This is a genomic window from Variovorax sp. HJSM1_2 (assembly GCF_049316285.1).
In the GTDB taxonomy this organism is placed as follows: Bacteria; Pseudomonadota; Gammaproteobacteria; order Burkholderiales; family Burkholderiaceae_C; genus Rhodoferax_B.
In genome coordinates, this window is the sequence record NZ_JBMOXA010000010.1 from 1 (window position 1) to 57,374 (window position 57,374).

Below are 57,374 nucleotides of genomic sequence, written 5' to 3' on the forward strand. Positions count from 1 at the left end.
ACCAGATGCTGCCCCCGCTGACCACCGTGCGCACCCCGCGCGCCGCCATCGGCGCTGCGGCCGCGACGATGCTGCTGGCCTTGATGCGCGACGAAATGGTGGCGCAGCCGGCGGTTGATTTGGGCTTTGAGTTGGTGCTGCGGCAGAGCTGCTAGGGGCCGGGCACAGGCGCAGAGCACCAGCTTTCCTACGGTAGAATCTGCGCGTTCAGCGGGTGTAGTTCAATGGTAGAACGGCAGCTTCCCAAGCTTCATACGAGGGTTCGATTCCCTTCACCCGCTCCAGCATTTTGTGAGATCCAGGCGTCCAGGCTCGATAAAATCCGAGCCAAACAGCCAAGGCCGGTCCCAGCCCGCCGGCCCACCCCACCATGTCATTGCTCCACCACCAACTCGAGTTGCTGGCCCCCGCACGTGATGCCGAGATTGGCATCGAGGCCATCAACCACGGCGCCGATGCCGTCTACATCGGCGGCCCCGGCTTTGGCGCACGCGCGTCGGCCGGCAACAGCATCCAGGACATTGAACGCCTGTGCCGCCACGCGCACCGCTTCAACAGCAAGATCTTCATAACGCTCAACACCATACTGCGTGACGACGAACTCGAGCCCGCACGGTGCATGGCCTGGGACGTGTACAACGCCGGCGCCGATGTGTTGATCGTGCAGGACATGGGGCTGCTCGACATCGACTTGCCGCCTATCCAGTTGCACGCCAGCACACAAACCGACATCCGCACGGTGGAGAAGGCGCGCTTCATGCAGGACGTGGGTTTTTCGCAGATCGTGCTCGCACGTGAACTCACGCTCAAGCAGATCAAGGCCATCCACCAGGGGCTGGACGCCGAGCGCTGCAAGCTCGAATTCTTCGTGCACGGCGCGCTGTGTGTGGCCTACAGCGGCCAGTGTTACATCAGCCACGCCCACACCGGCCGCAGCGCCAACCGCGGCGACTGTTCACAAGCCTGCCGCCTGCCCTACCAGGTGGTCGACAGCAAGGGCCGCTTTGTGGCGCACGACAAACACGTGTTGTCTATGAAGGACAACAACCAGTCGGACAATATGGCCGCGCTGGTGGATGCGGGTGTGCGCAGCTTCAAGATCGAGGGGCGCTACAAGGACATGGCGTATGTGAAGAACATCACCGCCCACTACCGCAAACTCATAGACGAAGTGATTGAAGCGCGTGAAACCGCGGGTGACCCGGAGCGCCCGCCGATGGCGCGCGCCTCCAGCGGACGCACCAGCTTCAGCTTCACGCCCGACCCGGACCAGAACTTCAACCGCGAGTTCACCGACTACTTTGTCAATGGCCGCAAGGAAGACATCGGGGCCTTCGACACACCCAAGAACCCGGGCCAGGCGATTGGCTGGGTGAGCAAGGTCGGCCCCAATTGGGTGGAGCTGGAAGTCAGCAACGCGGCCACGGTGCTGCACAACGGCGACGGCCTGTGTTACTACGACCTGCAAAAGGAACTGGTGGGCATGGCCATCAACCGTGCCGAACCGGTGTCGGCTGGCCCAAACAACAAGCTCTGGCGCGTCTTCCCCAAGGACCCGCTGGCCGGCTTCAAGGACCTGCGCCGTGGCACCGAGGTCAACCGCAACCGCGACATGGACTGGGTGCGCATGCTCGACAAAAAATCGAGCGACCGGCGCATTGGCCTCTGGGCCGAGCTGAGCGAAACCGCCCACGGCTTTGCCTTGAGCCTGACCGATGAAGATGGCCACCAGGCTAGCGCCAACCTGCCCGCAGAACACACCCTGGCGCGCCATGCCGCGCGCAACGAAGCCAGCTTGCGCGAGCATCTGGGCAAGTTTGGTACCACACCTTTTGAGCCCCTGGACATCAGCCTGAAGCTCAGCCAGCCTTGGTTTGTGCCCGCGTCCTTGCTCAACCAATTACGCCGCGATGCCGTGCAGGCCTTGGAAGATGCACGCTTGGCCGCCTACGAGCGGCCACAACGTGCGGCCGAAGTGTTGCCACCCGTGGCCTACCCCGAAGACACCCTGACCTACCTTGCCAACGTGTTCAACGACAAGGCGCGCGGTTTCTACGAACGCCACGGCGTGAAGGTGATTGCCGCCGCCTACGAGAGCCACGAGGAAGAAGGCGAAGTGTCTTTGATGATCACCAAACACTGCGTACGCTTCTCCATGAGCCTGTGTCCCAAGCAGGCCAAGGGCGTGACGGGGGTGCAGGGCACGGTGCGCGCCGAGCCGCTGACGCTGATCAACGGCAAGGAAAAGCTCACGCTGCGTTTTGACTGCAAGCCGTGCGAGATGCACGTGGTGGGCAAGATGAAGCGCTCGGTGCTGCAGGCGGCCAAGGAACAGCCGCTGACCTTCTACAAGACCCGGCCAGACGCGCAGCCGCTGCACTGATACGGGTTTGCCTTCAACCGTATAACGTCGTTGGTTCGCCTCGCCGTGCAACAGCACTGTCTTCGGCTTCCCGCCTCGTTCTCCGGCCGAATGCAAACCCGTATCAGCCGCGAGTGTTTCAAGCGTGGGCGGTGCGGAACACCGACACCGCCTCCACCAACTGACTGGCCTGCGTACGCAGGCTTTGCGCGGCAGCCGCGCTTTCTTCCACCAGCGCGGCATTTTGCTGGGTGCTGAGGTCCATGTCGGCGATGGCTTCGCTGATCTGCCCCACACCGGTGGCCTGCTCGCGGCTGGCGACCGAGATCTCGGCCACGGTGTCGGCCACGTGGCGCACGGCCGAGACAATCTCCGTCATGGTCTGCCCGGCTTCCCTCACCAGGTTGGAGCCCTCTTCCACACGGTAGACGCTGGTTTCAATCAGCGTTTTGATCTCCTTGGCGGCTTGGGCGCTGCGTTGCGCCAGGCTGCGCACCTCGCTGGCCACCACCGCAAAACCACGCCCCTGCTCACCCGCGCGGGCGGCTTCCACCGCAGCATTCAGCGCCAGAATATTGGTCTGAAAGGCAATGCCGTCGATCACGCCGGTGATCTCGGCAATCCTGCCCGAGCTTTCACGAATCGCCTGCATGGTGCCGACAACCTGCTCCACCACACCGCCGCCGCGTGTCGCCACACTCGAGGCCTTGGCCACCAGTTCGTTGGCCGTACCGGCGCTATCGGCATTGAGGCGAATGCTGCTGTTCATCTGTTCCATGGAGGCGGCGGTCTCTTCCAGGGACGCGGCCTGCTGCTCGGTGCGAGCACTCAGGTCGTCATTGCCCTGCGAGATCTGCTCGCTGGCCGTGGCCACGGATTCAGCGTTACGCCGCACATCGGACACGATGCCGGCCAACTGGTCCTGGCTGGTCTGCAGGGCTTGCAGCAAGCGGCCCAGTTCGTCGCGGCCGGCCAGTTGCACAGGCTGGCTTAGATCGCCTACCGCAATGGCATCTGCCGCACGTTGGGCCTCCACCAATCGGCTGGTGGTGGAACGGGCCACCAGCCAGGCATAGACGGCAAACAACAACACGGCCACGACCAGCGTAAGCCCCAGCAGCAGCATATTGCTCTGCACACCCGCCACCCGGTCCGCCAGGGTGAGGTCGAGTTGGTCGCTGGCGCTTTGGTTAAGTTCAAACTGCTGGCGAATGGCTTCCGTCATCAACGCAAAAAACGCTGGGGCTTCCATATTCAGCGCGCCGTCGACCAATTGTTCGCGCGTGGCTTTGATGGCGGCCTGCACGCTGGCCTGCAGTTTCTGCTGCAGCGGCGCGTACACCTTGGCCATGGCCGGGTCGGCGGCGGCGGCTTTGTCAAAACTGGTGTTGCTGCGCAGATAGCTGTCCTCGGCCAGCACCAACTGGGCATGGATCCGCAAGCGGTCTTCTGGGCTCACACTTTTGCGCGCCAGCGCGCCCGAGCCGAGCGCGCGCAAACGCCCCAAACGTTCGGTGAGCATGATGCCGTCCACCGCCGAGGCGGTGATGCTGCTGTAGCTGTTGGCTTCGGGGTCGAGTGACCAATTGAACACATCCAGCGCTGCGGCCAGCACTTGCAGCTGCGCCTCTATCAAGCTGGTGTGGCTGGCAAAACTCTGGGCGCTGTCCAGGCGCCGGGCTGCGACATCTGCGGCCAAACTCTTCCAGCGTGGCGCCAACTGGGTCCACTGCGCCTGCAGGCTGGTGGCGCCCGCATCGGCCAAGCGCTGTGCCACCAGGTCCATGGCACGGCCCACCTCGGCCTCTTTGCTCTCGCGCTGCGCAACAGCAGTGGCCGTGCCCGACAACATGGCCGTGGACAAACCCCGGTGCTCCTGGGTCAAGCGAACGCCTTCGTACAAGCTGCGCACCACCGGGCTGCCGGCAAGCTCACGCTGCGCAAAAGCCAGGTCCTGGGAGGCCAGTCGGCTGTACAACACACACGGTAGCAGAATGGCCAGCGCGGCCAGCAGTCCGAGCAGCATGAATTTGCGGCTGATGCTGGTATTCAAAATAATCTGCATGCGAATGTCTCCTTGAAAATCCTGTGGTCTGCACACAAGCCGCAAGCAGAATTCGGACCACACCCCGCCAACACTGGCATGTGGCGGCCTTACTTGACCCTGCTCAGTTACCGCGGTGGCGGCGTCGGCACAATACCGCCAAGGCTGTAGCATCGACAAGCTATTTCGAGGGCGGAAAATTCCGCGCGGTCCACAGGTTCACCCAGTTCATGAAGCAAAACGACAACCAGAACATCTTGCGCCACTGGCGCGAAGCCGTGCCACATGACAGGCTGGCCCACTTGATCCGCGACACCGAGCGCGCGTTCCGCAAATCCCTGCAGATGCGCCTGGCGGCACACGGCGTACCCTTTGGCCACTGGAGTTTTCTGCGCATCCTGTGGGAACAGGATGGGCTGACACAACGCGAGTTAAGCGACCATGCCGGCGTGATGGAGCCCACCACCTTTGCCGCCATGAAGACCATGGAAGCACAAGGCTACGTGACGCGCCGGCAGTTGCCCAGCAACAAAAAGAACATCTACGTCTATCTCACCGACCAGGGCCGCTCACTCAAGGAAAAACTGGTGCCACTGGCGGAGGAGGTGAACCACATCAGCACGGCTGGCATGACCGAGGCCGATGTCGCCCGGGCCCGCAAAGTCCTGCTGACCATGATTGAAAACCTGGCGCAGGACGAGGTCGACTGGAACCAGCAGGTGGTGTCTCCCGCCACACGCGGCAGCGTGTCCGAGCGCCCCGCGCCCTCAGCCAAGGCGGCGGCACGCCTCAAAAAAGCCTAGGCCATCATCCATCTATCCAGTGCGGCGCATCGCTGCCCGGTGGCACCGAGGGCCGCAGCCAACCCACAGGTGTGCGCGACAGTTGAGCCGCATGACGCACGGCTTGCAGCCGGCCAAAACCGCTGTCAAGCGACTCCAGCCAGGGTGTGATGGCCGTCTCCGCTGTCGCAAAACCAGCCTCGACGCGCCCGAGTTGACGCAGCCACTGTGCGGTTTGCGCCAGCGATAGCCGTACCAACCAACTGCCGCCCTCCAACTGCTGACGGCGCAGTGCCACAGCGGCCGCAGCGGCCATGAAAAAGCCGCTGGCGTAATCGAGGATTTGCACCGGCAAGGCCTTGGGGCCGGCTTGCCCCGCCGCAAGGCCTTCGGCCTGGTTGAAGCCGGTGGCGGTCTGCACCAGCGAATCGAAACCACGCCGCTGGCACCACGGGCCGTGTTCACCATAGGCCGAGAGTGACACATAGACGATGCCCGGCCGCTGTGCAGCCGCTTGCTCCGGGCCAAAGCCCAAGTCCTGCAATCCGCCAGGACGATAGCCCTGCAGCATCACGTGGCTGCCTTGCAGCAAGGCGGCAAAATCGGCCCGCCCGGCAAGGCTGCGCAGATCGGCCAGCACCGAACGTTTGCCACGGCTGGTCTCGGCGATCGAGGCAATATTCGGCAGATGCGGCGCGTTCACCAGCATCACGTCGGCACCGTAGGCCGCCAGGGTGCGCCCACCCACCGGGCCGGCCAGGATACGCGTGAGATCCAGCACACGCACGCCGTGTAATGGCCGTGCTTCTGCTGGCAACGCCGGCAGAGACAAAGGCGGCGCATCGCCAATACGCTCCAGCGTCCACAGGGGCTGGGTTTTCAGTGCCAACGCTTGGGGATGTAGATCCCAAGTGGCGAAGTCGCGCAAGGCGGCGACCACCAGGCGCTGCTCGGCAGCCGCAGTTTCAAATGCTTCGGCGCGCCAGTCTTGCAGTGCAGCGGTCACGTCTGCGGGTTGTGCGGTTTCCGGCGCCAGGCCCAGCAAGCGCAACGCACCGTCGCGGTGGTGCGCAAAGTTGGCGTGTATGCGTACCCAGCCATCGGCGCAGCGGTACAGACCGGAGAACGGGTCCCACTTGGGCGGCACCACCCCATCGACGCTGAACCAGCCGGTGCACTCCTGTGCCGCGGCCAGCATGTCGACACTGAGCATTTGCCTAGGCGCACCGCGCACCTGGGCCAGTTCGCAGGCCGCCAAGGCTGCGGCCGCAATGCTCACCTGCGCGGCAGTGCCCACATGGAAAGAAGATGGCAGCACCGGGTCTGCGCCGGTGAGCTGCACCTGGTTGAGGCTCTCTACCGGCAGTCCGGCCGCGGCCCACCATTCGGCCAAAACCTGCAGGGAGGACACAGCCGAAGCGGGCACCACACTAGATCAGCTTCACACCAGTCTTGGCCTGCAAAGCGTCCAGCGTCACACCTGGCGCCAGCTCCACCACCTTCAGGCCTTGCGGCGTCACGTCCATCACGGCCAGGTCGGTGATGATGCGGTCCACCACCCCCACGCCGGTCAAAGGCAAAGTGCACTTGGGCAGAATCTTCAGGTCTTCGGTACCGTCTTTTTTCTTGGCCACGTGTTCCATGAGCACGATCACACGCTTCACGCCGGCGACCAGATCCATGGCGCCGCCCATGCCCTTGACCATCTTGCCGGGAATCATCCAGTTGGCCAGGTCGCCGTGTTCGCTGACCTGCATCGCGCCCAGGATGGACAGGTTGATCTTGCCACCGCGAATCATCGCAAAACTGTCGTGGCTGCCGAAGATCGACGAGCCCTTGATGGTGGTGACGGTTTGTTTGCCGGCGTTGATCAGGTCGGCATCAACTTCGTCTTCGGTGGGGAAAGGGCCAATGCCCAGCATGCCGTTTTCCGACTGCAGCCAGACTTCCTTGTCACCCGTGTGGTTGGCCACCAGCGTGGGAATGCCAATGCCCAGGTTGACGTAGAAACCGTCTTCGAGTTCTTGGGCGGCACGGGCCGCCATTTGGTCTTGGGTCCAAGCCATGATTAAGCCCCTGCCTTTTCAGTGATGGTTCGTTTTTCTATGCGTTTTTCGGGGTTGGGGTTGTGCACGATGCGGTGCACGTAGATGCCGGGCAGGTGCACCTGGTCGGGCACGATGTCGCCGGTCTCGACCACCTCTTCCACTTCCACCACACAGATCTTGCCGGCCATGGCGGCGGCGGGGTTGAAGTTGCGCGCCGTGAGGCGGAACTGCAGGTTGCCCGATTTGTCGGCGCGGTGCGCCTTTACCAGCGCCACATCGGGCACCAGCGAACGTTCCATCACATAGGTTTCGCCGTCGAAATCGCGCAGCTCTTTGCCCTCGGCCACCATGGTGCCGACACCGGTCTTGGTGAAAAACGCAGGAATGCCGGCACCGCCGGCGCGCAGCTTCTCGGCCAGCGTGCCTTGGGGTGTGAATTCCAGCTCCAGCTCGCCCGCCAGGTACTGGCGCTCGAACTCCTTGTTTTCACCCACGTAGCTGGAGATCATCTTCTTGATCTGCCGCGTCTCCAGCAGCTTGCCCAGGCCAAAACCATCCACCCCCGCGTTGTTGGAGATCACGGTGAGGTCTTTGACACCCGAATCGCGCAGCGCGTCGATCAGCGCTTCGGGAATGCCACACAGGCCGAAACCGCCGACGGCAAACAGTTGGCCGTCTTGGACGATGCCCTTGAGGGCGTCGGCCGCGCTGGGGAAAATTTTGTTCACAACGGACTCCTTGGGTACAAATCAAACCTGACGATGAACACATCCACGAATGCGACGATACTACGTAACCCGATACGTAGAAGCTCGTAAGGACGAACGCCTAGTGACCTCTCAGACCGCCCCTGCTGCTCATGCCCTGGGCTCAGAAATCGATTACCGCCTGGCCTTTGAGCTGGCACCCATAGGCCTGGTGATCTCACGCAACCGCACAATTGTGGACTGCAACCAGCATTTATGCGAGATGTTCGGCGCCACACGTGACCAATTGGTGAACCAGTCTTTTCTGGTGTTGTACCCCACGGCCTCTGAGTACGAACGCATGGGTGCACGCATCGCACCGATCTTGAATGCCAAGGGCCACTATGCCGACAACCGCATCATGAAGCGCTTCGACGGCCGCTTCAAAGACGAGACCTTTTGGTGCCATGTCACGGGACGCGCGTTCAACCGCGCGGCGCCACATGAGGCAGGTGTTTGGTCGTTTGAGGATTTGTCGGCGATGCGGCCCGTGAAAGCCGAACTGACGGCGCGCGAGCGTGAAGTCGCGGCGTTTCTGATGGATGGCCTCACCTCCAAGGAGATCGGCCGGGCTTTGGGCATCAGCCACCGCACGGTGGAGATTTACCGCGCGCGGTTGATGCGCAAATACGAGGCCAGCACGTCGGCTGACCTCGTACACAAGCTGATGGCAGGTTAAAAACCTGCGACACCAGCAAGCGCCATCAAGCCAGGATCAAGCCAGGTCGAAGCGGTCCGCGTTCATCACCTTGGTCCACGCGGCCACGAAGTCGTTGACCAACTTCTGTTTGCCGTCAGCGCTGGCATAGACCTCGGCATAGGCGCGCAGCACCGAGTTGGAGCCGAAGATCAGGTCGTTGCGTGTGCCGGTGTACTTCACGGCGCCGGTCTTGCGGTCGCGGCCTTCAAACACTTCGGCTTCGGCGTCCGCCGCCTTCCACGCCGTTCCCATGTCCAGCAGGTTGACGAAGAAGTCGTTGGACAGTGTGCCCACCTTGTCGGTGAACACGCCGTGTTTGCCGCCGTCGGCATTGGTACCCAACACACGCAGGCCACCGACCAGTGCGGTCAACTCTGGGGCCGTCAACGTCAGCAGTTGCGCGCGGTCGATCAGCAGTGCCTCGGTCGATGCACCGATGGGGCCTTTCTTGTAGTTGCGGAAACCGTCGGCAAAAGGCTCCATCACTTCAAACGATTCCACATCGGTTTGTTCCTGCGTGGCGTCCACCCGTCCCGGTGCAAAGGGCACTTCGGTCAACACACCGGCGGCTTTGGCGGCTTGTTCCACCCCCACGTTGCCGGCCAGCACAATCACGTCGGCTAACGAAGCCTTGCCCGATGCCTTTTGGATGTCGATCAACTTGCCCAGCGTCTGGATGACGTTCTGGTTGACATCCCAATCCTTCTGCGGTGCCAGCGCCAGGCGCGCACCGTTGGCACCACCACGCTTGTCACCACCACGGAAGGTCGAGGCCGAGGCCCAGGCGACCGAGACCAGTTCACCCACCGACAAACCAGCGGCAGCAATCTTCGACTTCAGATCGGCAATGTCGTCCGCCGTGGGTTGGTGTATGGCCGCAGGCAATGGGTCTTGCCAGATCAGGTCTTCCTTGGGCACTTCGGGGCCGAGGTAACGCGCCTTGGGGCCCATGTCGCGGTGCGTCAGCTTGAACCAGGCGCGCGCAAAGGCTTCGGCAAACGCTTGTGGGTCTTCAGCGAAACGCTTGGAGATCTTGCCGAACTCGGGATCGAAGCGCAGCGTCAGATCGGTGGTCAGCATGGTGGGCTTGTGGAACTGGCCCTTCACATGTGCGTCGGGGATGATCTCCTCGGCGTCTTTGGCCACCCACTGCTTGGCACCAGCAGGAGACTTGCTGAGTTCCCATTCGAACTTGAACAGGTTTTCGAAGAAGTTGTTGCTCCACAGCGCGGGAGTCTTGGTCCAGGTGACTTCCAGGCCGCTGGAAACGGTGTCTTTGCCAAAGCCGCTGCCAAAGCTGCTGTTCCAGCCCAGGCCTTGCGCCTCTATGCCCGCGCCCTCTGGCTCTGGGCCTTTATGCGACTCGGGTGCGGCACCGTGGGTCTTGCCAAAGGTGTGGCCACCAGCGATCAAAGCGACGATTTCTTCGTCATCCATCGCCATGCGGTTGAAGGTGGCGCGTATGTCTTTGGCGGCGGCCATGTAGTCACCGCTGGCGTTCGGGCCTTCGGGGTTGACGTAGATCAGGCCCATGTGGGTGGCGCCCAGGTTCTTGTCCAGCTCACGATCGCCGCTGAAACGTTTGTCGGTGCCCAGCCAGGTGGTCTCGGCGCCCCAGTTCACGTCCATGTCGGGTTCCCATACGTCTTCGCGGCCACCGGCAAAACCGAAGGTACGAAAACCCATGGATTCGAGTGCCACGTTGCCTGTCAAGATAAACAGGTCGGCCCAGGAAATCTTCTGGCCGTATTTCTGTTTGATGGGCCACAGCAGGCGGCGCGACTTGTCGATGTTGACGTTGTCCGGCCACGAATTCAGCGGCGCAAAACGTTGTTGCCCACGGCCACCGCCGCCGCGCCCGTCCACCGTGCGGTAGGTGCCGGCCGAGTGCCAGGCCATGCGAATGAACTGCGGGCCGTAATGACCAAAGTCGGCGGGCCACCAGTCCTGGCTGTCGGTCATCAGCTTCACCAAGTCGGCCTTGAGCGCACGGTAGTCAAGCTTCTTGAATTCTTCGGCGTAGTTGAACTTCTCGCCCAGAGGGTTGGATTTGTTGGAGTGCTGGTTCAGCAGGTCAACACGCAGTTGGTTGGGCCACCAATCTTTGTTCGACGTACCACTGCCGGCGGCGTGGTGGAAGGGGCACTTGGCTTCTGTGGACATGGGGCTCTCCTTTATAGGTGGGTGAATGGCGTTTTCATCGGTCTGCACAAGTCAAAAACCTGGCGTTCCCGGTTGCCGCCAACCGGAACTTCTCGCGCTGAAGTCACACGGGAATATGCCCGCATCAGACCTCTTTGCAAAGAAAGAACGATGACGTTCATGATAATCAAATACTATCGAATCATCGGATAGATAAATCTTATCTATTCAATAGCTGTTTTCAAACGCGCCGCTGGTCATACATCATGAACAGACTTTTCACGCCAGTGAATCCCCCATTGGGGGCTCTGCCAGATGGTGCTTTCAGGAGAAAAGCACCGAGGAGAAACGCCCCCACGCAGCGCGAAAGAATGCTCCATGGCTTGAGCCTCCCCCCGCACCGGCCCAGGCCGCGCCGTATCATGGTGCGCGCCTTTCACACCACTGAAAACCAAGAGACATCGCCATGACCACTGCTACGACCAGCCGCGCACGTTATCCCCTGCCCGATCTCAACACCCTGCCCGAGGATCTCAAGGCCAAAATCCTTGAAGTGCAAGAGAAAGCCGGCTTTGTGCCGAATGTGTTCCTGGCGCTGGCCCGTCGTCCGGCCGAGTGGCGCGCGTTTTTTGCGTACCACGACGCTTTGATGCTCAAGGAAGAAGGTTCACTCACCAAGGGTGAGCGCGAGATGATCGTCACCACCACCAGCGCGGCCAACCAATGCCTTTACTGCGTGGTGGCGCACGGTGCACTGCTGCGCATCTACGAGAAAAAACCACTCGTGGCCGACCAGGTGGCGGTGAACTACCGCAAGGCCGACATCTCGCGGCGCCAGCGCGCCATGCTCGACTTCGCCATGAAGGTCAGCCAACATTCCGCCGAGATCGACGACGCGGATTTCGCCGCGCTGCACCTGCACGGTTTCGACGACGAGGACATCTGGGACATTGCCGCCATCACAGCCTTTTTTGGCCTGTCTAACCGCATGGCCAGCTTTGCGGGCATGGCGCCCAACCCCGAGTTCTACCTGCTGGGCCGCTTGCCCAAGCCAGCCAAAGCCAACTAAAGCCTGTGAATGGCAAAGCCATGCCCCCGCACAGAGCGAATCGCCGTTTTGCTTTCAACCCTAATTGGAGCCACGTGTGGTCAACCCGAATCTTCGTTTGTACGTCGATAGCCAATGCATCAGTCCGTACGCCATGTCCGCCTTTGTCGCCTTGCACGAAAAAGGCCTGCCATTTGACATCACCTCGGTGGACCTCGGCACGCGAGAGAACTTGGCCCCCGGCTTCGCCAGCCTGTCTCTGACACGCCGGGTTCCGACCTTGTGGCATGACGGTTTTGCACTGTCCGAATCTTCGGCCATCGCCGAATACATTGACCAGGTCTTTCCCGGCACTGCGCTCTACCCCGGCGAGGCGCGCGACAAAGCTCGCGCCCGGCAAGTGCAGGCCTGGTTACGCAGCGACCTGATGCCGCTGCGCCAGGAGCGCCCGACCGAAGTGCTGTTCTATGGGCAGAAATATCCAACACTCACGCCCGCAGCCCAAGCCGCAGCCAACAAACTCATCGCTGCAGCCGAAACCCTGCTTCCCGTAGGCGCACAATTCCTGTGTGACCAGTGGTCGATTGCCGATGTCGACCTGGCGGTGATGCTCAACCGCCTGGCCCTGCACGGCGACGCCCTGCCCGAGCGCCTGGCCAGCTATGCCCGGCAACAATGGCTGCGCCCCAGCCTGCGCCTGTGGCTTGAGCGGGAGCGCCCCGCGCTATGACGCCGATGATCTCCGCCAGCCCACCCTCTCAAGCAGGCCTGCGCCCGGCGCTACCCATACGCCGCCTGGAGGTCGACCTCAGCCAAGGCTTTGCGCGCCACTGGCTTGGCGGCGACGCCTTTCGTTCGCAGTTCTTCAACGCCTTGTCCATGAGTTTTCCGGTCGGCGAGCAGTTCTTCATCGATGCGGTGCGCAACGCCGTGCCACTGCTCGAAGCGCAAAGCCCGCAAGGCGGATCGGCAGCTCTGCACGAGACGCTTCAAGAATCCATTCGCGGCTTCATAGGCCAGGAGGCCACACATCGCCGCATCCACGGTTTGTACAACGCGACGCTGGAGCGGCAAGGCCTGCGCAACCGCTGGCAGCACTGGGCGCAAAAGCGCATCGCCACGCTGGCGCGGCTGGCCCAAGACCACGCCACGCCTTGGCCGTGACCTGTGCCTACGAACACTTCACCGCGCTGTTGGCCGACGGCACGCTGCGCTACCCGCGCTGGCTGGAGGGTGCCGACGAAAACCTGCGCAGCGTGTGGTTGTGGCACGCCGCAGAGGAAACCGAACACCGTGCAGTGGCTTTCGAGCTGTACCGCGCCGTGGGCGGCAACCATGCGTGGCGCGTGCGCTGGTTCATGTTTGTCTGGGTGATTTTTGCTTTCGACGCTTCGCGCCAAACCGCCTTGAACCTGCACCGCGATGGCAGCCTATGGCGCCCCAGTACCTGGCTGAGTGCCGCAGCTTTCTTTTGGGGAGTCGACGGTATGTTCTGGCGCAGTTTGCCCGCGACGCTGCGCTACCTGCGACGCGACTTCCACCCGGACCAGGAACAACACGCCGTGCCCGCTGCGGTGTTGGCGCAGTGCTGGCTGTCGGCCAACCAAGCCCGCTTCAAACTGGTGGGAGCAAGCCAGGACGGGCCGCCAGACGCTATGCTTTCAGAAGCATCTCCCGCTTGATAGACAAGCTTCAGCAGCATTTTTCTCTTGAACGCAGCGCAGCCCGCTTAGTCGCTCACCACGGCACGCAACCAGTCCGGCAAGTTCACTGCCTTCTGCTGCGCGTGGTTCACCCAGATCAAGGTGGCGCCGCCGGCGGCATGCACCACGCCGGCTTGGTCACTACGCTCCATCGTCACCCAGGTTTCCACCGTGGTGCGTTTGGGGTCGCTTACGTAGGTCTTGACCAGCACGTCGCCGGGGTATTCCAACTGCTTGTAGAAATTGCAGAACGCGTTGACGATCACCGGTCCCTCTTCCGCGCCATCACCGAGGGCACCGATGGACAGCAGCCAGTCGATGCGCGCCGTCTCCATGTAACGGAAGTAGGCCGCGTTGTTGACGTGGCGCATCGCATCCATGTCGCCCCAGCGTATGGGGAGCGACATCTCATAAGCCAGTTTTTTCTGTTCAGGAATTTCTATCTTCATGCGTCGAATATAGGGGCACGGCGGGCATTCACCGCCACGTGGCCGTCGCGCCAGAGACCTAGACTCAACGGTGTGCGCGGATCGACGCCACAATGCCCAGCGTGAACGCCAGTGCCGCCAGCCACTGCCAGAGGCTAGGCCATTGGCCGTCCCAGACAAAGGCGTAGAACAGGCCGAACAGCGTTTCACTGACGATGAGTTGGCCACACAGGCTGGGACTCAAACGGCGGCTGGCCACGTTCCACAGCAGTGTCGCCAGCCAGGCCGACCCCAAGCCAGTGGCGATGAAACAGATGGCGGGCAGCATCAGCCCATGTTGCATCACCAGCACCTGCGGCGCGGAACCCAAAACCAGCCACAAGACCAACGCCCCGGCCCCTGAGGCGATGCCCAGCCAGTTGGCCCAGTCGCTGGCACGCACCTGCGGGTGGCGCCGCAACCACGCGGCGTTGAGCAGGGCAAACGCCGTCCACGACACCATGGCCGCAACCGCATAAGCGATGCCGCGCCAGAAGTGCACGGCATCGCCCTGTGCTGCGGCCGGTTCGGCCCAACTCATCAGCGCCATGCCCAGCACGGTGAGCGCCGCGCCGGGCAGCAACGCAGCCCAGCGCAAGTTTTCGGGTTTGCCCAACACCATCACCCAAATGGGAATGGTGCCGATGATGAGGGTGGGCAAAGCACTACCGGCGTCGCGCAGGGCCAGCACCAGCAGCAGAAAATAGCCGGTGAAGCCGAGTACGCTCAAGCCTGCCGCAACGGCGGCTTGCGACCAGGTGGGCAGTTGCCGGCCGCGTGCGCTGAGCAGCATCACACCAGCCGCGCACAGGCCATAGACCAGCAAGCGCCCGGCCATCACGTCCACCGAGCCGTAGCCCGGCAACACCCGCGGCAACACAAACACCAAGCCCCACAAGGCCCCGGCAGCCAGGCCGGCCAAGATACCCGTCAGCACAGGGAAATCAATTCAGCAAACCCCAAAACCATCGTCCGCCGCGATCACCGCGCCATTGATGAAATGGCTTTGCCCGCTGGCCAGCAGCAGCAGCAGGCCATCCAGGTCTTCGGGCTTGCCCACACGTTTGCGCGGCAAGGTCTGCACCAGCTTTTCGCCCTGCTCGGAAGCCCACAGGTGGTGGTTGATCTCGGTGTCGATATAGCCTGGGCAAATGGCGTTGACATTGATGCCGTATCGGCCCCACTCGGCGGCCATGGCACGTGTCATCTGGATCACGGCGGCCTTGCTCATGCAGTACACGCCAATCTGCGGCACGGCCTTGAGCCCGGCGGCGCTGGCGATGTTGATGATGCGCCCGCCGGTATAAGAGCCCGGAGCCGCACCGGTGGCGCGCGCAATCATGCGTTTGCCCACCTCTTGGGCCATGAAAAAGGCGCCACGCACATTGGTGTCGAACATGAAGTCGAACGCGTCTTCGTCCACATCTTCCAGGCGCTGGCGCGTGCTCACGCCCGAGTTGTTCACCAGGATATCGATGGAGCCGACCTCGGTCTCGGCATGTGCCACGGCGGCCTTGATGGCAAAACGGTCGGTCACGTCGAGTTCAATCACATGTGCATCACCGCCCTCGCCTTCAATGCGGGCGCGCAGTGTCTTGAGCTTCTGCACCCGGCGGCTGGCCAGCACCACGGCCGCACCGGCGCGCGCCAGCGTTTGGGCAAACTGCGCACCGAGTCCGCCGGAGGCCCCCGTCACCAGGGCAACGCGTCCTGAGAGATCAATGTTGTAGGCCATGGTGAACGCTCCGTGCAAGAGTTGAAGAACGTGTTCGAGTGGCGGGCCAGTGGCTTCACAAGCTGCGACCAACTGCTCAATTGTGACAGTCACGCCCAGGGGGCTCGCAGACAATACATAAAATCGACGTTGATTCAAAAAAATACGCCGCAGGAGACTTGCGGTTTTTGTTCGGCCCCACAGTACCCCAACTACCCACGAGTAGCTACGTTCATGACACAAGAAGAAATCCTGTCGCAGTACGGTCCCCGAGAAGCCATGGAATACGACGTGGTGGTGGTCGGAGGCGGCCCCGCCGGCCTGTCCACCGCCATCCGCTTGAAGCAACTCGCCGCAGAGCAGAACAAAGAAGTTTCGGTGGTGGTACTGGAAAAAGGCTCCGAGCCTGGTGCTCACATCCTGTCGGGCGCCATCATGGACCCCAAGGCGCTGACCGAGTTGTTCCCCAACTGGAAGGAACTCGGCGCCCCGCTGAACCAGCCGGTGACCGACGACGCAATGATCTTCCTGGGTGAGAAGTCGGGCTTTCGCACACCCAACTTCCTGCTGCCCGACTGCTTTCAAAACCACGGCAACTACATCATCAGCCTGGGCAACTTCACACGCTGGCTGGCGCAACAGGCGGAAAACCTGGGCGTGGAAATCTTCCCCGGCTTTGCCGCGGCCGAGGTGCTGTACAACGACGACGGTTCGGTCAAAGGTGTGGCCACCGGCAATATGGGCGTGAGCAAGGAAGGCGAGCCCACGGGCGATTTCCAGCTCGGCATGGAATTACACGCCAAGTACACGGTGTTTGCCGAAGGTGCACGTGGCCACCTGGGCAAACAAATCATCGCGCGCTACAAGCTCGACGCCGGCAAAGACCCGCAGACCTATGGCCTGGGCGTGAAAGAAGTGTGGGAGATAGACCCCAAGCGCCACCAGCCCGGCTTTGTGATGCACACCGCCGGCTGGCCCATGGACAGCAGCACCTACGGCGGCGCCTTCCTGTACCACATGGAAGACAACAAGGTCACGCTGGGCTTCATCACCGGCCTGGACTACGCCAACCCCTACCTCAGCCCGTTTGAAGAATTCCAGCGCTGGAAGACCCACCCGAACATCCGCTACTACCTCGAAGGCGACGAAGCCAAGGGCATCAAGCCCGGTAAACGCATAGGCTATGGCGCACGTGCCATCACCGCCGGTGGGTTGATGTCGCTGCCTAAAACCGTGTTCCCAGGCGGCGCCCTGGTGGGTTGTGATGCGGGTTACCTGAACGTCAGCCGCATCAAGGGCAGCCACGCCGCCATCAAGACCGGCATGCTGGCCGCAGAAGCCGCGTTTGAAGCGCTGCAAAGCGGCCGCCAGCACGACGAACTCAGCGCCTACCCGGCCGCGTTCGAGAAAAGCTGGCTCTACGCCGAGCTGAAGAAGGCACGCAACTTCAAGGCCTGGTTCAAGAAGGGCCTGGTCACCGCCACGCTGATGAACGGCTTTGAGCAAGTTGTGTTGAAGGGCAAGATGCCGTGGACGCTGCGCCGCGACAAACCCGACCATGCCTATCTGAAGCCAGCGGCCGACTGCAAGCCCATCGCCTACCCCAAGCCCGATGGCAAGCTGACCTTCGACCGCCTCTCCAGCGTGTTCATCAGCAACACCAACCACGCTGAAAACCAGCCCGCGCATTTGACGTTGAAAGACGCCTCGGTGCCGGTAGGCATCAACCTCGCCAAATACGCCGGCCCCGAGTCGCGCTATTGCCCGGCCGGGGTGTACGAGTTTGTGAAGAACGAGGACAACAGCGACCGCCTGCAGATCAACGCGCAAAACTGCGTGCACTGCAAGACCTGCGACATCAAAGACCCGACGCAAAACATTGTGTGGGTCACGCCTGAAGGCGGCGGCGGGCCGAACTACTCCGGCATGTAAGCCACGACCAGCCTTTAAACGCGAGATCAAAGACCCGGAAATGCCGGGTCTTTTTCATTTTCACAACACAAAAGAGCGTAATGCGACGCTAATTTTCTATTTTTAAGTCAACAATCTTGCATCAAAACTTAACACGAATTATTCTCATTGGCTTTGACAAAAGAGGGCCTATGCAAAATATTCGACCAGCGGATCAGTTCCGCCCCAACACCCTAGCTGTTGCCAGCGCCCTGACGATTCTGTTGATACAGGGCACAGCCTGGGCGCAAACTGCCCCGGCCACCAGCACCGGCACGCTGCGTGAAGTCACGGTCAACTCCAACGCCGAAAAAGAAACTGCCACTTCGGCCGTGATCGGCTACAAGGCGAAAAATGCCGCCACCGCCACCAAGACCGACACCCCGCTGCTGGAAACACCGCAGTCGGTGACCGTGATCACGCGTGACCAGATCGTGGACCAGGGCGCGACCAACCTGCAAGACGCACTGAACTACGCCGCTGGCGTGCGTTCCGATGCCTACGGCTTGGATTCGCGCAGTGATGGCGTGCGCGTGCGCGGTGACTATCCCGACACCTACCTGAACGGCCTGCGCGAAGCCTATGGCTACTACACCAGCACCACCCGCCCGGACCCGTACACGCTGGAGCGCCTGGAAGTGCTGCGTGGCCCCTCGGGCATGCTGTTCGGCCAGGGCACCGTCGCCGGTGTGGTCAACATGGTCAGCAAACGCCCACAAGCTGAACGCCAAGGCGAAATCGGCGTGCAGTTTGGCAGCTATGGCCGCAAGCAAATTCAGGCCGACCTGACTGGCCCGCTGACGCAAGATGGTGAATGGCTCTACCGCCTGGTGGCCTTGGTGCGCGACGCCGACACACAAGTGGACTACGTGCCTGACGACCGCACGCTCATCGCCCCATCGCTCACGTGGCGCCCTAGCGCCATGACCTCGCTGACCTTGCAGGCCCTGTACCAAAAAGACAAGACCGGCAGCGCCGCACAATTCTTCCCCTGGTCGGGCACGATCTCGCCCAACCCTAACGGTCAATTGCCCACCAGCCGCTTCATCGGCAATCTGGATGACCACTACGACTCCGAACGCAAAACCGCAGGTTGGCAGTTTGAGCACAAGTTCAACGACAACTGGGCGCTGCGGCAAAACCTGCGGGTGGCGGAGAACACCAACGACTCGCTCTACAACTATGCCAACGCCTTCGTCGCAAGCCCTTGGTCTGGCACCAATCAAAGTGTTATTGGGCGTTACAAGGGCAATAGCTTCACCAAGACCCGCATGGTGTTGACTGATCAGAACGTGACCGGCAACTTCAACACCGGCACGGTGAAACACCAAGTGCTGGCGGGCCTGGACTTCAGTCGCCAAACGGAAACCGTGGCTTATGGAAGCTCAGCGTCCACTCCTATCGACGCTTACAACCCGGTCTACACCTACAACCCAACCGTGAACCCACGGTTCGAAGGCCCCAAGACCACGCAGCGCCAGATGGGTCTGTATCTGCAAGACCAGATGAAGATCGACAACTGGATCGCCATCGCCGGTTTGCGCCACGACAAGGCCACCACCGCTCAGGCTGGCAGTGCAGACGCTGACAGCAGCGCCACCACCATGCGCCTGGGGCTGATGTATGAGTTGGCTGGCGGTTGGGCTCCGTACATCAGCTACGCAGAGTCCTTTACACCCGTGTCGCCCGGCACTTACGGCACCATCTACAAGCCCAAAGAAGGCGAGCAGATCGAAGCGGGTATCAAGTACCAGCCCGCGGATGGCAGCACGCTGTTCACGGCCTCGGTCTACAAGCTGAAAGAGAAGAACCAGATGGGCACGTCCTCTGGACTGCCCGGTGTTGACGCACCGCAAATCGGCGCCCCGACCAAGAACAAGGGTCTGGAACTGGAATACAAAGCCACGCTGGCGCGCGCATTCGACGTGATCGCCAACTACACCTACACCGATGTCGACGAGAACCTGGAAGCCCAACCAAAGAACAACGCTTCGGTCTGGACCAAGTACCGTTTTGCGGTCGGTGATGTCAACGGCTTCTCGGTCGGTGCCGGCGTGCGTTGGCAGCAAGCCTTCCGCAACACTGGCGCACCGGAAGTGCCTGCCGTCACCCTGCTCGACCTGATGGCCGCCTATGACACCACACACTGGCGTTATGCGTTGAACATCAACAACGCCACCGACAAGGTCTACATGAGCACCTGCCTGACGCGTGGTGACTGCTGGATCGGCGCACGCCGCAACATCGTGGCCAGCGCGACATACCGTTTCTGATCTTCGGACTTTGAAGCCGCAAAAGCGCCCTAAGGGGCGCTTTTTTTGCCTATGCGATGCATCCATACCACTTCGGCGGCATGGCGTTGACGTTATGCTTGCATCACGCGGCCAGGTGGCCTGACCACTTGCCGCGTCCATAGAACATCAAACGGAGACAAACCAAGCATGAAAGTGACGATCACCGGCGGCGCCGGTTTCCTGGGCGTACGTCTGGCGCGCGAGTTGCTGCGCAAATCCAGCCTCTCTCTGGCGGGCGCGCCGGCCCAAGCCATCAGCCAATTGATTCTGGTCGACCGCGCCGCGCCGCCTGCGGATCTGCTGGCCGACCCACGCGTTGCGGCCGTGGTGGGCGACCTCAACGCCGTGCTCGGCAGCCCCGCCGAATCGGCCAAAGCCCTGCCCACCGATGTGGCGCTGGTGTTCCATCTGGCTGCGGCCGTAAGCGGTGAATGCGAGGCCGACTTCGACCTCGGCATGCGCAGCAACCTGGCCGCCACCCACGCACTGCTGGAAAACTGCCGGGCACTGAAGACCCGCCCCACCGTGGTGTTCGCCAGCTCGCTGGCGGTGTTTGGCAAGTCCGACCTGCTGCCCACGCCCGCTGTGCTGACCGACACCACGCTGCCCACACCACTGACCAGCTACGGCATCCAGAAATACATTGGTGAACAGCTCACCGCCGACTACGGCCGCAAGGGTTTCGTGCGTGGCCGCAGCGTACGGCTGATGACGGTGAGTGTGCGCCCGGGCAAGCCCAACGGTGCAGCCTCGAGCTTCTTCAGCGGCATGATCCGCGAGCCCTTGGCAGGTGTCACGGGCGTCTGCCCGGTGCCACCCAACACCGATGTGGCACTCTCCTCGCCCGCAACCACCATCGCCGGCATCATTCGCGCAGCCGAAGCCAGCGATGCGGAATGGGGCCCGCTGATCGCGCTGAACCTGCCCGCGCTGTGCACCACCACCGGCGAGATGGCCGCAGCCCTGGAACGTGTGGCAGGCAAAGCAGTCGCCGACCGCATCCAGTGGACGCCCGATCCGGTGATCCAGAAAATTGTCTCCACCTGGCCGGGCCGCACCGACGCCGCACGCGCGCGTGGCTTGGGCCTTCTGCCGGATGCGGATTTCGATAGCATCATCCGCGACTACATCCTCGAAAACCCCCATGCTGTGACGGGCACACGCCCCGCATAATCAAAGTTGTCATACAACTTTTTTGCCTATGGAGCATCACGCTCCATAGGTGCGGTGGTGATGCGTCCAACTATTAGAGGAGACTTCATGAAATTTTCGAAACTGAGCGTCGGCATGGGCCTGGCGTTGGGGCTTTTTGCATCGGCTTACGCCCAAACCACCACCTTGAAAATCGGCTATGCCACCACCAAGGAATCACATTACGGCGTGGGCTCCACGGTGTTCTGCGACGAAGTCGAAAAAGGCACCCAAGGCCGCTACAAGTGCCAGCACTTTGCCAATTCGGCACTCGGCGGTGAACGCGAGCAGATCGAAGCCGTGCAACTGGGCACACAAGACCTGGTGAACACCTCCACCGGCCCCGTGGGCAACTTCGTGCCCGAAGTGAAGATCGTCGACATCCCCTTCCTGTTCCGTGACTACGACCACGCACGCAAGGTGATGGACGGCCCCATAGGCCAGGACATCCTGACCAAGTTCCCCAGCAAGGGCATCATCGCGCTGTCCTGGACGGAAAACGGTTTCCGCCACATGACCAACAGCAAGCGCGACATCGTCAAGCCCGAAGACGCCAAGGGCCTGAAGATGCGCACCATGGAGAACAAGGTGCACATGGACGGCTATCGCACCTTCGGCATACTGCCTACGCCCATGGCCTTCCCGGAACTGTTTGGCGCGCTGCAACAGGGCACGGTTGACGGACAGGAAAACCCGATTCCAGTGATCTTGTCGTCCAAGTTCTCCCAAGTGCAGAAACACCTGTCGCTGACCGGCCACGTTTATTCACCAGCCTTGCTGCTGCTGTCCCCCAAAGTCTGGAACAAGCTGTCGGATGCCGACAAGAAGGTGTTCATGGATGCCGCCAAGAGCGCTTCCGTCGCCCAACGCAAGAAGGTCAACGACGACGAAAACAACGGCATCGCCCAGTTGGAAAAAGACGGCATGAAAGTGGTGCGCAACGTCGACGGCGCGGCCTTCCGCACCGCCTTGCAACCAGCCTATGTGAACTACGCCAAGGAATTCGGCGCGGACAACATCAAGAAGATCCAGGAAGTGAAGTGATTTAACTTTCACTCCCTACCGCCCGGCCAGATCCAGTTGGCTCCCCGGGCGGTTTTTTTTGCGGATGCCCCTGGCAGAGACACCCAAGTGAAAACCTTTGAACGTTATTTTTTATCCGCCAACCGATGGGCGCTGATCCTGTTGCTGGCGGCCATGGCCGTGATCATTTTTGTCAACGTCGCGCTGCGTTATCTCACCGACCAGTCGATAGAGTGGGCAGAAGAGATCTCCCGCCACATGATGATCTGGCTGACCTTTCTGGGCGCCGGACCGGTGCTGCGTTATGGCGGCCACATCGCCGTGGAGAACCTGCAGGATGCGCTGCCCACCGCCGCAGCGCGAAGCATACGCATCGTGGTGGCACTGTTGTTGTTTGCCTTCTTCGGCTTCATGGTCTGGTACGGCTGGCTTTATATGCAGCGCAACATGTTCCAGTTGACCGCCGTGTCGCAAGTTCCGTTTGCCTATATCTACGCGGCCATGCCGGTCGGCGGCATCTTATTGATCGTGCATTGGTGCCTGATCGTGCGCGACTATGTGTTGCAGCGCAGCTTTGCATCCGACGCCCACTTTGACGCGAATGCGAGTGCTTCCCTATGAACGCAAGTCTGATCCTGGTTCTTTCTGCCTGCCTGTTCCTGGCCATTGGTGTGCCCGTGGCGTTTGCCTTGGGCCTGGCCACGGTGGCCACGTTGATCCTGGCGGAGAGTTATCCGCTGTTTGTGCTGCTGAAGGAAACCTTTACCGGCATGGACAGCTTTCCGCTGATGGCCGTGCCGTTTTTCATCCTGGCCGCGGAGCTGATGAGCGGCGGCTCGCTCACCGAAGTGCTGCTGAAGTTTGCCGGCCAGTTTGTCGGCCATAAACGCGGCGGCCTGGGCTACACCAACGTGGTCTCGCTGACGTTCTTCTCGGGTATTTCGGGCTCGGCCCTGGCCGATGCTGCGGGCCCCGGCTCTATGCTGATCAAGATGATGGACAAGGCGGGCTACGACCGATCCTACGCCGCAGCGCTGACCGCTGCCACGGCCATCGTGGGGCCCATCATCCCGCCGTCCATCATCATGATCATTTATGCGCTGCAGGACGACAACGTCTCGGTGGGCTCGCTGTTTGTGGCGGGCATCTTGCCGGGCATCCTGATCGCCATCGCCATGTGTATCGTGAACTTTCGCGTGTCCAAGCAGCGCAACTACAAAGGCGACGGTGGCATGCCACCCTGGCCCGAAGTCTGGCGCACCACCTGGAAAGCCATTCCAGCGCTGCTGCTGCCGGTGATCATTCTGGGCGGCATGCGCGCGGGCTGGTTCACACCCACCGAAGCCTCGGTGGTGGCGGTGTTCTACGCGCTGGTGTGTGGCAAGTTCATCTACCGCACACTCGAATGGAAGGCTCTGCCCGACATCCTGGCGCGCTCTGCCCTGCTCACCGCTTCGGTGTTGATCATCATCGGCTTGTCGGCCGGGTTTGCCTGGATCTTGACGATTGAAGGCCTGCCGCAAACCATGGCCGACTGGATTGTCGGCATGAACCTGTCGCCGTGGATGTTCCTGGTCATCGTCAACATCTTTCTGCTGCTGTTCGGCATCTTCATCGAGCCGCTGCCGGGTGTGATGGTGCTCGCGCCCATACTGGCACCCGTGGCCGTGAAGCTGGGCATAGACCCGACTCACTTCGCCATGGTGGTGATCTTCAACCTGACGCTGGGCATGATCACGCCACCCGTGGGCGGGCTGTTGTTCGTCACCTCCAACGTGTCGCGTGTACCCATGGGGCCGCTGGTGCGCGAACTCATGCCGTTCCTCTGGGCGCATGGTGTGGTGCTGGTACTGCTGACCTTTATTCCGGCACTCAGCACCTGGTTGCCACATGTGATGGGATTTAAGTAAGGCGACTTCCCTGGGATGCGCTGCATGCCTGGACGCGAGGGCCTAGGGTGAGGAGCGGGATGAGAAGCGCCACGACGCAGATCGCCCGCCCCCGCACTTTTACGCACCGCGACGATTCATGTAGGGCATCCCTGGGTATACTCGCCACCGTCAGGAGAGAGTCAACAAACGCCCTAGCGTTTGCAGGCCGCCGAAGGCGCAAACCGCAAAGGTTTTAACGCTCAGGTACCCAGGACTGACACCCGCCGGCCGCAAAACCGGCGTTCCCCACTGGAGAGAAGCCCGCACACCTGATCAACGTGGAGCGGTCTCACCGAAGGAGCAACCCCACATCGCTGGGCGAATCTCTCAGGTAAAGCGGACAGCGGGGGCACGTGCCAAGCACGTCCATGGTGATGCACCGTGGCGCGCGTGGTGATTGAACTGCCCCTCGGAATCCGCACCCATGTCCTCCTCGACCACCTCTTCAGATTTATTGCTCACGCCGCTGCACGCGCTGCACCTGGAACTTGGCGCCCGCATGGTGCCGTTTGCCGGCTACAGCATGCCGGTGCAATACCCCGCAGGCCTGATGGCCGAGCATTTGCATACCCGCAGCGCGGCCGGTTTGTTCGACGTCTCGCACATGGGCCAGTTGCGCCTGGAAGGGCCGGACGCAGCCGCCGCGTTCGAGTCGCTGATGCCCGTGGACGTGATCGACCTGGCCGTGGGCAAACAACGCTACGGCCTGCTGCTCGACGATCACGGCGGCATCCTCGACGACTTGATGTTCTTCAACCGTGGCACGGATATTTTTGTGGTGGTGAATGGCGCCTGCAAAGTGGCCGACATCGCCCACATCCAGGCGCGCATTGGCACGCGCTGCCAGGTCATCCCCATGCCGGAGATGGCGCTGCTGGCCCTGCAAGGACCACAAGCCGTCACCGCGCTGGCCCGCCTCGCGCCAGGCGTGGAAAAGCTGGTGTTCATGACGGGTGGCAGCTTCAAGGTGGGCGCAGCCGATTGCTTCATCACACGCAGTGGCTACACCGGCGAAGACGGTTTTGAAATCTCGGTCCCCGCCACACAGGCCGATGCCCTCGCCCGCTTGCTGCTGGCCCAGCCTGAAGTCAAGCCGATTGGCCTGGGCGCACGCAACTCGTTGCGCCTGGAAGCCGGTTTGTGCCTTTATGGCGCCGACATAACCACCACCACCACGCCGGTAGAAGCCGGCCTGAACTGGGCCATGCAAAAGGTAAGGCGCACCGGTGGTGCACGCGAAGGCGGCTTCCCAGGTGCTGCAAAAATCCTAGCGCAGCTCGCAGACCCAGCGGGCACCGTGGCACGAAAACGTGTTGGCCTGGTCGCACTGGAACGTGTGCCGGTGCGCGACCACACCGTTCTGCAAGACTTGCAAGGCAACACCATAGGCGAAGTGACCAGCGGCCTGCTGGGCCCGAGCATAGACAAGCCTGTGGCCATGGGCTACGTGGATGCGGCCCATGCCGCCATCGGCACCCGCGTCAACGCTATCGTGCGTGGCAAGCCCGTGCCCATGGAAGTGGCGCCCATGCCGTTTGTGCCCAACCGTTACGTACGCGGCTAAACACCTGCCAAACCACTGCAGAATCACACCTGCAGTTCAAGGGTTTCAGCAAGACCTTAGCCAGCGCAGCAGTTGCATCTTTTTAGTTTGAATCCATCCAGGAGTTTTTCCATGCCCATTTATTACACAGAAGACCACGAATGGCTGTCCGTTGAGGGCGACATCGCCACCGTGGGCATTACCCACCACGCACAGGATGCGCTGGGCGATGTGGTGTTTGTCGACCTGCCCGAAGTCGGCAAAACCATCGCGCAGAAAGAAGTGGCCGGTGTGGTCGAGTCGGTGAAAGCCGCCGCCGACGTCTACATGCCTGTCTCTGGCGACGTCACCGAAGTGAACGAGGCCTTGCGCGCCGACCCCGCCCTGGCCAACAGCGACCCGCTGGGCGCCGGCTGGTTCTTCAAGGTCAAGCTGTCGGACGCCGGCCAACTGACCGCGCTGCTCGACGAGACCGCCTACACCAAGTTCAGCGAAAACGCCTGATCTTGCTTAGGGCAATGCTGAACATCAGCATCGCCTTGGCGCCTGGTTTCCACCGGGCGCCCCCTCTTTAACTGCCCCCTGCTAATTGCTGTCACCCCACGGAGCCTGCCATGCTGATGTCCGCCGCCACCCCGCTTGAGGCGCTGGAGAACCCCGCCGAATTCATTGCCCGCCACATCGGCATAGACGAGGCCGACGAGGCCCGCATGCTGGCCGTGGTCGAGTCCAGCTCGCGCCGCGAGTTGATTGACGGTATCGTGCCGCGCAGCATCGCGCGCAGCAACCCCATGCAGTTGCCGCCACCGGTGACAGAAGCCGCAGCGCTGGCCGAGTTGCGCGCCATCGCCGCCAAGAACCAGGTGTTCAAGAGCCACATTGGCCAGGGCTACTACGACACCCACACGCCAGGCGTGATCCAGCGCAACATCCTGGAAAACCCCGCCTGGTACACCGCCTACACGCCCTACCAGGCCGAAATTTCGCAAGGCCGCATGGAGGCCCTGGTCAACTTCCAGACCATGGTGTGTGACCTCAGCGGCATGCCGATTGCCAACGCCTCCATGCTGGACGAAGCCACGGCCGCGGCCGAAGCCATGACGCTGGCCAAGCGCAGCGTCAAAAGCAAGAGCAACGTGTTTCTGGTGGCCGGCGACTGCCACCCGCAAACCATTGAAGTCATTCGCACGCGCGCCAAGCCGCTGGGTATTGAAGTGGTGGTGAGCACCGCCACCACGCCGCTGCCGCAATTGATGGCCGAAGGCGACTTCTTCGGCGTGCTGGCCCAGTACCCCGCCACCAACGGCACGGTGCACGACCTGCGCCCGCTGGTCGGTGTCGCGCACGCCAAACACGCCGCCTTCTGCGTGGCCGCCGACTTGCTGGCCTTGACCCTGCTGACGCCGCCTGGCGAATGGGACGCCGACATCGTGCTCGGCAGCACCCAGCGCTTTGGTGTGCCCATGGGCAACGGCGGCCCGCACGCCGCTTACCTGGCCTGCCGCGACGCATTTAAACGTTCGCTGCCCGGCCGCCTGGTGGGTGTGAGTGTGGACAGCCACGGCCAGCCCACCTACCGCCTGGCGCTGCAAACCCGCGAGCAGCATATTCGCCGCGAAAAGGCCACGTCCAACATCTGCACGGCACAGGTGTTGCCTGCCGTGCTGGCCAGCATGTATGCCGTGTACCACGGCCCGCAAGGCCTGCTGCGCATTGCCGAACGTGTGGCACGTTTCACCGCCATTCTGGCGCGCGGCCTGCAGCAGATGGGCTACACCATCACCAATTCCAGCGCCTTTGACTCGCTCACCGTCAAGACCGAAGACGCTACACATTCAATAGCTACCTACGCTCGCCAGTCGGGCATCAACCTGCGTTATCGCTTGAATTCCCACCTGGGCATTTCGCTGGACGAAACCACCACGCGTGAAGACATCACCCGTTTGTGGGCGGTGTTTGCGCCGGCCGGTGTCAATGCGCCGCTGTTCCAGGAGCTGGAAGGTGTGCACGAGTTGCTGATCCCGTCCGATCTGCGCCGCACCACGCCGTTTTTGACGCACCCGGTGTTCAACACACACCACTCCGAAACCAGCATGCTGCGCTACATCCGCCGCCTGAGCGACAAAGATCTGGCGCTGGACCGCAGCATGATCCCGCTGGGCAGTTGCACCATGAAGCTCAACGCCACCAGCGAGATGATGCCCATCACCTGGCCCGAGTTCGCGCGCATCCACCCGTTTGCGCCGGCCGAGCAGCGCCTGGGCTACACGCTGCTGGACGAACAATTGCGCGCCTGGCTGTGCCAGGCCACGGGTTATGCCGGCATCAGCCTGCAACCCAATGCCGGTTCCCAAGGTGAATACGCCGGGCTGCTGGCCATCAAGGGTTTTCATGACGCGCATGGCCAAAGCCACCGCAACATCTGCTTGATTCCATCGTCCGCACACGGCACCAACCCGGCCAGCGCACAAATGGTGGGCCTCACGGTGGTGGTGACGGCGTGTGATGCGCAAGGCAACGTCGACATGGTCGACCTGCAGGCCAAGTGTGAACAACACAGCGCCAACCTGGCCTGCGTGATGATCACCTACCCCAGCACCCACGGCGTGTTTGAAACCCAGGTCAAGGAACTCTGCGCCATGGTGCACAGCCATGGTGGCCGCGTCTATGTCGACGGCGCCAACATGAACGCGCTGGTGGGCGTGGCCGCGCCCGGTGAGTTTGGCGGCGACGTGAGCCACCTGAACCTGCACAAGACCTTTTGTATCCCGCACGGCGGCGGCGGCCCCGGCGTGGGCCCGGTGTGTGTGGTGGAAGACCTGGTGCCCTATCTGCCGGGCCATGCCACATCGAATCTGCCCGGTGTGGTGGGCGCGGTGTCGGCCGCGCCTTTGGGCAACGCCTCGGTGCTGCCCATCAGCTGGATGTATTGCCGCATGATGGGTGCCGAAGGCCTGCAGGCCGCGACCGAAATTGCGATCCTCAGCGCCAACTACATCAGCTCGCGCCTGAAGGACCACTACCCCACGCTGTACGCCAGCGCCAACGGCCATGTGGCCCACGAATGTATTCTGGACCTGCGCCCGCTGAAAGACACCAGCGGCGTGACCGCCGAAGACGTGGCCAAGCGGCTGATGGACTATGGCTTCCACGCGCCCACGCTGAGCTTCCCGGTTCCCGGCACCTTGATGGTGGAGCCGACCGAGAGCGAAACGCTGGATGAGCTGGACCGTTTTGTCGACGCCATGATCGCCATCCGCGAAGAGATTCGCCTAGTGGAAACCGGCACCTGGCCGCAAGACAACAACCCGCTGAAACACGCACCACACACCGCCGCCAGCCTGCTGGGCGCGGAGTGGGGCCATCCCTACCCGCGTGAGCTGGGCGCCTTCCCCGTGCCAAGCCTGAAGCAACTGAAGTACTGGCCGCCCGTGGGTCGGGTCGACAACGTCTACGGCGACCGCAACCTGTTCTGCAGCTGCGTGCCGATCAGCGATTACCAGTAGGCACACGCGGCAGCTTCCGTCACACACACCGCCACCGGACCAGCGCGTCCGAGTGGCGTACGAAGCTCGTTAGCCGAACGCAACTGCCGCTACCAGGCGGGAACACCGTCTGGGCGTCGTTGATGGCATCGCTGTCCTTGATTTCGGATTGGGAGACACACGCGATCACTCGCGGGCCTGGCTCATGGCCAGCAGTGGTGGCCACCATCACAATCTATGCTGGCTGAACGGTGCACAAAAAAGTGAATGCATCAAGGTCGACAAAGCACTCACAAAAACACAATCAGACCCGCAAGAAACCGGCATACAAAGGAAAGACAGCCCCGCGCGTGGCGGCGAATTCCTCGGGGTTTCATCTCACTTATTTCAGGGCATTCACGCCCCCACGATGCGCGCAAGGGAGAACGAAAAAGTAAACTACGCGATTGCGCCCCCGCGATTGATACAAGTCTGCGACGCGCTCCTCCAACTGCCCTTACCACTTCATGCGCTCCAAATCGTCAGCTTCGTTGGCGTCTTCCGCCCCCCACACATCCGGCGTGCGCAGATCCGCTGCAGACGAAGCCCAGCTGGAGCACCTGGTTCGCGATCTGCGGAACTACCAATCCGAGCTGGAGAGCCAGAACAAGGTCCTGCGCTACAGCCAGGCCATGGCGGAAGGGGCTTCAGAACGTTTTGAAACGCTGTTTTCTGCCGTGCCTCTGGCGTTGATGGTGGTGGATGAGCTGGACATGGTGGTGCAGTGCAACTCCATGGCCCAGCGCCTGTTTCAACCGACGGAGCGCGATCAGCCGCTGAACTTTTTGATGCCTTTTGTCAGCCCCGGTTGCACCGAGCAAGTGCGCCAGGCTTTTCGCGAAGCGCTGAGTGATGGCCATTGCGAAACCACCGAGGTGTTGTTCAACATTGGCGCCGACCGGACGATCACCGGCGATTTGCATATCGCCCGGCTGGAATCCTCGCATGAGCCGCAGGTGCATTTCATCTGCGCTGTGATTGACCAAGGCCCGCTGGTCACCGAGCGGCGCGCGCTGCAGCAAAGTGGCGCGGCACTGCGTCAACGCAACGAACAGTTGCGCCAAAGTGAAGCCCGGCTGGAGGCCATCATCAACTCGGCACTGGATGCGATCATTTGTGTGGACCAGCACCAGCGTATTACCGTCTTCAACCCCACCGCGGCGGCACTTTTCCAGTGCCCCTCGGCGCAGGCGCTGGGTTCACCACTGGACCGGTTTTTCCCGACCGCGGCCGAGGCCTTGTCGCACAACCAGATCTCCACACAGGCGCTGCTGGGCGAAATGAACGCGCTGACGGCCGGGGGCAAACGCCTGTCGGTTGAGGTCAGTGTGTCGTTCGAACACCATCCTGATGGCGACACCACCACCATCTTTGCGCGCGACCTGACCAGCCGCAAACGCGCCGAGAAGCACCGCAACATGCTCGAGGCGCAACTGCGTGAATCGCAGAAAATGCAGGCCGTGGGCACCATGGCCGGTGGCATCGCCCACGATTTCAACAACATTCTGAGCGCCATTCTGGGCAACGTGGAGTTGGCCAAGGAAGACGCCGGCGCCGACTCTCCGGCGCTGGTGAGCCTGCAGGAAATCGAAAAAGCCGGGCGCCGCGCGCGCGATCTGGTGCGGCAGATTCTGACCTTCAGCCGCAATGAGGCGCCGCGCCGCCAGCCGGTCGCCCTGTCTGAAGTCGTGGTGGAGACCGAACGCCTGTTGCGTGTGACCTTGCCGCCCGCGGTTGAACTGCATCTGCATATCAATGAAAACACCCCGGTGGTGTTGGCCGATGCCACACAGGTCGAGCAAGCCGTGCTCAACCTTTGCACCAATGCCATCCAGGCCATAGGCGACAACCGCGGCACGGTGGCGATAGAGCTTTCGGGCGTATTGCCCGACGCCCGCCTCTGTGAACGGCTGGGCCTGGTGCCCGGCCGTTATGCCCAGCTCGCCGTGCGCGACAGCGGCAAAGGTATAGACGACGAAACCCTGCTGCGGGTGTTCGAACCGTTTTTCACGACCAAGGAGGTCGGCCAAGGCACGGGCCTGGGCCTGGCGGTGGTGCATGGTGTGATGCGCAGCAATGCCGGTGCGGTCGACGTGCAGAGCGCGCCGGATCTGGGCAGTGTTTTTACGCTCTATTTCCCGGCGGCCAGCGCGGACCAGACCTTGAGCACCGTGGCCGACCCCGTGGCCCCGCCCAACGTCGACGGCCAGGGCAAACACGTGATGTACGTGGACGACGACCAAGCCCTGGTGTTTCTTGTGAAGCGGCTGCTGCGCCGGCGCGGCTTTCGCGTGAGCGGCTTCTCCGACCCGCACCACGCGGCGGCGGAGCTACGCGCCAACGCACATTCCTACGACCTGCTGGTCACCGACTACAACATGCCCGGCTACTGCGGCGTGGATTTGGTGCGTGAAGCGCGCTTGATTCGCCCCGACCTGCCCGTGGCGCTGGCCTCGGGCTACGTCACGGGTGAAATCGAGCAAAGCGCCCTGGCCGAAGGTGCGCGAGCCTTGATACACAAACCCAACGACGCCGAAGAACTGTGCGCCACCGTGCAGCAACTGATCATGGGCCATGACTCTGTGGGCAAAATCGCCCCCGCAGCCGCCGCACAAAACCCCGTGGCATCTGGCGCAGCGGAGACAGCCGATGACGGCGCCCCCTCTACCCTCCCCTCCCATGACAGCCACTGAAACGCCCGCCACCGCCCAGCAGCCGCGCAACCCGCTGCACGGCCTCACACTTGAAGCCATACTGACCGCGCTGGTGGAGTTTTATGGCTGGGAATCGCTGGCGCAACGTGTGCCCGTGCGCTGCTTTGCGTTGAACCCCAGCATTCGCTCCAGCCTGACCTTTCTGCGCAAAACCCCGTGGGCACGCGAAAAGGTGGAGGGTCTGTACCTGTTCATGCTGCGCGAGCAAAAACGTGGTGCCCAGACGCCTGCTGCCAAACGCCGCCCCGTGAGTGGCTGAGTGTGTGGCTGACGTCATGGCTACGCATCCGGCTGGCCCCGTGGAAACAGGGGCTGCAGCCGGGCTGGACGTGGTGTATGCCGACGAGGCCTTGCTGATTCTGAACAAACCCGCTGGCTTGCTGGCTGTGCCCGGGCGCGGGCCCGACAAGCAGGACTGCCTGTCTTCACGCGCCGCGAACGTCTTTGGCCAAGCGCTGGTGGTGCACCGCCTGGACATGGCCACCTCGGGCTTGATCGTCATGGCGCGGAACCCGGCCGTGCAACGTGACCTGGCCTACGCCTTTGCCCAGCGGCAGGTGTCAAAGCGTTATGAGGCCGTGGTCACGGGTTTTGACAGCGATGGCATCGACCATTCAGGGCCCGGCCTTTGGTCTGGTTCTTCAGAATGGCACGAGATCGACCTGCCCATTGCCGCCGATTGGGCGCGCCGTCCGCTGCGGGTGATCGACCAAACCACGGGCAAACCAAGCCTGACACGTTGGCGCATGCTCGAGCCCTGGCGTGTGTCGGGAAGCATGCGCGTGGCACTGGAACCCGTGACCGGCCGCACCCATCAGTTACGGCTGCACATGGCCGCTTCGGGCCACGCCATCCTGGGCGATACCTTGTACGCGGACCAGGCCACGCAGGCACTTGCGCCACGGTTATTGCTGCATGCCGGCACACTTGGCTTCCAGCATCCGGTGCGGCAGCAGCCGGTGGTTTTTACAGCCCCCACGCCATTCTGATTTTTGCAGCGCGCGGGCTCGAGGGGCAGCCTGGGAAAGCGGCAACAGCTATTAACTTTATAGTATTTAGCGGGTTTTGCAACGTAGTGAATCCGAGTGACACAAGCTGGAAAGAGCGCGCTATCATGGCTTCATGACACAAGCAAACCTCTACATTCTCACGGGCGGTTCGCGCGGCATGGGGTTGGCCATCGCCGAGCAATTGCTGCAACCCGGCAATACCGTCATCACCATTTCGCGACGCACCAACACGCTGCTGGAAGCCCACGCCACCAGTGCGCGCGCCACGCTGGAACAGTGGTCACACGACCTCACCACCAGCATCCCCGTGGGGCAACATCTGGCGCACTGGCTGCAACACCAGGGGCACAGCGACTTCGCCAGCGCCACACTCATCAACAACGCGGGCACGCTGGCACAACTGGTGCCACTCAGCCAGGCCGATCCGCTCGACCTGGCCCACGCATTGCGTGTAGGCCTCGAGGCCCCCATGCAATTGACGGCCGCTTTCCTGCGCGCCACCGCCGAATGGAAAGGCGTGCGCCGGGTGCTGAATATTTCGTCTGGTTTGGGACGCCGCGCCATGGCTTCGCAGGCCGCATACTGTGCGGCCAAGGCTGGCCTAGACCACTTCACACGTTGTCTTGCATTGGATGAATCACTCAAACCCAACGGCGCCAAGGTGTGCTCGTTGGCGCCGGGCGTGATCGACACCGACATGCAAGTCGCCCTGCGCGGCGCCGATGCCAAGCACTTTCCTGATCAGGCCAATTTCGCCAGCCTGAAAAGTGGCGACAAGCTCTCCTCACCCGCTGACGCCGCCAAGCAGGTGCTGGCCTATCTGGAGCGAGCCGATTTTGGCAGCAACCCGGTGGCAGACGTTCGCGACTGACCGCATCGTCCATGACGTCCCCATGACGCACACACGCATGGGCTGCACAAAACAAAAAAGGGCCCGAGGCCCTTTTTTGTTTTCAACTCAACGGACAGCGGCCGGTCAATACACCTGGGGCACCATCAGCTCCGGCGGCACGGGGTGGCGGATGTAGTCGTTGTTGCGCACACGCTCGGGCAGCACGATGGCCGGGTGTGGAACCTCCTGGTAAGGCATTTGATCCAGCAGGTGGTGGATGCAGTTGAGTCGCGCTTTCTTCTTGTCGTCGGCTTGCACCACGTTCCACGGGGCTTCTGGGATGTGTGTGCGCTCCAACATGATTTCCTTGGCCTTGGTGTAGTCCTCCCAACGGCGGCGCGACTCCAAATCCATGGGGCTCAGCTTCCATTGTTTTAATGGGTCATGGATACGCCCGAGAAAACGCAGGTGCTGCTCTTCATCAGAAATGGAGAACCAATACTTGATGAGTTGTATGCCCGATTGCACCAACATGCGCTCGAACTCCGGCACGGAGCGAAAGAACTCTTCATATTGCGCATCGGTACAAAAGCCCATGACCCGCTCCACACCGGCGCGGTTGTACCAGCTGCGGTCAAACAGCACCATCTCGCCCGCTGCCGGCAGATGCGCAACGTAACGCTGAAAGTACCACTGCGTACGTTCGCGGTCGTTGGGTGCTGGCAGTGCTGCGACGCGGCACACGCGCGGATTGAGCCGTTGTGTGATGCGCTTGATCACACCCCCCTTGCCCGCAGCATCACGACCTTCAAACAGTATCACCACCTTGTGACCGCTGGAAACCACCCAGTCCTGCAGCTTGACCAGTTCAGCTTGCAGGCGAAACAGTTCTTTGAAGTATCTTCTGCGGGCAGCCTTGTCGTCCTGTCCATCGATTGCACTGCTGATCGCATCGGAACCGTCTTCTGAATCGACCCAGGAGCGGTCTTCCAGCGCCAATTCAAGCTCTTCGTCGTAGCTGTCAATCAGGTCTCTATGAAGGCGCTCCATCAGTGCGCCGTTGGCGCTACTGTCTAGGCTTTCTGCCACGTTAGTCGAAATGTCCACACGTCACTCCTGCAGGTCTAATCCTGCCAAGCGTAGCGGCTCAACATGTCGATTTTGTGACGGTCATATGTCTATGCCGGGACCATCTCCAGCAAAACCAATGCCCTACTTGGCAATCAGCATCTGGTAGATGTCATCCTTGACCTTCAGGCGACGCTTCTTCATCTCTTCAAAACGCTCGTCGCTGATGGGCAGACCATCTTGTTCGAGTTGCCCAATGGCATGGTTGAGCTCGTCGTATTCGTTGAACAAGTGCAGGAAACGCGCACTTGAAATCTTCATGCTGCGCATCTTGCCCACCAGTTGGGGGAACTCGTGCGCGAGATCGTGGTTCAGCAGTTCCATGATTTGTCTCCTTGGTTAATCGCGCTGCGCCGGAGGTGGAGCAGAATGACAACCAGCGCAGTATGCGCCGATTCAAGCTAAATTTTCAGGAGCACACATGGGACGCGAAGTTGTAGTTGTCAGCGGCGTACGCACCGCCATCGGAACCTTTGGCGGCAGCCTCAAGGATGTTGCCCCCACAGAACTGGCGTCTGTTGTGGTGCGCGATGCGCTTCAGCGCGCCAATGTAGACGGCGCTGAAGTTGGCCACGTGGTGTTTGGTCATGTCGTCAACACCGAGCCCAAAGATATGTATTTGTCGCGCGTCGCGGCCATCAACGGCGGCTGTAGCCAGGAAACCCCGGCCTACAACGTCAACCGCCTGTGTGGTTCAGGGCTGCAAGCCATCGTTTCGGCCGCACAAAGCATCTTGCTCGGCGACGCAGATGTGACCATAGGCGGCGGCGCCGAGAACATGAGTCGCGCGCCTTACGCATCACTCAACACCCGCTGGGGCGCACGCATGGGTGATGCCAAGATGATAGACATGATGATGGGCGCCCTGCACGACCCGTTCCACAACATCCACATGGGGGTGACCGCCGAGAACATTGCCGCCAAATGGGGCATCACACGCGAAGAGCAGGACAGGCTGGCGGTCGAAAGCCACAACCGCGCCGAACGCGCCACGCTGGCGGGCTATTTCAAAGAGCAGATTGTGCCGGTCATGCTCAAGAGCAAAAAAGGCGACGTGGCCTATGCCAGCGATGAACACTTCCGTGCGGGCGCCAAGATCGAAGACATGGCCAAGTTGAAGCCCGTCTTTGCCAAAGAAAACGGCACGGTGACCGCCGGCAATGCGTCGGGCATCAACGATGCCGCCGCAGCTATCGTCATGATGGAAAAATCAGTCGCCGAAAAGCGTGGGCTCAAGCCCTTGGCACGCCTGGTCGCTTATGCCCATGCTGGCGTGGATCCTCAGTACATGGGCATAGGCCCGGTGCCGGCGAGCCAGAAGGCACTCAAGCTTGCCGGCCTGAGCGTCAACGATTTGGACGTGATCGAGGCCAACGAGGCGTTTGCGGCACAAGCCTGCGCCGTGACACGTGATCTCGGACTGGATCCGGCCAAGGTCAATCCGAACGGTTCAGGCATTTCCTTGGGCCACCCTATAGGGGCGACAGGCGCGGTGATCACCGTCAAAGCGCTACATGAACTGCAGCGCATTGGTGGCCGTTATGCACTCGTGACCATGTGTATTGGCGGCGGCCAAGGCATAGCAGCCATTTTCGAGCGCTGCTAGAGCGCCCATCAAAAAGGGCACCACCTGGGTGCCCTTGCGTTGGCTGCAGAACCCCCACTTTTAAAAGCTGGGGGTTTTGTCTTTCTGGCAAGGCGCGCTGGTTTAACCGCGCACCACCAGCACCGGCACGTTGATATGCGACAACACACGTTGCGTGACACTGCCGAGCAGGAGTTTTTCTATGCCATGCCGCCCGTGCGAGCCCATCACCACCAGATCGATGTGAAGATCGGCCACCATGCTCAGAATGCCGTCTTCGACCACATGGCCGTCGACCACGCGGCGCTGACAGGGCAGGCCCGCGGCCAGCACCGGGGCCTCGGCGCTGGACAACGCGAGGTTGGCGCCCGAGGTCGCCGCTGCCATGTATTCGTTCTGTCCCAGGGCGTAGTCGGCCCCCACGCCAATGTAGGGATAAGGATCGATCACGTGGGCCAATGTGATGGCACTGCCAAAGGCCTTGGCCAGACCTATGGCTTTTTCAACCGCAACCAGGCCGGTAGGCGAACCGTCCACCGGCACGAGAATGTTCTGAAACATCGCAAGCTCCTTGTGTCCCTGGGCCGCTTCACCTCGAAGCGGTTCAGATTCGACTATAGGGACGTTTGCTCACGTGGGCTGTAGGACCAAACCCTGCCTGGGCTCGCACGCAGCCCGGCCGCGCAGATGCGCCCTCAACTGCTCTGGAATGCCTGTGACCGGAAGGTCAACACCAGTGTGTCGCGGTAGCCGCCCTCCTCGACGGGCTGGATCGGTGTTGATTCATGGATCACACGTTCGTCGTCGAGCAGCAGCATAGACCAGGACTCGGTGAGCGTGAAACGCTGGCCTTGCGGGCCGTTGGCTTCAAACACCCGCGTTTCGCCGCCTTTGATCCCGACACGGTCGACCAGCAGCACGGCCACAAAGTCGACACCATCGCGGTGGGCACCTTCGGGCGTGGGGCGGCCTATGCCATCGGTGGTGTCGATGCGGAACTGGTGGGCCTCGACAAACCACGGCGGTGTGCCGGCACCAGCGCCCCCCGCTGGCGTTTTCAAGGCGCTGCAAACATGCCCCAACGACAACAGCAGTTGGCGCCACGCAGGCGCCTGCACATCCGCCTCGGCCATAGGCTCAAACCAGCGCTCCATGCCACCATGCAAAGCGTTGTAGGCCAGCGGCTGCCAATGTGCGCGGTGCGGCACTTGTGTCAGTACATCGCCCTGCACCACAAAACAGGAATGGCGCCGGCGCCGGTAACGACCGCCGTCTTTGAGGTAGGCGTCGGGCGGCAAGTCGTGCCAGCTAGCGTTCAGCGCCGTCAGCGCGGAGAGATCACAAGCCGTGAGTTGGCACACACCGCTGGGGCTCAACACCGCATAACCAAGTTGGCGCAAGATCGGCACCACCTGGGCTGGCGGCGCAAACGAGGGGGAAAGAATGGGGGTGCTCATGGACCCCAATCGTAGTGGCATTTGACGCGCCGGGCGTTGACTGCGGTCAACACCCGCGTTGGCGCGGGGGGCTCAGGCCGAGACCTGCACCCCCTTCCAAAAAGCCACACGGTCGGCCACGGCCTCGGCGCCGGATTTGGGCTCGGCGTAATACCAGGCCGCGTCGGTGTTCATTTCCCCATTCACCAGCAATGAAAAGTAACTCGCCTGCCCCTTCCACGGACAGGTCGTCTTGTGGTTGCTGAAGGTGAAGTACTCACGCTTGAGCGAGTCCAGCGGAAAGTAATGGTTGCCCTCGACCACCACGGTGTCGTTGCTTTCGGCGATGACGGTGCCGTTCCAAACTGCCTTCATAGATGTCTTTCAAGTGGGCGCCTGCAACCAGTGCAGGCTGAAAAGATGGTTAGCGTCGGTCCACACCGGCCCGGGAGAAAAACCAGCCGCCACGGCCAGATGGCGCAGGCTGTCGATGGTGAACTTATGCGAATTCTCGGTGTGCAGGCTGTCGCCTTCGGCAAAATCAAACGTCTGCCCGCAGACACGGATGCGCTGGCTACGGCGGCTCATCAAATGCATCTCTATGCGCTGCTCGGGTGCATTGTAGAAAGCGCTGTGCGCAAATGCACTCAGATCGAAATCGGCGCCAAGCTCGCGGTTGGCGCGCGCCAGCACATTCAGATTAAAGGCCGCGGTGACCCCTTGCGCATCGTTGTAAGCGGCATGCAACAGCGCTGGCTCCTTGACCAGATCGGCGCCCAGCAGCAATGCCCCGCCGCGCAGCACACGCCCGGCCAGACGCAAAAAATGCAACGCCTGCGCGGGGCTGAAGTTCCCTATGGTGGAGCCCGGAAAAAAGCCCACACGGCGTCCGGCCCCCACACTGGTGTGCGGCAGGATCAAATCGCGCGTGTAGTCGGCCACCACGGGAAAAACGTCCAGCCCGGAATAGGCCTGTTGCAGCCGCGCTACCGACTGCAGCAGATGCTCACCCGAAATATCGATGGGCAGGTAACGCGCGGGCCGGTCCATCGCATCCAGCAGCAGCCGCACCTTGCGCAGCGAGCCCGCGCCAAACTCCACCAGCTCGGCACGCGGGCCTATACAGGCGGCGATCTCGGATGCATGGGTTTGCAGAATCTGCAATTCGGTGCGCGTGGGGTAGTACTCGGGCAGTTCACAAATCTGGTCGAACAGCGCCGAGCCCCGCGCGTCGTAAAAATACTTGGGGGAGATGCTGCGCGGCTGCGCCGCCAGGCCGGCCAGCAAATCGTGGGCAAACTCCGATTCGGGCCGGGCCGCGGCTGTGGCGACAGCCACCGGCGCCGGATCGGCATTGTGTCGTTGGGTGGAAAAAAGCCTCATAAATCCCTCGCTAGGCGCAGCCCAGAAAACTGCCAGCGTGCGGCCGGCGGAAAGAAGTTGCGGTAAGTGCCACGGGCATGGCCCGGTGGCGTGGCCACACTGCTGCCACGCAACACCAGTTGCCCGACCATGAACTTGCCGTTGTATTCGCTTGCCGCACCGGCCATGGGGCGAAAGCCGGGGTATGGATCGTAGGACGAACGCGTCCACTGCCAAACCGTGCCCAGCATCTGCAGCATGCCCGGCGCGTCCAGAGCGGACTCCCATTCGAACTCGGTGGGCAAACGCGCACCCGCCCACTCGGCATAGGCCGCCGCTTCAAAAAAGCTCAGCTGGCTGACCGCCTCATGCGGGTCGAGCGGCAACACCCCCTGCAGGCCAAACACCCGCCAGCCTGCCCCTGGCGCACGTGTATCACCCTCGGCCAGCCAATACGCCGGACAGGTCCAGCCCTGGCGCTGCACCTCTGCCCAGCCGTCCGACAACCAAAGCTCGGGCCTACGGTAGCCACCATCGGCGATAAAAGCGGCATAGTCGCCACAACTGACCAGGCGTGTGCCGATCTCGTAGGCCGGCAACAAACGGCGGTGGCGTGGCGTTTCATTGTCAAAAGCGAAACCGGCCCCAGGCTCGACCGCGTGGCCCACCTCGACGATGCGCTCGTCCCGTGCCAGCCAGGTGTGCGGCTGCGGCTGGGCCGCGAGCCGCAGCCAAGCGACATCACGCGCGCTTTGCGGCGCATAGGCCGGCAGCAAGGGGTTGCACGAAAACGTATGCAGGATATCGGTGAGCAGCAGTTCCTGATGCTGCTGCTCATGGTGCAGGCCCAGCGTGACCATGGGCTCCACAGCCGCCACCTCGTCTGGCGTCGCCCCGGCCAGCCAACGCAACAGCGCCGCGTCCACGTGCGCACGGTAGGCCAGAACCTCGTCCAACGACGGCCGCGTCAGCAGCCCACGCATGGGTCTGGGGTGGCGCGGCCCCAAGGCTTCGTAATAAGAGTTGAAGAGGTAGAAGAACTGGGTATCAAACACCGTGTACTGCGCCACGTGAGGGCACAACACCAAGGTTTCAAAAAACCAGGTGGTGTGCGCCAGATGCCACTTGGTGGGGCTGGCATCGGGCATGGACTGTACACACTGGTCTTCGGCAGAAAGCGGCTTGGCCAGCGCCAGGCTGTGCGCGCGCACCTGCAAAAAGTGCTGCGCCAGGGGGCTCAGCGCTGGCGCCAAGGCGCTGGCATGTGTCCCGACCAGGGACAAGGTGTTGTGGTTCATACGCTGAGGGCCTGGGAGCACCAGGCTGAAAACCAACAGCGGCAAAGCGTAACCGAATTCACCCAAAACTGGTTTGCATACCGATGACAAGCCGCTGCCGTCCTACACAGTGGCACTGTGCCGAGCACGGTTTGCCGAAATCAAAACATTTTCTTAAACTGAACAAAAGCCTTGCCCGGCCACCGCGCCGGCACCCAAAACGCCAAGTCTGAGCGGGCAAGAAGAATGACCCCGCGCCACGCTGAGGAGCGTTTCATGACCGATCTTGCCCAATATACCAACCGCCAGATCCGCCTGGCCTCGCGTCCAGTGGGCCGCCCCAATGCCAGCAACTGGCAACACACCTCTGAGCCGGTGCAGCCGCCCGAGCCCGGCGGCATCGTGGTGCAAAACCTGTCACTCTCACTTGACCCGGCCATGCGTGGCTGGATGAACGAGGGCAAGAGCTACATCGCCCCCGTGGCCATAGGTGACGTGATGCGCGCCGGTGGCGTGGGCCGGGTCATCGCCTCGCAAAACCCGCGCTTTGCGGTGGGCGACCATGTCTCGGGCGCCCTGGGTGTGCAGGAGTTCGCCAGCATTCCAGAGTCGGCCATCAAAGCCGGCACCCCCACCCACATCGACCTGAAACAAGGCACGCTGAACCAGTGGCTCAATGTGCTCGGCATGCCGGGCATGACGGGCTACTTCGGCCTGCTGGATGTGGGCCAACCCAAGCCGGGTGAAACCGTGGTGATCTCGGGTGCCGCCGGTGCCGTGGGCCAAACCGTGGGGCAACTGGCCAAGATCAAGGGCTGCCGCGTGATCGGCATTGCCGGCGGCAAGGCCAAGTGCGACTTCGTCACCAAAGACCTGGGCTTTGATGGCTGCATAGACTACAAGGCCGGCCCCAGCGCCATCCGCGACGGGCTCAAGCTCCACGCCGGCAATGGTGTGGACGTGTATTTCGACAATGTGGGCGGCGACATCCTGGACGATGTGCTGGCCCGTTTGGCACGCAAGGCACGTGTCATCATCTGTGGCGCGGTCAGCCAATACAACAACACCGAGCCCGTGCAGGGCCCGAAAAACTACCTCAGCCTGCTGGTGAACCGCGCGCGCATGGAGGGCATTGTGGTGTTCGACTACGCCGATCGTTACCCCATCGCCGTGGCCGAACTCGCGGGCCACCTGCGCAGCGGCCGCATCAAGAGCCGCGAACACGTGGAGCGCGGGCTGAGCACCTTCCCCACGGCCCTCACCAAACTCTTTACCGGCGAAAACTTCGGCAAGCTGGTGCTGCAGGTGGCCGAAGACGACGGCACACGTATCCCTTGAAATCTGCGCAAACGCTACCAAATACGTAGCTGCCTGCGCTTTTCCATGTTACGCAAACGACGGTTTTCACTCGCAAGCATCAGCTCAGCCCTGATCCGCTGGGCAGATTGACGTAACAGTTAAAATCGCACGGAACTGCGCCTTTTGTGGCGATTCCAACCCAGCAGCCTCCATGGCTGCTCTGTTTGGCACGCCCCCGGCGGCCAAAGCTGAAGCAAACCACACACACCATGCAAGACCACTATGCGGCCCTGGGGCTGGCAAGCGATGCAACGCTTGCCGACATCAAAAAAGCCTTTCGCCAGAAAGCCGCGCAGACCCACCCGGACCGCAATCCTTCACCCGACGCGGCCCAGCGCTTTCGCGAAGTGCAAAGCGCCTACGACGTGTTGTCGGACGAAGAAAAGCGCAAGACCTATGACGACAACCGCCGCCGCGGCCTGCTCGACAGCCCCATCGACACCGCCCACGAGATCTGGCAAAACTATATGAAAGAAGTCCTCAAATGAGACTCTCCCGCTACTTCGCCGACCACGCCAACGCCTACGACGCCGAAATCAACGACCTGGTCTCCGATTCCGAAGGCAAAAACATCCTAGAGAAACGCCTGCGCGAAAAACGCAGCCAGCTCGACTTTCTGGTGCTGATGATGGAAGACAGCCCCGAGATGCTGGCCGCAGCTTTCCACCAGGGCTTTCGCTTCAACTCCAGCGCCAAGATGGACCAGTTTGCCGGCCAGCAACCCGACGCCCTGCCCGGCTGGAAAGCCGTGAGCCAGGTCGCCGTGCCGGTGGCCTGGGCACAGCCGATGATTGCGCGTGTGCTGCAGGAAGACGGTGGCGACCGTTTCCTGTGTGTGGCCGCCGTGCTGGAGTACCTCTACACCCGCGCCGACCCTGAAGCCGCCGCGCGCGCCGCCGAAGAAGAAAAAGACGAGGAAGACAACGAAGAAGGTGGCGACCACGGTGCCGACTCGGACGGCGACAACGACGAGCTGAACGACAGCGACGCCGCCAAGCCCGACCTGGAAGAAGCCGGTGCCGACTGGCTGTCCGACCAAGGTTTCGACCGCAAAGAGTAATTCCGTGCCGAGATCAACCGCCCACTTTGTCGACTTCGCTTGCCTTACGCCTGTAATGTCTGCGCTTCGTCTTCGCGTGCTCGGCTGATCTCGACACGGAATTTAGTAGACCCGTTTTAGGAGTGCCTATGCATTACCCCGCTCTCATCAAAGCCCAAAGCCTGATCCTGGCCGGCGACATCGTGGGCGCCGAGTCGGCCCTGGTGGCCATGGCCGACGAAGAAGGCGACCACGCACTCGTGGCCGCGCTCGACACTTTTCCGGCCAAGGATCTGCTGGCGGTGATCCGCGAATACGACAGCTCCAAGGAGTCGGTGATCAACCTGCTGGTCACGCCGCAGCAGTTTGCGCGCGCCGTGGTCATCGAAAAGCAATACAAGGACCTGACACACACCCATCTGCGCGGCATGATCAATTCGGTGATCTTCCGCGAGGACCACGACCCCGTGGAGTTCCTGCGCACCATTGGTGAACTTGACGGCGGCTGCGATGCCCTGGCCGACTACCTGCTGGAGCACTGGACGCGGGTGGAAAGTTTTGTGCGCACCGGCACCTTCGACACCATGGAAGACGATGGCTCTCTGCTGTCTGAAGCCAACATGATCGCTGCCGTGTACACCAAGCCGCGTGTCGATCTCGACGAAATCATTGACCACGACTGGCAAGAGTTCAGTTGGCTGCTGCGCGCCGAGTGCCCGGACATCCTGATCGAAGTGCTGACCATTCTGCGCGCCCGCTTCAAGGCCTACAACGCCGAGCAGGAAGGTGAACACGAAGGCGAGGACGACGAACTCGGCCCGGACCACGACCACAGCCGCGACACCCACGGCAAGGGCGAGGGCACGAAGAAACGCGCCGCCGACTCGGACGAAGAATCCGCCATTTAGTCCGCTATTTAGTCGCCATCAGACCAGGAACTGCACCGCGCCCATGTCCACGCCAGACTCCGCCACCACCGCACACGCGGTCTCGCTTTTCGACCACAGCCAGTACTTCGAAAAAGCGCTGCGCCACGGTATTCAAACCGGCATCATCACGCCCACCCGGCTGGAGGCCATGCACCAGGAGGCGGCCAAAGGCATGGTGCAGATTGCGCGCTATTTCGGCACCGAGTTCCTGCGGCCCGATCTCGAATTGGCGCGCACCCGCATCGTCAACATGGTGAGCCTGTTCCTGGAAGAAACGTTTGACGGCGACATCAACCAGGCGGCGATTTCCTTGCGCGACCACACGCTGCTGTCGCGCTCCAAGGGTGGCTCTGACATGTTGCGCGCCTTGATCACCATGCCGGACCACACCCACCTGAGCATGCAGGAAAGTGGCACGTTTACCGACGACCACATTCCGCTGCTGGCCAAATGGTCGCTGCGCAGCCTGGCCGACTACCGCGCCGCGCTGGCCGAACGCACGCTGATCGAAGAGCGCATGGAAGCAGGCTACTGGTTTGCGCAAAAACTCGGCGTGGCCCGGCGCGAATTAAAAGACGCCCAGACCGACGCCGACGCCTTGATCCGCACCGGCTTGCTGATGCACGCCGCCGCACGCCAGCACATGCCCAACTGGCCACAATTTGAATCGGCCGTAGAGCTGCTGCGCAAACAACACGCGGCTGGCAAAAGTGTGCGCCTGAGCATTCCCGCTGGCCTGCCCGCCGAGCACCGCGCCACGGTAGAAGCCATAGGCCGCAGCATGGCGCTGGAAGACCTGCCGAAAATCCTGGACAGCAGCGTGAAGGTACGCAAACTCTTCCAGCAGGCCGTGGGCTTCATGGGCCGCTACCACTGGACCGACGAAGACCTCGAAGACATCAGCAACTTCGACCGTGCAGTGTCCGACCAATGGGTCAAGGTAACCCAGCGCCACACCGACGACAGCTCCTTGATCACGCTGTTCCTGTGCATCACCGCTGGTGTGACGCGCAAGACCATCCTCACCGAATCGGCCGCCGGCACACTGGTGCGCCGCCTGCGCAAAAACGGCTTTGATGCCGAACTCGCCAGCGCCTTCATCCACGATTACGCGCCGCACGAAAACCACGACGACTACCAGCGCCTGTGGACGGCGTTTGTGGAAGAAGCCCAACGCGACCTGATGGACGAACGCGACACCAAACTCACCGAAGCCATGAGCACCTTGAAACGCCACTGCAACATCACCGAAAACGAGAAGAAGCCGGCCAGGAAAGTGGCCGCTAAAACAGCCAAGACCGGGAGCCAGGCATGAAGTTCAAAATGGCCGAACGCTCGTTATTTGCGATTCTGCTGCGCTCGCCGTGGTGGATCAGTTTTATCGTGGCGGCCCTCTTCATCACGGCCGCCCGCCTGCTGTTACCCGACCCCTACTTCACCTTTGGTGCCATGGGCTCGGGGCCGTTCATCGTCATCGGCGTGATGGCCGCCTGGCGCCAGTTACGCGCGCCCAGCCCCAAACGCGTCGCCGCCACCATGGAAGCACTGGCGGCCATGCCCTGGCGCGACTTTGCCAACACCGTGGAGTCGTCTTTCCAGCGCCACGGCTACACCGTCACGCGCCTCAGCGGCACGGCGGCCGACTTCTCCATCCACAAGGCGGGCGCGACCACCCTGGTCAGCGGCAAACGCTGGAAAGCCGCAACCGTGGGCCTGGACGGCCTGCGTGAACTGGTGGCCGCGCGCCAGCAGCAAGACGTCAGCGCCTGCCAGATCCTCACGCTGGGCACGTTTTCTGAAGCCGCCGCAGCCTATGCGCGCGAACACGGCATCAAGGTGGCACAGGGTGAAAACCTGGCGCTGTTGTTGATGCCATTGCCAAACACTTCCGCCACGGCATCCGCCGCACGCTGATCGCCCCAAAAAATGCGGCGCGGCTGGGCTTGGGCTCTGGGTTTGTTCGGCGCGGCACTGATCGCCAGCCTTTTGGCCGGTGCCACGGCGCTTTACCTCGCCATCGAAACCCAGGCCCGCGTGGCGCCACCGGCGGTGGCCTTCACGCCAGAACACATAGAGCGCGCCGTGGCGCTGTTCAACAGCAACGACCCGCGCCGCTTGCGTGTGGGCAGCCCAGGCAAAATCACCGTCTCGCAAGCCGACCTTGACCTCACGGCGCGCTACCTCAGCCAACGCTTTGGCCGCACCGCCTCGCGGCTCGAGTTACGCGCCGGTGGCGCATCGTGGGCGTCGTCTACGCGGTTGCCAGCCTTACCGCTGGGCACGGCTCACCCCTACCTCAATCTGCAGCTGGAACTGCGCGTGGACGGCGCAGCCGTCTCCATCAGCCAACTCCACATCGGCCGCTTGCCGCTACCGACCTTGCTGGCCAACCCATTGGCGGCCTTTGCGCTGCAGCAGTTGCGCGACAACTCGCGCACTATCAGCGCCCTGCTCGACAGCATCACCCAGATACAGGCCAGCCCCACAAGCCTCCAGGTCGACTACACCTGGCGCGGCCTGCCACCCGATGCCATGGGCAGCCCCCGCTGGTTTGCCGAAGACCAGGCCCGCGTCAAAGCCTATGGGCAATGGTTGGCCACGGCACAAGTCCAGACGCTGGACGCCCTGCTGCCACCCCTGCTGGCCCTGGCCGCCGCGCGCAGTGCCGACGACACACAAGCCGTGGCCGAGAACCGCGCCGCACTGATTGCACTGGCCATGTATGTGAACGGTGAACCGCTGAGCGCCTTGCTGCCCAGCAACGAGCCCCTGGTACCTGCCAGCCCGCGGCCGATTCGCTTGAACGGGCGCGCCGACTCGGCACAACACTTCACCGTCTCTGCCGCCCTGGCCGCCACCGCCGGCAGCCCGCTGGCCGACGCCGTGGGCCTGTACAAGGAAATCAACGACGCACGCGGCGGCAGCGGCTTCTCGTTCAACGACCTCGCCGCCGACCGCGCCGGCACCCGCCTGGGCGAACAAGCCAGCGAAACCTTGGCCGGTGCGCGTCGCCTGCAGCAGTTCATGGCCCAGGGTTCCGCCGTCTTGCTGCCGCCAGTCGACGACCTGCCCGAAGACCTGCAGCAAGCCGACTTCGCGCGCCGCTTCGGCAGCGTCGATGGGCCTGCGGTACAGCGCTTGCGCGCGGTGATTGAGGAACGGATTGGCGCCTTGCCGCTGTACCGCTGACCACAAGCCAAGGCGCGCAGAGGGAGCGGCTTGAGCGAAACTATGCGCTGACCTTCACTACCCCAGGAGCCCGCCATGATCACCTGCCACCTGCGCTACGTCATCGATCCCTTCAAGCTCAAGGAGTTTGAGCACTACGGCAAGGTCTGGATTCCGCTGGTGAAGAAATTTGGCGGCATTCACCACGGTTATCTGCTGCCGTCTGAGGGCGCGAACAATATTGCGCTGGCATCGTTCTCGTTTCCGTCGTTGGCCGCCTACGAGGAATACCGCGCCAAGTCGTTCAACGACGCCGAATGCCTGGCGGCGTTCAAATACGCCGAAGAAACACGCTGCATCGTGAGCTACGAGCGCACCTTCTTTAGGCCGGTGTTTGAGTAAGCCATGGCTACTTCAGGTTCACCCGCGCCTGCACCGCCTCAAACAATACATCCACGTTTTCCACGTGGGTGACGCGGCTGTAGACCTCTTCGCGGCGTAGTGTGCCGCGCGCCACCATGTCATCAACCAGCGCGTAGAACGTGGCCCAGTGAGTGGCTTTGTGGCCGATCAGGAACACCGGCACGGGTGTGAGTTGTTTGCTCTTCAAGCTTTCTATCGCCTGGAAGATCTCCCACGCGGTGCCGGTGCCACCGGGGCCGATGATGATCACGGCGGAATGCGCCAGCATGGCGCTTTCGCGCATGGCCACGCTTGTGAAGATCAGGCCGTCGCTGGTGATGGCTTGGCCCTTGTAAGGCCAGAAGGCGACCAGTGGGTCGTGCTTGGGGTCGTAGTAGGTGGTGTAGCCAATGCTGGGGCCACCAGCCTCGGTGGCGCCCCGGCTCGCGGCTTCCATCAGGCCCGGACCGGCGCCGGTGAGTATGGGCAGCTTGCCGCCGTACTGCCGCGTCCACTTCTCGGCGAAGGTGCGCACACCGCTGTACAGCGCGTTGTTGGCGGCGGCGATGGCCGGGTCTGGGTTGGCACTGGCCTCGCCTATGCGTGAGCTGCCATAGATGCCAACAAAACCGTTCGGGTACCTGGTTTTCTTGAACAGATCGGCGCAGTAGGCATCGCGGGCGAAGTCGTCGGGGCTGAGCTGGTCTTCGGTGCCGCCGTAGGGGCCGGCGTAGAAGGCCATGCCGGGCACGCCTGGGCAGCGCTCGCCCGATGCCAAGGCCAGGTTCAACACGGCACTCAGGCGCACGCTGGCCTTCTGCAGTTGCTCCTGGGCCAGCGGCCAGAAGCTGGCCTGGTAACGCGCCAGCGAGGCATCGTTTTTGACGGGCGGCACATTGAGGTAGGCGGCGGCCGCCAGCAGGTGGGTTTGGTTGACCCACTGCACCACATCCGATTCACGTGCGTTGTATTGCGGGGCCCAGGCACGGCGTTGCTCGGGCGAAATGGCGGCATCCATCTGCTCGGCGGCCTTTTGCACGGCGGCACGGTCGTACGTGTAGTCGGCGCCCAAAACCCAGCCGTAGTGTTTTTCGATGAGGCCGCTGTCCCACACGGCATGCAGGTTTTTCGCGCGCTCCGAATAGGCAAAGGCCAGCAAGTTGCCGCCACGGTCCTGGTTGTCGGTGACGTGCATGGGCTGATGCACGTCACCCACCAGATGGGTGACCCACTTCAGCGCCTGCAGCCGCTCGCCATCAGGCTTTTTGCGGTCGGCTAGCACGCGGGTGGCGTCGGCAAGCTTGGCGACGATGCAGGTCAGCTCGGGCACTCGGCGGTTGTCTTTGTCGCCGTGGCAGTCACGGTCTTCAACATAGGTTTGCTCGGACAGCGGAATGTTGACGTAGTGCGCCGGGCCGGTATCGGGGTGGCTGTTGCGGTGGGCATCGGCCCATGACGCCACATCTTCCAGGCTTTTGGCGTTCTCCAGCGCCAGCAGGCGCAACACCTCGGCCTTGGCCACGGGCACCAGGTGCGCTTGCGCCATGTTGGCGATGAGCGCGTGGCCCTCGGTACCAAAAGCTTGTACGTTGGCCGAGAGGCCTGAGGCCATCACGGCGGCCACCACAACTGCTGCAAGTTTCATGAGCGCCCCTGGGTTTGTGAACCAAATATTAGCGCCAGGGCCGCGCATCAAGCGAAGGCGTTGCCCATCTTTGCAAAGCCGTTGCGGCTATGCAACCAGCCTAGCCCTGGGCCGCGTTCTCCGCTTCCTGCAGCGTGCGCCACATCACCTTGCCGGCGCCGCTCTTGGGCAGCGCCTCGACAAATGCCACGTGTGTGGGCGCTTTGTAGACGGCCATGTTTTCGCGGCACCAGGCGATCATCTCGGCCTCGCTGACCTGGCCTTGATGGCTGGCGCGCAGCACCACCACGGCTTTGACACTTTCGCCCCGGTAGCTGTCGCGTGTGGAGATCACACACGCTTCCTGCACCGCCGGGTGGCGGAACATCAGCGCCTCCACCTCGGCCGGCCAGACCTTGTAGCCGCTGGCGTTGATCATGCGTTTCAGCCGGTCGGTCAGGTAGAAAAAACCATCGGCATCGACACGGCCCAGGTCGCCGGTGCGGAAGAAACGCTTGCCGTCGAGCTGCACAAACGTGGCCTCGGTGGCGTCGGGCCGCTTCCAGTAGCCGTGGAACAGCTGCGGGCCGTGGGTGATGATTTCGCCGGATTCACCCACGGGCATTTCTTGCAGCGTCTCGGGATCGACCACACGCGAGTCAACCCCCATGAACGGAATGCCCAGGCACTGCTGGTGCGGATGCTCATACGGGTTGCTGTGAGATGCCGCTGCCGTTTCGGTCAGGCCGTAGCCTTCGTTGTAGCGCAGGCCGTATTGCTCCAGCAGGCGCTGCGCCACCGCCTGTGGCATGGCCGCACCACCACCGCCGATATAGACCAGGCTGGACAAATCGAATTGCGCCATGTTGGGGCTGGCCAGCAGGTCGACCACCATGGTGGGGATATTGGTCCAGTGTGTCACGCGCCACTGCGAGATCAGGCGGCCGGCCAGTTCGCGGTCCCAGCGCGGCATGATGATGATGGTGGCGCCGCAGTAGATGTTGCAGTGGAGCATGCTGACCATGCCCGTGACGTGGAACATTGGAATGACCGCCAGCGTCATGTTCTCGGAGGTGCACGCCCCCCACACGGCGCTGGCCACGGCGTTGTGCATGATGCTGGCGTGCCGGTGCATGCAGCCCTTGGGCAGGCCGGTGGTGCCGCTGGTGTAGGGCAGCAACGCCAGGTCTTGCGGGCCCACGACCAGCGTGGGCGCGGGCACCGAGGCATTGGCCATCAGCGCGCTCCAGTTGTGGATTTGCGCGCTGGGCGCTTCTGGCAAGTCGGGCACGGCGGTCAGCCATTCGCGCCAGGCGGCTGAGGGGGCGTTGTCGCCGCTCACATTCGCATCAAAGCTATCGGTGTAGCGGGTCAGCACCAGGTGCATCAGGCGCTGGTTGGGCGGCAATACGTCGTTGGCCTGCAGCAGCATGGGCGCCAGGTCGGCGGTGGTGATGGCCAGCTTGGCCTCGGGGTCGAGGATGTAGTGCTTCAGCTCTTCGGCACGGTTCATGGGATTCACCGGCACCACCACCGCGTTGGCCCGCAGAATCGCAAAGTGCGCCACCACCAGTTGCGGGCAGTTCTGCATATTGAGCAACACGCGGTCACCGCGCTGCACCCCCATGGCGGCCAAGTGGCTGGCCAGGCGCTCGGCCTGCGCCAGCAATTCGGCATAGCTGATCACACTGCCAAAGAACACCAGCGCGGCCTTGTGCGGGTAGCGGCGGGCACTGGTGGCCAGGTTGTCCCACAGCGAGGTGGCGGGCACGGTGATCTGGTGTGGCAGGCGGCGGGGCCAGAAGCGGAAGTGGGCGCGTGGGCTTGCAGGCATGCGAGTTGTCTCCTGGTCGGAAGGTCGGCGGCCCTGCCGTGTATGGCGGGCGCTCTGAAATGCATCAACGCAGCATACGGAACCCCACCGTACCTGCCTAGCCGGGGCAGCCCGCACCTCTGTCACCTTTGTTCAGGATTTAAGCCAAACGGCCCCTTTGCGCCTGCTGCATATGCGCAAGCAGCTTCTGTTTTAGGAGCACTCGATTTCACCCTCGAAACATCAACACACATCTTGGTGCATGTTTCGCAACGCCCTGCCCTCAGGCCCCGCGCTTGGTGCAGCACACGCCAGGTGGCCCACGCAAATGAACCGAATAGGTGCATCAATCTTGTATATCAGTTGGCATGGCTTGTGCGTACTGATCTGATATGACAACCGCAGCAGAAATAAGCGAACGCATCATCGAAGCAGTGATGGCGCAGAAGCTCGCGCCCGGTGCACGCCTGGGTGAGCAGCCGCTAGCGCTGCTGTTTGATTGCAGCCGCACCGTGGTGCGTGAAGCGCTCACGCGGCTGGCCGCACGCGGCATCGTCACCGTGAGTGCCCGGCGCGGCTGGTATGTGATCGAACCCTCGCAAGAAGAAGCACGTGAGGCGTTTGAGGCGCGCCGTGTGATCGAGACCGGCCTGATCCGCACCCTGCCTGCCGTGGGCAAACCCGCCATCAAGCGACTGAAGCAACACCTGAGTCGCGAGAAGGCGGCGCTGGCTAGCGACGACGTGGGCGCACGCAGTTACCTGCTGGGCGACTTTCATGTGTGCCTGGCCGAGTGTCTGGGCAACAGCCTGCTGGCCGACACGCTGCGCGACTTCACCGCGCGCACCACACTCATCGCCATGCTCTACCAGTCGTCGCACAACGCGGCGCAATCATGTGAAGAACACGTACAAATCGTTGCCGCGCTGGAGCGTGGCGACATGGCGCTGGCCGAACAGTTGATGCGCGAGCACATCGGCACCGTGCAGGACGCGCTGCGCCTGGCGCCTAGCATCGACCCGCTGGCCGAGCTGCGCCACGCCTTGGCACCCGTGGGTAAACAAACCAAGGCACAGGACTTGCTCACCAGCAAAAATGTCACGAACGTCTCACCCCAACCGAAACCTGCAGCCAACGGCAAACGTGGCAAGCAGCACCCTGCCCGCGCTATTTCCTCTACCGACGACGACCCATCCACCTACCTAGGAGCTTTGTTATGAACAAGTCGAAACGCCACCTCTCCATCACCATCGCCGCCTTGGCCCTGCTCGGCGCCGCTGGCAGCGCCATGGCACAAACCGCGTTGGACGACGTGCTCAAGGCCAAGAAGATCACCATCGCCATCCCCACAGACTACCCGCCTTACGGTTTTGTCGGCACCGACCTGAAGCCCCAAGGCCTGGACATCGACATGGCCAAGCTGATCGCCAGCAAACTGGGCGTGGAACTGGAATTGGCCCCCGTGACCAGCGCCAACCGCATCCCCTACCTGCAGACCAAGAAGGCCGAATTGGTGATCTCCACCCTGGGCAAGAACCCCGAGCGTGAAAAGGTGATCGACTTCACCGCCGCCTACTCGCCCTTCTTCCAGGCGGTGTTTGGCCCCAAGAGCATGAACATCAAAAGCTGGGCCGACCTGAACGGCAAAACCGTGGGCGTGACGCGCGGCGCCATGGAAGACCAGGAACTCGGCAAGCTCGCCCCCGCCGGCACCGACGTGAAACGTTTTGAAGACAACAACGTCACCGTGTCGTCCTTCGTCTCGGGCCAGGTGCAACTGATCGCCACCGGCGCATCGGTGGCCGGCAGCATGATGGCCAAGAACCCGCAACTCAACACCGAATACAAGCTGCTGCTGAAAGACTCGCCCAACTTCATAGGCGTGGCCAAGGGTGAGGACAAGCTGCGCCTGAAGGTCAACGAAATCATTGTCGACGCCAAGAAGAGCGGCGAACTCGACAAGATGGCCAACAAGTGGCTGGGTCGTCCAGCAGGCGACCTGCCTCTGTAATTCCGCTCCCAGATCAAGCGTGCACTTTGTCGACTTCGCTTGCCTTACGCCTTGTAATGTCTGCGCTTCGTCTTCGCGTTCACGCTTGATCTGGAAACGGAATATCTTTTACAGCTCGCACCTAAGCAGCCTCGCGCAAGGACGCCCATCGCCATGAAAATCGCTTTCGACTTTTCCGCCATCCTGAGCCAATGGCCCTTGCTTCTCAAGGGCGTGGGCTGGACCTTGTGGTTGACGCTGATCGCCACCGTCATAGGCCTGGTGCTGGGCATTGCCTGCGCCTGGGTGCGCAGCCGCGAAACACGTGCGCCCAAATGGCTGCAATGGCTGGTGTCCATCTACGTGGAGTTGATCCGCAACACGCCGTTCATCGTGCAGTTGTTCTTCATCTTCTTCGGCCTGCCCGCCATGGGTTTCAAGCTGTCACCCGAAGTCGCCTCCATCCTGGCCATGGTGATCAACCTCGCGGCCTACGCCACCGAGATCATCCGCGCCGGCATCGATGCCACACCCAAGGGCCAGATTGAAGCTGCCGTGAGCCTGGCGCTGAACCGCATGCAGGTGTTCACACGTGTGGTGCTGCCACCGGCCATGAAGAAGATCTGGCCGTCGCTGGTGAGCCAGATCATCATCGTGATGCTGGGTTCGGCGGTGTGCGGGCAAATCTCCACCCAGGAGCTGAGCTACGCCGCCAACCTGATACAGAGCCGCAACTTCCGCGCGTTTGAAGCCTTCATCGTGGCCACGCTGATCTACCTGGCCTTGGCCATGGGCGTGCGCCGCCTGCTGAACTGGATAGGCCCTCGCTTTGTCTACGGCCGCTAAGAACATGAGTCCCCAGGCTACCTCACTGCGTGTACTCGCTACCCCCCAAGGGGCTGCGGCCTGCCCTTGGGGCGGCTCCGCGCGCAGGCCCCACTTCGTTTAAGGATCCACCATGGTTGACTTCGCCATCTGGGACATCCTGCGCAACCTGCTGATGGCAGCGCGCTGGACCATCAGCCTCTCCCTCATCGCCTTCATAGGCGGCGGCATCGTCGGCATGTTGCTGCTGATGCTGCGCCTGGCCCCGGCACGTGGCATGGGCCCGGCCATCTCGGCCTTCATCTCGGGCTATGTGCAGGTTTTTCAGGGCACGCCGCTGCTGATGCAATTGTTCCTGGCCTACTTCGGCCTGGCGCTGTTTGGCTTCAACACCTCGGCCTGGGTGTCGGCAGCATTGGCGCTGACGCTCTACACCAGCGCCTACCTCACGGAGATTTGGCGTGGTTGTGTGGCGGCCATTCCCAAGGGCCAGTGGGAAGCCTCGGGCAGCCTGGCGCTGAACTTTTCAGAGCAGATGCGCCACATCATCCTGCCGCAGGCGATCAAGATCGCCATCCCGCCCACGGTCGGTTTCCTGGTGCAGGTCATCAAGGGCACAGCACTGGCCTCGGTCATTGGTTTCATTGAACTCACCAAGGCCGGCACCATGATTGCCAACGCCACGTTCAAGCCTTTCCTGATCTACAGCTTTGTCGCTTTGATGTATTTCGTTCTGTGTTTCCCCGTCAGTTTTTACGCCAAGTCGCTCGAAAGGAAGATGCATGCAGCCCGCAACTAACCCCGAAATGGCCGCCGTCGCCCAGGCCGCCGACAAGCTTGGCGACACCATCGTGCGCATCACCGCGCTGCGCAAGTCCTACGGCAGCAACGAGGTGTTGAAGGGCATAGACCTGGACGTGAAGCGCGGCGAGGTCATCGCCATCATCGGCAAAAGCGGCTCGGGCAAAAGCACGCTGCTGCGCTGCATCAACGGGCTGGAGGTCTTTCAGGAAGGTGCCCTGCGCGTAGACGACAAACCGCTGCTGTACGAAAGCGCCATGGCCATGCGCGAGCTGCGCCAGCGCGTGGGCATGATCTTCCAGGGCTTCAACCTGTTCCCCCATTTGACCGTGGGCCAGAACGTGATGTTGGCGCCCAAGCTGGTGAAGAAACAAGCCGATGCCGCGGGTATGGAGCAAGCGCGCCGCCTGCTGGCCCGTGTGGGCCTGGCCGAAAAAATCGACGCCTGGCCGGACCAACTCTCCGGCGGTCAACAACAACGCGTGGCGATTGCGCGCGCGCTGGCCATGGAACCTGCCGTGCTGCTGTGCGACGAAATCACCTCGGCGCTCGACCCCGAACTGGTGGGCGAAGTCCTGCGTGTGGTCGAAGGATTGGCCGACGAAGGCATGACACTGCTGATGGTCACGCACGAAATGAGCTTCGCGCGCAAGGTGGCCGACCGTGTGATCTTCATGCACCAGGGCCGGGTCCACGAAATGGGCCCGCCGGCCGAGCTGTTTGGCCATCCGCAGACGGCCGAGTTGAAGCAGTTCCTGTCGTCGCTACACGACTAGGCCGTCATTTCGACCACACACACGGTGCATACACGCCGCCGCAACCGGGCGAGGCTTGGGCATTTTTTAATGCCTATGTGAAACCCTGCTCGCGTCGGCGCCGCGCAAAACTAGGGCAACATGGCAGTCTTCGAAGCAAAAAATGGAGACAAGCATGTTTGCAAACACTCGCGATGGCCATGCAAGCCCTGAGCAACAGGCGCGGCGCAGATTTTTGCAAGCCAGCAGCGCGCTGGGTCTAACAGGTCTGGCACCGGGCCTGGCCACTGCACAGGCCAACTGGCCCAGCAAGGCGGTGCGCTTCGTGGTGCCCTTCGCACCCGGCGGCAGCTCGGAGATCGTCGCCCGCTCCACTGCCGCCGAACTCAGCACCACCCTGGGCCAAAGCGTGTTTGTCGACAACAAGCCCGGTGCGGCGGGCAACATCGCCATGGCCGAGGTGGCGCGCAGCGAAGACCAGCACACCATCATCCTGGGGCATATCGGCACGCTGGCCGTGAACCCCTACATCTTCGACAAGCTGCCCTACGACGCCAACAAGGACTTCAAGCCTGTGAGCCTGCTGGCCAAGGTGCCCAGCCTGTACGTGGTGCACCCGGATGTGCCCGCAAAAAACCTCACCGAATTTATTGCCTATGCCAAATCCAAACCCGGCAAGCTGAGTTATGGATCGGCCGGCAACGGCAGCGCCGGGCATCTGGCCTTTGAGTACCTGAAGATGACCTCGGGCTTTTTTATGCTGCACGTGCCCTACCGCGGCACCGGCCCCATGCTCACCGACCTGCTCTCCGGCCGGCTGGATGCGTCCGCCATTGGCGCGGCGGCCATCATCCCCTTCATCAAATCAGGCAAGGTGCGCTGCATCGCCACGGGTTCAGCCAAACGCCTGCCGCAGTTGCCTGATGTGCCCACCGTGGCCGAACAAGGTTTTCCCGGCTTTGAGATGACGCAGTGGTACGGCATGCTGGCCCCGGCCAATATGACCGCACCCCACCTTGCCAAGCTCTCGGCAGAAACCATGAAGGCCGTGCGTGCACCCGCCGCCCAGGAGCGGCTGCGCGGCGACGCGGCCGAGGCCATAGGCGGCACGCCGGAGCAGTTTGCGCAATTCATCGCCGCCGAACAGGAACGCTGGAAGAAGGTGATTGCACGGGCGAACATCAAGCCGGATTAAGGTGGCCGGCGGCCGTGTCGGGGCGACGCTCTATCTCCACGCCGGCACGGATGCTGTTGCTCATGGGTCTGCCGGCTCGCTCGGCAACACGCTCAAAGGTCTCACGCGTGGCGGCGAACTGCGCCTGTTCGCCGAAGCAAAGCGGGCAACACCTCGATGTTGCCCGCGGGTCTGAGTCTGATTTTGGCGTCGATGTGACGGCTTGGTGGCATGGCTGCGCTTTGTGCCACGCCCGATCAGCAGCCGAATCGACTTCACTTGTCAAAGAACCGTCGTTCCCCAACACGGATTTGGCCGTCACAGTGGTTATTCCGCAAAGTCGCTGGCCGTACGCTGGCCGCCCCCTACGCGTTGCGACGATAAGACAATATGCATGCTGCGTATTTGACCAGGGATAGCCGGCCTTGCCAATTCAATTGGGCTGCGCGATAGTGCCAAACCAGTGCACGTTCAACCGCACAGGAGGGCCAATGCCGCAGAGTTCCTTGGGATTTCCTGAGAAGCCGACGATCCTTGCGGTGGATGACTCCCCGGACAACCTGTGGCTGCTGTCGGGCTTGTTGAAAGACCTCTATCGCATCAAGCTTTGTGGCTCTGGTGACAAGGCGCTGCAGATCATTCGGGACGACGCTCCACCCGATCTCATCTTGCTCGACGTGATGATGCCCGGACTCTCGGGCTACGACGTTTGTCGCCAACTCAAGGCCACCCCCCGCACGGCGCACATTCCCATCATCTTCTTGACGGCCATGTCGAGCACGGCGGATGAGCAGCAAGGCCTGGCCCTGGGCGCCGCTGACTTCATCACCAAACCGATCAACCCACCGATTGTGTTGGCGCGGGTGGCCACGCAGTTGCAGGCCAAGGCCGGTGCAGATTTTTTGCGCAACCAAAACCAGTTTCTGGATGCCGAGGTGC

Annotated in this window: 52 protein-coding genes, 1 tRNA gene, 1 pseudogene and 2 riboswitches (1 of these 56 running past the window's edge); of the genes and pseudogenes, 37 read left to right on the forward strand and 17 right to left on the reverse strand. The window is 62.1% G+C overall.

The genetic code is table 11. From position 1 onward, the window contains the following. The 3 genes from ACFQ95_RS12815 to ACFQ95_RS12825 form a co-directional block, all read left to right on the forward strand. The coding region (locus ACFQ95_RS12815; protein ID WP_422831823.1) for a substrate-binding domain-containing protein at positions 1-155 on the forward strand (155 nt) is incomplete at its 5' end. Between the two features lie 55 nt (positions 156-210). After that, positions 211-284 (forward strand) — tRNA-Gly (locus ACFQ95_RS12820). An 86-nt stretch (positions 285-370) separates the two neighbouring features. Beyond that, the gene (locus ACFQ95_RS12825) at positions 371-2,383 is read left to right on the forward strand and encodes a peptidase U32 family protein (RefSeq protein WP_422831483.1); all 2,013 of its coding nucleotides are present in this window, start codon (positions 371-373) and stop codon (positions 2,381-2,383) included. Positions 2,384-2,501: 118 nt separating this feature from the next. Here the strand turns inward: ACFQ95_RS12825 and ACFQ95_RS12830 are convergent, their stop codons facing one another. Next, positions 2,502-4,427 (reverse strand): methyl-accepting chemotaxis protein, encoded by a 1,926-nt coding sequence (locus tag ACFQ95_RS12830; protein ID WP_422831485.1) that lies wholly within the window; start codon positions 4,425-4,427, stop codon positions 2,502-2,504. 209 nt (positions 4,428-4,636) lie between these two features. Between ACFQ95_RS12830 and ACFQ95_RS12835 the strand changes: the two genes are divergently transcribed. Beyond that, positions 4,637-5,209, forward strand: coding sequence for a MarR family winged helix-turn-helix transcriptional regulator (locus ACFQ95_RS12835; RefSeq protein WP_422831487.1), 573 nt, complete (start codon positions 4,637-4,639; stop codon positions 5,207-5,209). 4 nt (positions 5,210-5,213) lie between these two features. On the opposite strand, the gene ACFQ95_RS12840 is transcribed toward ACFQ95_RS12835, so the two are convergent. Genes ACFQ95_RS12840 through ACFQ95_RS12850 form a run of 3 tightly spaced genes read right to left on the reverse strand, consistent with a single transcriptional unit; the run spans position 5,214 to position 7,964 of the window. Beyond that, entirely contained in the window at positions 5,214-6,614 is a 1,401-nt protein-coding gene (locus tag ACFQ95_RS12840; RefSeq protein ID WP_422831488.1) for a CoA transferase, read from the reverse strand. A 4-nt stretch (positions 6,615-6,618) separates the two neighbouring features. Beyond that, a complete protein-coding gene (locus ACFQ95_RS12845; RefSeq protein ID WP_422831489.1) occupies positions 6,619-7,254 on the reverse strand; it encodes a 3-oxoacid CoA-transferase subunit B in 636 nt (211 codons plus the stop codon). Between the two features lie 2 nt (positions 7,255-7,256). Continuing rightward, a complete protein-coding gene (locus tag ACFQ95_RS12850) occupies positions 7,257-7,964 on the reverse strand; it encodes a CoA transferase subunit A (protein WP_422831491.1) in 708 nt (235 codons plus the stop codon). A gap of 136 nt (positions 7,965-8,100) precedes the next feature. Between ACFQ95_RS12850 and ACFQ95_RS12855 the strand changes: the two genes are divergently transcribed. Further along, on the forward strand, positions 8,101-8,661 hold the full coding sequence (locus ACFQ95_RS12855; RefSeq protein ID WP_422831825.1) for a LuxR C-terminal-related transcriptional regulator: 561 nt from the start codon (positions 8,101-8,103) through the stop codon (positions 8,659-8,661). A 36-nt stretch (positions 8,662-8,697) separates the two neighbouring features. Here ACFQ95_RS12855 and katG read toward each other — a convergent pair whose 3' ends face one another. Then, positions 8,698-10,845 carry a catalase/peroxidase HPI gene (katG, locus tag ACFQ95_RS12860; protein WP_422831493.1) on the reverse strand — a complete coding sequence of 716 codons (2,148 nt, stop codon included), beginning with the start codon at positions 10,843-10,845 and terminating at the stop codon, positions 8,698-8,700. Positions 10,846-11,290: 445 nt separating this feature from the next. Between katG and ACFQ95_RS12865 the strand changes: the two genes are divergently transcribed. From ACFQ95_RS12865 to ACFQ95_RS12875, 3 genes and pseudogenes are all read left to right on the forward strand, one after another. Continuing rightward, positions 11,291-11,893 (forward strand): peroxidase-related enzyme, encoded by a 603-nt coding sequence (locus ACFQ95_RS12865; protein WP_422831495.1) that lies wholly within the window; start codon positions 11,291-11,293, stop codon positions 11,891-11,893. Positions 11,894-11,969: 76 nt separating this feature from the next. Next, positions 11,970-12,602, forward strand: a complete 633-nt coding sequence (gene yfcF / locus ACFQ95_RS12870) for a glutathione transferase (RefSeq protein WP_422831497.1) — start codon at positions 11,970-11,972, stop codon at positions 12,600-12,602. Positions 12,603-12,607: 5 nt separating this feature from the next. Then, a pseudogene (locus tag ACFQ95_RS12875) lies at positions 12,608-13,554 on the forward strand (metal-dependent hydrolase). Positions 13,555-13,601: 47 nt separating this feature from the next. Here the strand turns inward: ACFQ95_RS12875 and ACFQ95_RS12880 are convergent. From ACFQ95_RS12880 to ACFQ95_RS12890, 3 genes are all read right to left on the reverse strand, one after another. Beyond that, the gene (locus ACFQ95_RS12880) at positions 13,602-14,024 is read right to left on the reverse strand and encodes an acyl-CoA thioesterase (protein WP_422831499.1); all 423 of its coding nucleotides are present in this window, start codon (positions 14,022-14,024) and stop codon (positions 13,602-13,604) included. 64 nt (positions 14,025-14,088) lie between these two features. Then, on the reverse strand, positions 14,089-14,979 hold the full coding sequence (locus ACFQ95_RS12885; protein ID WP_422831501.1) for a DMT family transporter: 891 nt from the start codon (positions 14,977-14,979) through the stop codon (positions 14,089-14,091). 12 nt (positions 14,980-14,991) lie between these two features. Then, positions 14,992-15,777 carry an SDR family oxidoreductase gene (locus ACFQ95_RS12890; RefSeq protein WP_422831502.1) on the reverse strand — a complete coding sequence of 262 codons (786 nt, stop codon included), beginning with the start codon at positions 15,775-15,777 and terminating at the stop codon, positions 14,992-14,994. A gap of 213 nt (positions 15,778-15,990) precedes the next feature. Here ACFQ95_RS12890 and ACFQ95_RS12895 point away from each other — a divergent pair, with 213 nt between their 5' ends. From ACFQ95_RS12895 to ACFQ95_RS12955, 13 genes are all read left to right on the forward strand, one after another. Continuing rightward, positions 15,991-17,688, forward strand: a complete 1,698-nt coding sequence (locus ACFQ95_RS12895; RefSeq protein WP_422831504.1) for an electron transfer flavoprotein-ubiquinone oxidoreductase — start codon at positions 15,991-15,993, stop codon at positions 17,686-17,688. A gap of 170 nt (positions 17,689-17,858) precedes the next feature. Continuing rightward, a complete protein-coding gene (locus tag ACFQ95_RS12900; RefSeq protein WP_422831505.1) occupies positions 17,859-19,979 on the forward strand; it encodes a TonB-dependent siderophore receptor in 2,121 nt (706 codons plus the stop codon). Positions 19,980-20,147: 168 nt separating this feature from the next. Then, positions 20,148-21,173 (forward strand): D-erythronate dehydrogenase, encoded by a 1,026-nt coding sequence (denD, locus tag ACFQ95_RS12905; RefSeq protein ID WP_422831507.1) that lies wholly within the window; start codon positions 20,148-20,150, stop codon positions 21,171-21,173. An 87-nt stretch (positions 21,174-21,260) separates the two neighbouring features. Further along, positions 21,261-22,235: a TRAP transporter substrate-binding protein gene (locus ACFQ95_RS12910; protein WP_422831508.1), complete on the forward strand. Its 975-nt coding sequence runs from the start codon at positions 21,261-21,263 to the stop codon at positions 22,233-22,235. 87 nt (positions 22,236-22,322) lie between these two features. Continuing rightward, entirely contained in the window at positions 22,323-22,835 is a 513-nt protein-coding gene (locus ACFQ95_RS12915; RefSeq protein ID WP_422831510.1) for a TRAP transporter small permease, read from the forward strand. Further along, the gene (locus ACFQ95_RS12920) at positions 22,832-24,124 is read left to right on the forward strand and encodes a TRAP transporter large permease (protein WP_422831512.1); all 1,293 of its coding nucleotides are present in this window, start codon (positions 22,832-22,834) and stop codon (positions 24,122-24,124) included. Before ACFQ95_RS12915 ends, ACFQ95_RS12920 begins: the two co-directional genes overlap by 4 nt. 141 nt (positions 24,125-24,265) lie before the next feature. Further along, positions 24,266-24,372: riboswitch (glycine riboswitch) on the forward strand. Positions 24,373-24,384: 12 nt separating this feature from the next. Beyond that, positions 24,385-24,499, forward strand: a riboswitch (glycine riboswitch). Positions 24,500-24,569: 70 nt separating this feature from the next. Then, entirely contained in the window at positions 24,570-25,709 is a 1,140-nt protein-coding gene (gcvT, locus tag ACFQ95_RS12925; protein ID WP_422831514.1) for a glycine cleavage system aminomethyltransferase GcvT, read from the forward strand. A 111-nt stretch (positions 25,710-25,820) separates the two neighbouring features. Next, the gene (gene gcvH / locus ACFQ95_RS12930; protein ID WP_422831516.1) at positions 25,821-26,192 is read left to right on the forward strand and encodes a glycine cleavage system protein GcvH; all 372 of its coding nucleotides are present in this window, start codon (positions 25,821-25,823) and stop codon (positions 26,190-26,192) included. A gap of 110 nt (positions 26,193-26,302) precedes the next feature. Continuing rightward, the gene (gcvP, locus tag ACFQ95_RS12935; protein WP_422831518.1) at positions 26,303-29,194 is read left to right on the forward strand and encodes an aminomethyl-transferring glycine dehydrogenase; all 2,892 of its coding nucleotides are present in this window, start codon (positions 26,303-26,305) and stop codon (positions 29,192-29,194) included. Positions 29,195-29,679: 485 nt separating this feature from the next. Further along, positions 29,680-31,905: a PAS domain-containing hybrid sensor histidine kinase/response regulator gene (locus tag ACFQ95_RS12940; RefSeq protein ID WP_422831520.1), complete on the forward strand. Its 2,226-nt coding sequence runs from the start codon at positions 29,680-29,682 to the stop codon at positions 31,903-31,905. After that, positions 31,892-32,185, forward strand: coding sequence for a VF530 family DNA-binding protein (locus tag ACFQ95_RS12945; RefSeq protein WP_422831522.1), 294 nt, complete (start codon positions 31,892-31,894; stop codon positions 32,183-32,185). Before ACFQ95_RS12940 ends, ACFQ95_RS12945 begins: the two co-directional genes overlap by 14 nt. 16 nt (positions 32,186-32,201) lie before the next feature. After that, on the forward strand, positions 32,202-32,915 hold the full coding sequence (locus ACFQ95_RS12950; RefSeq protein ID WP_422831524.1) for an RluA family pseudouridine synthase: 714 nt from the start codon (positions 32,202-32,204) through the stop codon (positions 32,913-32,915). A 133-nt stretch (positions 32,916-33,048) separates the two neighbouring features. Next, entirely contained in the window at positions 33,049-33,807 is a 759-nt protein-coding gene (locus tag ACFQ95_RS12955; protein WP_422831525.1) for an SDR family NAD(P)-dependent oxidoreductase, read from the forward strand. Positions 33,808-33,912: 105 nt separating this feature from the next. Here the strand turns inward: ACFQ95_RS12955 and ppk2 are convergent, their stop codons facing one another. Then, positions 33,913-34,818, reverse strand: a complete 906-nt coding sequence (gene ppk2, locus ACFQ95_RS12960) for a polyphosphate kinase 2 (protein WP_422831826.1) — start codon at positions 34,816-34,818, stop codon at positions 33,913-33,915. A 162-nt stretch (positions 34,819-34,980) separates the two neighbouring features. Further along, positions 34,981-35,220 (reverse strand): YdcH family protein, encoded by a 240-nt coding sequence (locus ACFQ95_RS12965; RefSeq protein ID WP_422831527.1) that lies wholly within the window; start codon positions 35,218-35,220, stop codon positions 34,981-34,983. A 97-nt stretch (positions 35,221-35,317) separates the two neighbouring features. On the opposite strand from ACFQ95_RS12965, the gene bktB reads away from it, so the two are divergent. Beyond that, entirely contained in the window at positions 35,318-36,502 is a 1,185-nt protein-coding gene (gene bktB, locus ACFQ95_RS12970) for a beta-ketothiolase BktB (RefSeq protein WP_422831529.1), read from the forward strand. 102 nt (positions 36,503-36,604) lie between these two features. Here bktB and ACFQ95_RS12975 read toward each other — a convergent pair whose 3' ends face one another. The 5 genes from ACFQ95_RS12975 to egtB all read right to left on the reverse strand — a co-directional run bounded on the left by ACFQ95_RS12975 (position 36,605) and on the right by egtB (position 40,577). After that, complete coding sequence (locus tag ACFQ95_RS12975) at positions 36,605-37,042, reverse strand: universal stress protein (RefSeq protein ID WP_422831531.1); 438 nt, start codon at positions 37,040-37,042, stop codon at positions 36,605-36,607. A gap of 134 nt (positions 37,043-37,176) precedes the next feature. Continuing rightward, the gene (locus ACFQ95_RS12980; protein ID WP_422831532.1) at positions 37,177-37,938 is read right to left on the reverse strand and encodes a 2OG-Fe dioxygenase family protein; all 762 of its coding nucleotides are present in this window, start codon (positions 37,936-37,938) and stop codon (positions 37,177-37,179) included. A 72-nt stretch (positions 37,939-38,010) separates the two neighbouring features. Continuing rightward, positions 38,011-38,292: a DUF427 domain-containing protein gene (locus ACFQ95_RS12985; protein ID WP_422831534.1), complete on the reverse strand. Its 282-nt coding sequence runs from the start codon at positions 38,290-38,292 to the stop codon at positions 38,011-38,013. Positions 38,293-38,301: 9 nt separating this feature from the next. Beyond that, on the reverse strand, positions 38,302-39,300 hold the full coding sequence (egtD, locus tag ACFQ95_RS12990; RefSeq protein WP_422831536.1) for an L-histidine N(alpha)-methyltransferase: 999 nt from the start codon (positions 39,298-39,300) through the stop codon (positions 38,302-38,304). Beyond that, complete coding sequence (egtB, locus tag ACFQ95_RS12995; RefSeq protein ID WP_422831538.1) at positions 39,297-40,577, reverse strand: ergothioneine biosynthesis protein EgtB; 1,281 nt, start codon at positions 40,575-40,577, stop codon at positions 39,297-39,299. The genes egtD and egtB overlap by 4 nt, the downstream gene beginning before the upstream one ends. A gap of 255 nt (positions 40,578-40,832) precedes the next feature. Here egtB and ACFQ95_RS13000 point away from each other — a divergent pair, with 255 nt between their 5' ends. From ACFQ95_RS13000 to ACFQ95_RS13035, 8 genes are all read left to right on the forward strand, one after another. Then, positions 40,833-41,894, forward strand: coding sequence for an NADP-dependent oxidoreductase (locus ACFQ95_RS13000; RefSeq protein WP_422831540.1), 1,062 nt, complete (start codon positions 40,833-40,835; stop codon positions 41,892-41,894). Between the two features lie 230 nt (positions 41,895-42,124). Beyond that, on the forward strand, positions 42,125-42,403 hold the full coding sequence (locus tag ACFQ95_RS13005; RefSeq protein ID WP_422831541.1) for a DnaJ domain-containing protein: 279 nt from the start codon (positions 42,125-42,127) through the stop codon (positions 42,401-42,403). Beyond that, on the forward strand, positions 42,400-42,975 hold the full coding sequence (locus ACFQ95_RS13010) for a hypothetical protein (protein WP_422831542.1): 576 nt from the start codon (positions 42,400-42,402) through the stop codon (positions 42,973-42,975). Before ACFQ95_RS13005 ends, ACFQ95_RS13010 begins: the two co-directional genes overlap by 4 nt. A gap of 128 nt (positions 42,976-43,103) precedes the next feature. Next, positions 43,104-43,862, forward strand: coding sequence for a hypothetical protein (locus ACFQ95_RS13015; RefSeq protein ID WP_422831543.1), 759 nt, complete (start codon positions 43,104-43,106; stop codon positions 43,860-43,862). Between the two features lie 43 nt (positions 43,863-43,905). Further along, entirely contained in the window at positions 43,906-45,198 is a 1,293-nt protein-coding gene (locus tag ACFQ95_RS13020; RefSeq protein ID WP_422831545.1) for a hypothetical protein, read from the forward strand. Further along, the gene (locus ACFQ95_RS13025) at positions 45,195-45,797 is read left to right on the forward strand and encodes a restriction endonuclease (RefSeq protein WP_422831547.1); all 603 of its coding nucleotides are present in this window, start codon (positions 45,195-45,197) and stop codon (positions 45,795-45,797) included. The genes ACFQ95_RS13020 and ACFQ95_RS13025 overlap by 4 nt, the downstream gene beginning before the upstream one ends. Before the next feature lie 12 nt (positions 45,798-45,809). Continuing rightward, a complete protein-coding gene (locus tag ACFQ95_RS13030; protein ID WP_422831549.1) occupies positions 45,810-47,072 on the forward strand; it encodes a hypothetical protein in 1,263 nt (420 codons plus the stop codon). A gap of 75 nt (positions 47,073-47,147) precedes the next feature. Further along, positions 47,148-47,453 (forward strand): NIPSNAP family protein, encoded by a 306-nt coding sequence (locus tag ACFQ95_RS13035; protein ID WP_422831551.1) that lies wholly within the window; start codon positions 47,148-47,150, stop codon positions 47,451-47,453. A gap of 7 nt (positions 47,454-47,460) precedes the next feature. Here ACFQ95_RS13035 and ACFQ95_RS13040 read toward each other — a convergent pair whose 3' ends face one another. Further along, positions 47,461-49,098: a S1/P1 nuclease gene (locus ACFQ95_RS13040; RefSeq protein ID WP_422831552.1), complete on the reverse strand. Its 1,638-nt coding sequence runs from the start codon at positions 49,096-49,098 to the stop codon at positions 47,461-47,463. A gap of 100 nt (positions 49,099-49,198) precedes the next feature. Continuing rightward, positions 49,199-50,911 (reverse strand): long-chain fatty acid--CoA ligase, encoded by a 1,713-nt coding sequence (locus tag ACFQ95_RS13045; protein ID WP_422831554.1) that lies wholly within the window; start codon positions 50,909-50,911, stop codon positions 49,199-49,201. 371 nt (positions 50,912-51,282) lie between these two features. Between ACFQ95_RS13045 and ACFQ95_RS13050 the strand changes: the two genes are divergently transcribed. From ACFQ95_RS13050 to ACFQ95_RS13080, 7 genes are all read left to right on the forward strand, one after another. Continuing rightward, complete coding sequence (locus tag ACFQ95_RS13050) at positions 51,283-52,110, forward strand: GntR family transcriptional regulator (protein ID WP_422831555.1); 828 nt, start codon at positions 51,283-51,285, stop codon at positions 52,108-52,110. Further along, a complete protein-coding gene (locus ACFQ95_RS13055; RefSeq protein WP_422831556.1) occupies positions 52,107-52,901 on the forward strand; it encodes a transporter substrate-binding domain-containing protein in 795 nt (264 codons plus the stop codon). The genes ACFQ95_RS13050 and ACFQ95_RS13055 overlap by 4 nt, the downstream gene beginning before the upstream one ends. A gap of 153 nt (positions 52,902-53,054) precedes the next feature. Next, positions 53,055-53,726, forward strand: a complete 672-nt coding sequence (locus ACFQ95_RS13060) for an amino acid ABC transporter permease (RefSeq protein WP_422831557.1) — start codon at positions 53,055-53,057, stop codon at positions 53,724-53,726. Positions 53,727-53,838: 112 nt separating this feature from the next. Next, positions 53,839-54,504, forward strand: a complete 666-nt coding sequence (locus ACFQ95_RS13065; protein WP_422831559.1) for an amino acid ABC transporter permease — start codon at positions 53,839-53,841, stop codon at positions 54,502-54,504. A 7-nt stretch (positions 54,505-54,511) separates the two neighbouring features. Then, positions 54,512-55,282 carry an amino acid ABC transporter ATP-binding protein gene (locus tag ACFQ95_RS13070; RefSeq protein WP_422831829.1) on the forward strand — a complete coding sequence of 257 codons (771 nt, stop codon included), beginning with the start codon at positions 54,512-54,514 and terminating at the stop codon, positions 55,280-55,282. Positions 55,283-55,436: 154 nt separating this feature from the next. Beyond that, a complete protein-coding gene (locus ACFQ95_RS13075) occupies positions 55,437-56,456 on the forward strand; it encodes a Bug family tripartite tricarboxylate transporter substrate binding protein (RefSeq protein ID WP_422831561.1) in 1,020 nt (339 codons plus the stop codon). A 470-nt stretch (positions 56,457-56,926) separates the two neighbouring features. After that, positions 56,927-57,374: the 5' portion of a response regulator gene (locus tag ACFQ95_RS13080; RefSeq protein ID WP_422831563.1), read on the forward strand. Its footprint extends 725 nt past the window's final position; the window shows 448 of its 1,173 coding nt (coding positions 1-448); the start codon lies at positions 56,927-56,929; its stop codon lies beyond the right edge, outside the window.

Bases quoted from the DNA above. Each gene is read 5' to 3' on its own strand.
- egtD (WP_422831536.1), bottom strand. From the start codon at position 39,300: ATGAGGCTTTTTTCCACCCAACGACACAATGCCGATCCGGCGCCGGTG.
- egtB (WP_422831538.1), bottom strand. From the start codon at position 40,577: ATGAACCACAACACCTTGTCCCTGGTCGGGACACATGCCAGCGCCTTG.
- ACFQ95_RS12920 (WP_422831512.1), top strand. From the start codon at position 22,832: ATGAACGCAAGTCTGATCCTGGTTCTTTCTGCCTGCCTGTTCCTGGCC.
- ACFQ95_RS13045 (WP_422831554.1), bottom strand. From the start codon at position 50,911: ATGCCTGCAAGCCCACGCGCCCACTTCCGCTTCTGGCCCCGCCGCCTG.
- denD (WP_422831507.1), top strand. From the start codon at position 20,148: ATGAAAGTGACGATCACCGGCGGCGCCGGTTTCCTGGGCGTACGTCTG.
- katG (WP_422831493.1), bottom strand. From the start codon at position 10,845: ATGTCCACAGAAGCCAAGTGCCCCTTCCACCACGCCGCCGGCAGTGGT.
- ACFQ95_RS13000 (WP_422831540.1), top strand. From the start codon at position 40,833: ATGACCGATCTTGCCCAATATACCAACCGCCAGATCCGCCTGGCCTCG.
- ACFQ95_RS12940 (WP_422831520.1), top strand. From the start codon at position 29,680: ATGCGCTCCAAATCGTCAGCTTCGTTGGCGTCTTCCGCCCCCCACACA.
- ACFQ95_RS12835 (WP_422831487.1), top strand. From the start codon at position 4,637: ATGAAGCAAAACGACAACCAGAACATCTTGCGCCACTGGCGCGAAGCC.
- ACFQ95_RS12975 (WP_422831531.1), bottom strand. From the start codon at position 37,042: ATGTTTCAGAACATTCTCGTGCCGGTGGACGGTTCGCCTACCGGCCTG.
- ACFQ95_RS13020 (WP_422831545.1), top strand. From the start codon at position 43,906: ATGTCCACGCCAGACTCCGCCACCACCGCACACGCGGTCTCGCTTTTC.
- gcvT (WP_422831514.1), top strand. From the start codon at position 24,570: ATGTCCTCCTCGACCACCTCTTCAGATTTATTGCTCACGCCGCTGCAC.
- ppk2 (WP_422831826.1), bottom strand. From the start codon at position 34,818: ATGGAGCGCCTTCATAGAGACCTGATTGACAGCTACGACGAAGAGCTT.
- ACFQ95_RS13010 (WP_422831542.1), top strand. From the start codon at position 42,400: ATGAGACTCTCCCGCTACTTCGCCGACCACGCCAACGCCTACGACGCC.
- ACFQ95_RS13055 (WP_422831556.1), top strand. From the start codon at position 52,107: ATGAACAAGTCGAAACGCCACCTCTCCATCACCATCGCCGCCTTGGCC.
- ACFQ95_RS12965 (WP_422831527.1), bottom strand. From the start codon at position 35,220: ATGGAACTGCTGAACCACGATCTCGCGCACGAGTTCCCCCAACTGGTG.
- ACFQ95_RS13060 (WP_422831557.1), top strand. From the start codon at position 53,055: ATGAAAATCGCTTTCGACTTTTCCGCCATCCTGAGCCAATGGCCCTTG.
- ACFQ95_RS12865 (WP_422831495.1), top strand. From the start codon at position 11,291: ATGACCACTGCTACGACCAGCCGCGCACGTTATCCCCTGCCCGATCTC.
- ACFQ95_RS13070 (WP_422831829.1), top strand. From the start codon at position 54,512: ATGGCCGCCGTCGCCCAGGCCGCCGACAAGCTTGGCGACACCATCGTG.
- gcvP (WP_422831518.1), top strand. From the start codon at position 26,303: ATGCTGATGTCCGCCGCCACCCCGCTTGAGGCGCTGGAGAACCCCGCC.
- ACFQ95_RS12985 (WP_422831534.1), bottom strand. From the start codon at position 38,292: ATGAAGGCAGTTTGGAACGGCACCGTCATCGCCGAAAGCAACGACACC.
- ACFQ95_RS13065 (WP_422831559.1), top strand. From the start codon at position 53,839: ATGGTTGACTTCGCCATCTGGGACATCCTGCGCAACCTGCTGATGGCA.
- ACFQ95_RS13030 (WP_422831549.1), top strand. From the start codon at position 45,810: ATGCGGCGCGGCTGGGCTTGGGCTCTGGGTTTGTTCGGCGCGGCACTG.
- ACFQ95_RS12830 (WP_422831485.1), bottom strand. From the start codon at position 4,427: ATGCAGATTATTTTGAATACCAGCATCAGCCGCAAATTCATGCTGCTC.
- gcvH (WP_422831516.1), top strand. From the start codon at position 25,821: ATGCCCATTTATTACACAGAAGACCACGAATGGCTGTCCGTTGAGGGC.
- ACFQ95_RS12845 (WP_422831489.1), bottom strand. From the start codon at position 7,254: ATGGCTTGGACCCAAGACCAAATGGCGGCCCGTGCCGCCCAAGAACTC.
- ACFQ95_RS12910 (WP_422831508.1), top strand. From the start codon at position 21,261: ATGAAATTTTCGAAACTGAGCGTCGGCATGGGCCTGGCGTTGGGGCTT.
- ACFQ95_RS13005 (WP_422831541.1), top strand. From the start codon at position 42,125: ATGCAAGACCACTATGCGGCCCTGGGGCTGGCAAGCGATGCAACGCTT.
- ACFQ95_RS13050 (WP_422831555.1), top strand. From the start codon at position 51,283: ATGACAACCGCAGCAGAAATAAGCGAACGCATCATCGAAGCAGTGATG.
- ACFQ95_RS12880 (WP_422831499.1), bottom strand. From the start codon at position 14,024: ATGAAGATAGAAATTCCTGAACAGAAAAAACTGGCTTATGAGATGTCG.
- ACFQ95_RS12825 (WP_422831483.1), top strand. From the start codon at position 371: ATGTCATTGCTCCACCACCAACTCGAGTTGCTGGCCCCCGCACGTGAT.
- ACFQ95_RS12955 (WP_422831525.1), top strand. From the start codon at position 33,049: ATGACACAAGCAAACCTCTACATTCTCACGGGCGGTTCGCGCGGCATG.
- ACFQ95_RS12980 (WP_422831532.1), bottom strand. From the start codon at position 37,938: ATGAGCACCCCCATTCTTTCCCCCTCGTTTGCGCCGCCAGCCCAGGTG.
- ACFQ95_RS13035 (WP_422831551.1), top strand. From the start codon at position 47,148: ATGATCACCTGCCACCTGCGCTACGTCATCGATCCCTTCAAGCTCAAG.
- ACFQ95_RS13015 (WP_422831543.1), top strand. From the start codon at position 43,104: ATGCATTACCCCGCTCTCATCAAAGCCCAAAGCCTGATCCTGGCCGGC.
- ACFQ95_RS13075 (WP_422831561.1), top strand. From the start codon at position 55,437: ATGTTTGCAAACACTCGCGATGGCCATGCAAGCCCTGAGCAACAGGCG.
- bktB (WP_422831529.1), top strand. From the start codon at position 35,318: ATGGGACGCGAAGTTGTAGTTGTCAGCGGCGTACGCACCGCCATCGGA.
- ACFQ95_RS12900 (WP_422831505.1), top strand. From the start codon at position 17,859: ATGCAAAATATTCGACCAGCGGATCAGTTCCGCCCCAACACCCTAGCT.
- ACFQ95_RS12890 (WP_422831502.1), bottom strand. From the start codon at position 15,777: ATGGCCTACAACATTGATCTCTCAGGACGCGTTGCCCTGGTGACGGGG.
- ACFQ95_RS13025 (WP_422831547.1), top strand. From the start codon at position 45,195: ATGAAGTTCAAAATGGCCGAACGCTCGTTATTTGCGATTCTGCTGCGC.
- ACFQ95_RS12895 (WP_422831504.1), top strand. From the start codon at position 15,991: ATGACACAAGAAGAAATCCTGTCGCAGTACGGTCCCCGAGAAGCCATG.
- ACFQ95_RS13040 (WP_422831552.1), bottom strand. From the start codon at position 49,098: ATGAAACTTGCAGCAGTTGTGGTGGCCGCCGTGATGGCCTCAGGCCTC.
- ACFQ95_RS12950 (WP_422831524.1), top strand. From the start codon at position 32,202: ATGGCTACGCATCCGGCTGGCCCCGTGGAAACAGGGGCTGCAGCCGGG.
- ACFQ95_RS12945 (WP_422831522.1), top strand. From the start codon at position 31,892: ATGACAGCCACTGAAACGCCCGCCACCGCCCAGCAGCCGCGCAACCCG.